The sequence below is a fragment of the Oligoflexus sp. genome (assembly GCF_035638955.1).
In the GTDB taxonomy this organism is placed as follows: domain Bacteria; phylum Bdellovibrionota_B; class Oligoflexia; order Oligoflexales; family Oligoflexaceae; genus Oligoflexus.
In genome coordinates, this window is record NZ_DASQYZ010000244.1 from 1 (window position 1) to 56,328 (window position 56,328).

Here is a 56,328-nt window from a genome sequence, read left to right on the forward strand (position 1 = left end):
GTGGCTGCGGAGTGTGGTGGCGCAAATTTTTTTAGCCAGCGTCGAGGCCTTGACCGAACCCAGCGTTCGGCCATCACCTGAAACCGAGCGCATCTTCGGTGAGGTGGAAGCCCGGCTTCTGGAATGGCCCCACGTCGCGGCCGTTGCCGAATTTTTCGCAATGGAACCTTCGTATTTTCAAAGGCTGTTTAAGAAGGCGACGGGCATGAGTCCCTGGAATTATATCCTGCGCGCTCGGTGTCGGCATGCCTGCGATCAGTTGCGCCATAGTCCATCCAGCGTGACCAGCATTGCCTATGATCTTGGCTTTTCCAGCAGCCAGCATTTTTCAACCGTGTTTCGTCGTCTGACGGGACATACGCCGGGCGAATTTCGCCGTTTGCATCACGCAACCTGACGTAAGTCGATTCAACTCTCTATCCTCGCCTGAAACACTCAAGTACCATGTGCCTGCTCATGCAAAGAGTCCCGAACCCCCTGGTAGGATGGGGGCACTTAGCCCAAGCCTGAGGAGTAACCGATGAGTAATTTTGAACAGGACAAACTCAAAACCGCCAGTATCGAGGAGGAGATTCTCGAAGAGGACAGTGAGGAGGAGGACTCCGAAGAGATTGAAGTCGACACGGAAATGTTTGCCGAAGGACTGGTGCGTTTCCCCTGTTTCGAAAGCGTTCCGAAAGAAAAAAATGCAGAGGAAATCTTTGATCTGGTGTTCGAAGCCTATCAGGATGAAAATCTGCTCGAGGAACAGGATCATGTTGTGGAACTCCTTCTTCACCTGCAGGATGAAGAAAGTCCGTTCAACCTGAGCCGCGCTTTGGAAGTCTGGTCGCACGACGATCGTCAGGCATTTCTGGAGCTGGTCGATGAACTGTGCCGCGAAGCGGATGAGCACGACGCCGAGGACGCGACGACCTGAAGTCACAACTTCTTTGCCGAGGAAGCGTTACGTTTCCTCGTTGGATTCCATAGCCGGTTCGCGACCCAAACTATGAGCCGTCCCGCGACTCATGCCCAGTTCCTGAGCAATCTGCTCGTAACTCAGTCCCTGGGCGCGTTTGGCACGAACCAACTGCTGCTGCTCCTCGGTGTAAGCCTTGGGGCGGCCCAGCTTCACTCCCCTTTTTTTGGCTGCAGCCAGACCCGACCGCACCCTCGATACGATAGTTTCCCGCTCAATTTCGGCAATTTCGGAAAAAGCCGCCAGCATCGTGCGACGGAACGGATTATCCAAGCCTAAATTCAAAACGGGCTGCGTCATGGAAATAAAGCCCACCCCCGCCTGATCCATGATCAAAAGTGTTTGAATGGCTTCGGTGGCGTTACGACTCAAACGATCCAGGCGATAGACCACGATGGTATCAATCTTTTGTTCGAAGGCGGCCTTCAGCAAAGCCTGATACGCTTTACGCTGTGTGGTTTTACCGGAAATCCCGTGATCCTTGAATTCCTGGATCGTGAGCGGTTTTTTGGCTTCGGGCAGCGTGGCGAGCCAGGCTTGAAAAGCCGATTTCTGGCTGGCCAGGTCTTGGCGATCCGTGGATACGCGATAATAAACGCCAAGATGCTTCATGCCCTCTCCCTTTCCGAACCGTTTCCTTCATCCTACAAATTTTCGGTTAAAAGTGCGACCATCCACAGAAAGTCGACGCCATGAAAGGTCTCGGTGCAGGCGGCCTTGGGGCGGGGAGCATATTCCACAGAGTGGCGTTGCCAAAGGTAATCGGCACGCCGATCGCAGTTGCGCGGCAGGCGGTCGTTCGGAAATTGCGGCATCTCAAGCAGGGTTCGCAGGAGGAGTGCCTGGGTTTTCCAGGTCAAAGCCCCGGCTGTACGAAGTTCCATCCATTGAAAAAATAAATTCGGACGATCCAAAGTCGCCAGATGATGCCCAGCCCAGATCCAGCGTTGATCCTTGAGTCGCGGGGAGCCCAAAGGTCCCAGCGCCGTATCGACCAATTCGGAGAGACTGCGCAGTGCACTTTTGGGCTGATGATCCATCAGTTCGAGTTCAATCCAGAGAGTCAGAGCATTCAGATGGGCCGTATAACCGGGTTGTGCCATCCAGGCATCGAATTCCAGAGTGGAAAAACCCATGCGTACCTCCTCGGGAACATCGCGGAGAGGCACACCATACTGCTGGCTCATCAGTCGCATGATTTCGCCCATTCCGGGGCTCAGGCGGCTGACATAGAAGGGACCGTCATCCACCGATCCACCGGTGGTATCGACGATGTTCATCAGCTGCTGCAAACGGCGAACTTCCGAGGGAGGGTTTTGCGTCATCGCGACCAAAAGCCCAACGATCATATCGCGTGATGTGCTTTTACGGCGGCACTTGGGATGCCGGACCCAGCGTCCGATTTGAAAGGCGTTCTCGATACCGCGCCAGGCTTGATAGGCCTTATCCTGCCAACCAAGTTTCACGAGCGCTGCATAACGGAGACTGGAAAAGAGGAGACTGTCGCACTCGCCCGACGGCCGCCCATCGCGGTGGCGGTTCACGACCATACCCTGATCCAGAAAGTCCTGTTCCAACCATTGTTCGTAGAGAAAAGCTTTTTCCCGGGCCTGAATTCCAAGCCTTTGCCATTCACCGCGCCAGTACTCGGGATTGTCAGTGGCTCCGGCCTGCAGGCGGGCGGTCAATTTTTGAATGGAATGGCGATTCTGCTGGAGGGACCAAACGACCGCAGCCCAGCAGAGAGTCATCAAACCCGAAATCAGCAGCACCCGGCGCATGAACACCCCGTTTCGGACCAACATTCCGCCCATCACTGCCGCTATCGGATGTTTATTAGTATTTCTCAAGCCCCTTCATTTAATGTATAGTTTCCAATACCTACGAGAGGGTTGTCACTTAAAGGTCACAGCTGAGGCTTCGAAATAAATTTTGCTTTTTATTTCCCGCTCTCGTATTTGATGAAAGTTGTCTTCGAGGAACTTGTTCGTAGAGTCCCTCTGCAACCAATGGTTTCGCACTTACATGGAGAACTTTAAGATGAAAAGACAGCTCACCTGCCTCGCCCTCATTCTCGCCCTCAGCACCAGCGCTTGCCAGACGCAAGACGCCACGACCGACGAGAAGGAAGTCTCAGGCGCCACCGTTGGCGCTGTTGCCGGTGCCGTCGCTGGAGCCGTCTTGGGCAACCAGGTGAAGGGCGACAAGAACACTCGTCAGAACGCTCGTATCGCGGGCGCTGCCGCGGGTGCAGCCATCGGCGGTGGCATTGGTAACTACATGGACAAGCAGGAAGAAAAACTGCGCCAGAAGCTGCGCTCCAGCGGCGTGAGCGTCACGCGTAAGGGTGATCAGATTGTTCTGAACATGCCAGGCAACATCACCTTCGAAACCGCCAAAGCTCAGATCAATCCTGGCTTTGAAAACGTACTCGACGGCGTTGCTGAAGTGCTGAAAGAGTACAAAGACACCGCGATCGAAGTGTCCGGTCACACCGATAGTCGCGGCAAAATGGAAGCCAACCAGGTGCTTTCCAAGCAGCGCGCGGATGCTGTGGCTCAGTTCCTTCGTCAGAAGGGCGTTGCCAGCACACGTATCTCGACGGTCGGCTATGGCCAAAGCCAGCCCATCGCTGACAATGCCACCGAAGAAGGTCGCTCGCAGAACCGTCGTGTGGAAATTTTGCTGACACCAAAAGGCAAGTAATTCAAAGTTTGTGCAGGACCGACCCGTGGGGCCGGTCCTTTTTTTTATTCGGGCAGGGTTTTCTTCAGGTATTCGTAGAGCGCCTGGAAGGACTGCACATTGATTTTGCCGGCTTGCCTGACGTTGCTTCCGCACAGGGCTACTGGATAACTTTGCTCCACCGATTGGGCATCTTTCACATTCAGTTCCCAAAGCGTCGCGGAGGTATCGGCCGTGCAACCAACCTGCGGACCGGACACCATTTCCAGCGAGCCCATCAGTTTATCGATGTCCTGGAGCTGTGTGGTGGTCAGCGTAACATTCCTGGTCGTGGCAGGACCACAGCGGCACACGCTGAGCTTGAGTTCGCGGCTGACCCGCGTAAAGGTGTAGATCGTTTCGTTGCCGCAGCCGTTATCTTCCACACTCTCTGTCGGACAGGTTGCGGAACGGTGGACCTCAAGACTCTGCCCACCCTGACCCCAGGCCTGACGGACCGGAAGATCGGGCATATCAAGATTCACTTCGGCATTGGTATTCAAGGGGACCAGACCTGTGGGGTCATCGGTTCCATAGAGGTTTTCGCTGTGAGAATTGGTAGCACTCGGGTGCTTGCAGGCACTCAACCCCAGAAGCAAACAGCCAGCTAATAGCTTAGCGCGCAGCATAAACCCCTCATTGGTGAAGAATATGCCTATTATACAACCGTCAGGATTAAAGAGCCAGCTCATCAAGATCAGCGAGTGATTCCTCGACCTTTTCGGGTTCGTGGAACGTCGCGATGTGAAAGAGAGCATCCCCTTCATGCACCACCGGCAGCATGGAAGCACAGATAACGATACCTTCAACGCGGGTCCGCACGGTTTCAATCTCGTCGCCATAGGGATCCGAGATGATGCCGATGACCTCGTCCTTGTGCACGTGCTTGCCGATGCGGGCGAGCAGTCGAATGATGCCACTGCGGGTGGCCCTGATCCAGTAACTGCTTTTCGCGATAAAAGGCTTCTTTTGTCCTTGGGCCAAACGCGGCGGCATTTTCTGGGGATCGAGCATGGCAATTCTGTACATGACCGAAATAATACCATCGAGGGCCACCTTGATAACCCGATCATCAAAGCGAAGCGCTTCGCCGCCTTCAAACAGGAGCATCGGAAGATCACGCTCCAAAACCGCCTGCCGCAGGGAACCATCGCGTACGTTGGATTTGATGATGACGGGGATACCAAAGGCCTCGGCCAGTTCCAGTGTTTCCTCGTGATCGATATCGGCACGAATCTGGGCCAGGTTGCGGCGATGCACCGCACCCGTATGCAGATCGATGCCATGCGTGGCTTTGGAGACGATTTCGGTCATAAACACGTGCGCAAGACGCGAGGCGAGCGATCCATTCGGCGAGCCCGGGAACGAGCGATTCAAGTCACGTCGATCAGGTAAATACCGGGAAAGATTATTGAATCCAAACACATTGACGATAGGGATGACCAGCAACGTGCCGGAAATCTCCTTGAGCTGCCGCAGATCCAAAAGACGTTTGCAGATTTCGACGCCGTTCAGCTCATCCCCGTGTACCGCAGCCGACACAAACAATGTCGGACCGTCGAGCTTGCCCCGGATGACTTCAACCGGAATATTGATATCGGTGTTGTCGTAAAGTTTACCGATCTTCAAATGGATCTTTTTACGTTCGCCGCGCTTGATCGTATGTCCCGAGATCACAAACGGTGTTGTCTCGGGGGGAATATCGTCTGCCGACCCATTTTCGCTCACGAATTATCCATCCACTGGAGTTTTGCCATCGCTCTGAAACAGAGGCTTGCCGACAGGACCGAAGCCTAGAGGCTGATTGCTCTTCTTGTCCCGTTTCACCGGTATCTCTTCCTCGACCGGTTCCTTTTCCTTTTTATCACGCGCGGCTTGTTTGCGCAGCTGCGACTGGACTTCATACTGCTGCTTCCGCCGCTCAGCGTCCTCATCGGCTAAAAGATGCCAGGCGCGCTGATATTCGTCAAATTTTTCCGGACGATATTTAATGGCTTTGTCGAAAAGGTCGAGTTCGCCACTGGAATAGTACAGCCGGGGCAGGTACTGCCGCGCCACTTCCGGGAAGTAGGAATTGTCGATCAGCTGCTGCAGGTACGGGATGCATTCCTTGATGCGATTGAGCATCAGGAGGGCCTGCACGGCATCGAGACAAAGGTAGTTGGGCTTATTGAAACGCTCAAAAGCAATTTCAATCAGACGCAAGGCCAGCTTGGGCGCGCCTGAGTAAAGGTAAAGATCGATCAGGGGCAGGATGATGGACATTTCGAAAATACCCTGCTTAATGGCCGAAACCAGCAGCTTTTCGGTCATTTTGATATCATCCTGGCGCCGATAGTAAAGCGCCAGAGCCGAGGTGGCCACGGGTGCCTTCTGTCCGCTTTGGACGATTTCAGTCAGGATGCGGAATCCCGTCTGAGTTTGGCCTTCCGCCATCTTTGCGGCCGCCTTGCGAACTTCGACCAGGTACCCCTGGGACCATTTCTCACACAATTGATCCATGCCTTCAAGCAAGGTCTTCGGTGAAATGGGTTTGGACACCATCACGGGATCACCCATGCTGGCCATACATTTGAAGTCGGTTTCGTTATGCTGCGAACAAATGATCAGAGTGGGTGTGATACAGGCCACCTGATGGAACAGTTGTTCGCGCTGCACGATGGCGGCGGGATCCTGCTCGGTATCATCGAGGATCAGCATACTCGCCTTGCCAATAGCCGTGTTGGCAAAGGCAGCTTCCTCAGAATTGGTCGTCTCGATGATCTTCCACTCGCGTTTCGAGAGGATATCTTTCAGCTCGATGCCTATGGCTCGCTGGCTATTGCTATAAGCGACGGCCCAACGGTTATCCCAGGTTTCCGCCTGTTTTTTAATGCGAATGCCCACAGTTGGCTCCCCTAGACTGCGTTGCTCATTTGCAGCTCTTTAATATAGCGTCCCACTTCCAGCATGAACTCACGGGGTGGATTCAGAAAGGCCATCCCCATCTTATACTTTTGAATCGAATAGCCGACTTCGGTGCTGGTGGAACGTTCCCGAATGCGTTTGGTCCAACGCAGTTCCAAACCAATCGGAATGGGCTTCATCATGGGAAAAATCAGCTGGGCCCGCGTGCAGGTCGGATTCGCTTCCACCCAATTCAAGAGCGAGGGAAACCGGGTTTCCACGCAAACGCCACCAAAACTGATATCGCTGACCGCAGCCCAGCTGGCGAGCGGCTGATAAAGGCCGAACACAGGAGGCGCGGCGATGTCGTTGGGATCAATGACCCAGGCTTTAGGATCCACGAAAGGCATGCGTTCATCCGCGGTTTTGAAACGTTGGGCAATGCGCCTTTCGGCTTTGGAGAGGGTCACGGGCAGGGTCACGTAAACACCGGCGGGTGTATGCTGCAGCACCGAACAGGTAAAGGCAATGCGCTTGTCGGTGCCGAAGACTTCAACGATCAAATCCGCATGCGGCTGCAAACGGGCCAGTCCGTGATCGGAAATGCTGCCGAGCAGAAAACAAGGCGGACGGGAATTAAAAAAGGTATCACCAAAGGCAAAGCGCACGCCCAGCTTACGCTCCTGGACGGGGCGGATGATGCCTTCAGCGTGCGCATCGGCGAGATCAGTGATAATTTTTCGAATGACCGCGGGATCCGTTATTTCACCGGAAGGGGCGTAACGACTCATAGTTCTCACCTACCCTGCAAGCTTTCCCCTTATTGTAACATAAGACCCTTAGAAGTCGCGCTCCAAACCGAAGCGCAGCCCACTTTCGTGGAAGCGTCCAGTCACGGCGCCTGCAGATTGGCGAGTATTATAAAGATAGGTTCCTAAAAACGGGCTCATCGACCAGACGGTCCAAGGCATGATCCAGCGGGCATGAATTTCACGACTGCCGCTTTTCAGAAACAGAACGGTCAGCGCACTGCGGGTCGGATAATGGTGACCGCCGAGGCTGATGCCATAGTCGGTGAATTTTTGGTCGTCCTGCTGTAAAGGCATTTGGACCAGTCCAACGACCGGCCCAAGGTTGAGTGACCAGTCGGTCGTCCGGGTATGCGTATTCAAGAGATCCAGGCCTAAAGCCACATGCAGACGAATCCGCTTCTGCACCGTACTGGGTGTTTGAGTCCCGGCTTCTTCATAATCAGTCTGGGTCGCATGCGTGTCGATCGCTCCGGAGAGCACCGCGTTCGGAGCTAAAAAATACTGTCCCCCGGCGCCTGTTCCCAAACCGATGCTAGGCTCGGCTTCGAACCGATCCTTTTTATCAATACTGAATTGCTCCCGCAGGTACCGGAGCCAGACATAGACTTCATGTTTGCGCTGGATCGGTGGCAGGTCGATCGGTGTCGAACGACTCACGAAGGCATTCATGGGACTTTCGTCGGCGCCGCTCAGCAGGTCCTTGTCTTCGGGCTCATAAACCACCTGGTCGTCATCCGTGGCATTGGGATCAAGATGAATATCCGGAGCTGTGGCTGCGATCGGCGGCTCTGGTTTGGACGCGGGCGTATCCCACTGCAGGGTCAGACGTGTGACCGGTAACGATTCACCCTTGGCCGTAATGCCTCGCAAGCGCACCAGCCAGGGCGTTCCTATTTTATGAAGCTGGGCTGACTGTTCTTTGGTTTCGAGCCAGCGTGTGCGAAGCGTTCCGCGACTCAACCAAAGACGCGTGCGCACGGCGCCGGGAACGATAGACCAGCTCAGTCGTGGGCTTGTATGGGGTTGCTCCAGCAGGACCACGACCGCTTCCTGCCAAACCACCGTCTGTTGCCGACGCACCCGCACAAAATAAAGAGCCGATTCCGGAAAATTGATCAGATATTCCCGCTTGCCGCCCAACGCAATCGAGACCAGCTTATCCTGGAAGCCTTCATCACGCGCAATGTCCATGGTCCCCGACGGATATCCGAGGGCACCAATATCAAACGGAAACACCTCGGCTCGCAGGGGCGTCGCGGCACAGTATCCCAGCACAAGAATAAGGATCTGGGAAAGGCGGTTCATAGGTTCATAACCTCATTGATAACTTCAGGCTCAGCATCGGAACATTTGCTAAAGAGTTGAGGCACTTGTCGCCTGACCGGATCCAGGCTAAGATCAGCGGGACGATCGGCAGCCAAGGAAGGAACCTGGTCGAAATGAAATCAATCGGCATTTACTACCGTGTTTCCACGGATAAGCAGGACCTTGAAAGTCAGAAGCACACGGTGGAAGAGTGGCTGGCCCGGCTCGATCCCAGCCGCCAGCCTAAACGCGTTCATGTTTTTGAAGATGAGGGACTGAGCGGAACGGACAGCACACGCCCGGGTTACCTGGCGCTCCTGGCCGCGGCTCAAGCTCAAAAAATAGACACAATTGTGGTGTACCGACTCGATCGCTTCAGCCGTAATGCGACCGAAGCCATCCGAACCCTGCTGGCGCTTGATGAGGTCGGGGTGGGTTTTATTTCCGTGACGCAACCCGTGCTGAATCTCGGCCACGAAAATCCATTCCGTCGCACGATGCTGGCTGCGTTTGCTGAAATTGCTGAAATCGAACGACAGACCATCGTGACCCGCGTAAAGGCCGGCCTGGAAGCAGCACGGCAACGCGGCGTTAAACTCGGCGCGCCGAGCAAAATTTCGCCCGAGCTACGCGAGCGCGTCCAAACCCTGCGCAAGGAGGGCCAGAGCTTTCGGGCGATTGCTCAGCAACTGGACGTGAGTTATGGTCTGGTTTATAAGGCGGCTCAGGAGGATTCAGCCGCCACTATCCAGGATTAGAACATGACCACGGAGGCGATTTCGGCCTCGGGATCCATACCGTCGATATGCGCGCGGATCACATCGCGTTCCGAGATCATGGTGGTTTTGGTCGCCAGGACTTTGCCGAAGTCTCTCAACTTATCCGCCGTGATCTGCATGGGCAGGTTTTTGCGGAACTCAATCCAGGCTGGAAGCATGCGGACCGCATTTTCGAGGTTCTGCCGCAGTTTATCCTGAAATTGCAGAGCCTGGATGATCGGCTCGATCACACTCTGCACTTCCTCATGCTCGCCGGCCAGTTCCTCGAGATTTTGGATCAGCTTCACGAAGTTTTCGCGATTGCGATCACCGTGACGAATACTGATGGCTTTCTGCAGACCTTGAATCGCCGCCAGGCTTTCCGCGGAAATCTGCGACACGCGCGCGGTATTCTGCAGGAGCAGGTCGATGGCTTCCGTCACACGGGCCGTGGAAACTTCGGATTCCTGCGCGCACCACTCCAGAGTTTTTTGGCTGAAGATGTGCATGCGTTCCACCAGCTGATCGATCGTAAGCGACATGGAAATCTCCAGAGGTTTAAAACTCGATAAAGATGGAGCGCTGGTCCTGACCTTCAGGCGCGGGTTCATTCAGAACCAATTCGTAGAACGTCTTGGTCTCATCCACCGATGACAGCATCTTGGCCAATTCACGCGCCACTTCTTCCAGCTGGTTCGGATTCAGATCCTTATGCAGAACATCACCGACTTTCCACCAGGCCTGCACCACATGGGCGAGGCGTTGGCGAATCGCATCTTCGAATTGCATGGAGGCCAGAGCCGGGAGGACCTGCTCTTTAATCCCGCTATCCAAAACAATCAAGCCTTCCAGCTGTTTTTGCACTGCAGAAAGGCTGAGGCGCTGTTTTTTCAATTCTTCGTTATTGTCGACGTCGTCCACGGCATCGAGGGTTTCACCGGCAGCCAGGCGAGCCTGCAGGGTGCTGACGATATCGTCGACGTTGTCATTCACTTCGTCTTTTTTCTTATCGATGTCGACTGAAAAATACAAATCATAAAAGCGGCGCAAGGATTCGAACGCGGGCTTGTCCATGTAATTGGCGGACAGTTCGAAAATAGCGCCCGTGCAGGCCGCGGCACCGGCCAGAGCCGACATCGAAAGGGATTCGAAAATCCGAAGGAAGATGACGTCCAGTTCCTCTTTGGCAATCAAAGAGGGCAACTTTTGAGCAGAAGACGAGTTTCCCATGAAGCGACCTCGGGCGAAGGCTTGTTTACTTCCAGGATAACATAGAAATTCCATGCGCCAACAGAGTTAGGCACAAAGAGCTTGAGGGGGCTCAAGTTTCCGGGAGCATTTTCCTGGGGACGGAACTTTCTTAGGCAGGAATATCCATGACTTATAAAATTTTGTTAAGGGACCAACGCCGAGTTCCGAATCTTTTCGCGAGGCTGCTGCTTGCAGTAGCCTAGGCTGAATACTCAGTCCTTGGTCCCCTCAAGCCTCCTCCCCAAAAACGGGGCGGAGGTTTTTCTTTTCCCTTAAAACTTCTGTTTATTGTCGATGTCACGCAGCAAAGCCGCGACCCATTCATCCTTGGGATCTGTGTCCTGCAAGGGCTGCAGGATTCTACGGGCTTCCGCAAACTGCTGCTTTTCGATCAGGGCCGAGGCCGTCCGAATTTTCGCAACTCGAATCTGATTGGGTTTATACGGGCCTTCGATGATCTGCTGATACTCGCGAATGCCTTCATCGATGCGACCGGAATCCACCAGAGCTTCGGCCAGGCCCTGGCGCGCGCTATATTCCTTGTAACCGTATTCATAAACTGATTTCTGTAACGCTGGTATGGCTTCCGCAGGACGTCCCATGCTCACCAGAGCGGAACCGATCCCATAATCAACATAGCCCGTCTTGCGCGGATCATCCTGCATCGAACGCAAGAAGGCCAAACCCTGGTCCCAGTTGCGGGTTTCTTCGTAAACGCCCAGCAGCTCCTGAACCGCCGCCTCGTTATCCGGATTCACTTCCAGGGCGCGTTCCAAATAAGGCTGCGCGGCACGACTGTCCTGCTTATCAATCAGAAGCAGCATGGCCATCTCAATCAGGGCACCTTCATCACGCGGATCCTTTTGCAGGATAGCGAGCAGAATACTCTCCGCTTCGCGCCACTGCCCACCGTCGATCAGCTGCATGGCTTTTTGCAATTCCAGGCTGTCCTTGCCCGTAGCCTGGGATGTGGCCGAGGCGTTGGCGTCAGCGCCGGAATTTTGTATGGGAATGTTCGGTAGAACATCAACACGGTTGCGTTTCTTGACTTCAGTCTCGGTGGCTGCGCTCTCCGCTGGCTTTTCAAGCAGCGAGTCCTGCCGACCTTTGCTGCGCATAAAAAACAAGATGCCGATCGCCACAGCCAAAAGCAGAACCAGGATCAACGAAGACCGCACAAAATCAGACTGATTTTTCGAACTCTTACCTGCCACGGATTGCCCCCGCATACTCTGGAATGAGGGGATCATACTGGCGGAAAATCGGCGAGGCAACACCTAAGTCATTGGCATCCCGAGGGATCCAAAGCTGCACGGGACACGGCGGCAGAGGCGCTTACGTCAGTTCAAAGACGGACCATGGGATCCAAAGTTGCCCGGGGCTGAGCCACGGACGCCTTGCGGCTGCGGGTGCGGCAGCGACGATATAAGGACTCGCTCAGCAGAAAAAAGGCCGCAAGACCGGTCAACCAGTGATGGACCTCATTCCAGACTCGTTCCCGCTGACTCTGCTCGGTTTCTTTCAAAGGCGGACGGATAGATTCCCGATAGAGTCGATCCAGTCCAAAGTCACCCGTGACCGATCGCAGAAAATGGCCACTGGTGGCCTCTGCAATTTGACGTAATATGGTTTCGTCTGGCTTCGATACGACAAGTCCGCCGCTTTCATCCTTTAAGAAGCCCCCATCCGGCAAAGGAATGGGCGCCCCCTGCCCGCCCACGCTGATGGTGTGGATGACAACGCCCTGGTCCGCCGCTGTCTGTGCGGCCACCAAAGGATCGGTTTCCTGATCCTCACCATCACTGATCAGAATCATGGCTTTGCCGACACTGCCCGCTTCCGTTCCTGCCTGAAGAGCCTGCATCCCGAGGCGGATGGCCTGTCCCATCGATGTGCCCTGGACGGGAATGGAATCACTATCGACCTGCTCCAAAAACAGTTCGAGCGCCTGCATATCCTGAGTTAATGGACATTGAATAAAGCCCACACCGGCAAACAGCACCAACCCCAGGCGATCACCCTGCACGACTTTCAGCAGATCGAGAATCTCCCGCTTGGCCCGCACGAGTCGACTGGGATTGATATCGGCCGCGTTCATGCTGCGCGAAACATCGAGCACGATGATAACATCAGCACCGTGCTTTTTTACGTCCTTCCATTCAAAACCAAGACGCGGGCGCGCCAAGGCCAGGAGCAGGCAGGCCGCAGCCAGGAGCAGGAGCACCCACGAAAGCCACGGTCTCTGCAGGGCCCAGCTGGGCAGCAGCAGCGGTTGAAAATCGCGACGGGCGAGAAGTTGCAGGCGCCTTTCATAGCGTTTTTGAATGGCAAGCAATCCCCACAGCATCGGAATGAGGAGGAGCAGCAGCCAGAGGTAATGAGGTGTGCCGAAGCTCATGGAATGACCCTCCAGCGTGAGGCCGCCAGTCCTTGCTCCAACATGAACAGCGCCAGAGCCGCCAGCAGAAAGGCCCAAGCAAACTCATCGCGAGGCCTCGGGTCATCCACTTCCTTTTTGGTCTTCTCCAGCTGATCGATGGTGGCATAGACTTTTTCCAAGGTGGCCGTATCACTGGCCAGAAAAAATTTGCCGCCGGTGGCATCACCGATAAATTGCATCAGTTCCGTATCCATCTTAAAAATACGCTGCTGGTATTCCACTCCAAAAAATCCCTGCGTTGGAAACGGCACGGGCCCATTGCTGCCCACGCCGATGGCATAAACCTTGATACCCAACGTCCTTGCCGCTTCCACAGCGGAGCGTGGCTCCACGGTTCCCGCCGTGTTCGCGCCATCGGTCAGGAGAATAATAATTTTGGACTTGGCTTCCACATCTTTTAAACGCTTCACCGCAGTGGCCAACGCATCACCGATCGCCGTCTCAGGTCCTGCCACTCCGATCTTGACGGGTTTCAAGAAGTCGAGCAGAACGCGGTGGTCCAACGTTAAGGGTGCCTGGGTAAAGGCCTGACTCCCGAAAATCACAAGGCCGATGCGATCATCAATGCGTTTTTGAATAAACTGCTCGACCACGTGCTTGACCACTTCCAAACGATTCTGGCGTTTGCCTTCCAGCTCAAAATCCATGGCTAGCATACTATTCGATGTATCGAGGGCGAGTACGATATCCAGGCCTTCCACATTGCGCTTGGTATTGACATCCATGATTTGAGGCCGTGCCGCGGCGAAAATAAGACAGGCGAGAAGGCCCAAACGCAAAAAGTTCGGCAGATTCAACCAGAAATTCTGCGCGGCAAGAGCGGAACGCAAGAGGCCCACGGCACCATATCCAAAGCCGAGGCGCCGCTGCGGGCGTGAAAGGAGCAGCCAGGCAAAGGGAATGAGTCCAAGCAGGGCCAGCAGCACCCAAGGGTAAGCAAATCTCATGAACGTCTCCGTGATCCCACGCTCAGAAATCGGTGCAGCGCATCCGCGGTATTATCCTGGGTGGTCATGGCCAGAACCGAAGCGCCCGAACGCTCCATCTCCTTCTGCCAGAGTTTCTGCTCCTGCGCTCTCTGCCGTGGCCATTCCCTTTGAATCCAGGGATCACTGCTGTCGACCAGCACACGTTCACCGCTCTCGCGATCCTGATACCAGACGAGACCGGCCGAAGGCAAAGCCCGTTCCGCGGGATCCTCGATCTGGACGCAAACCAGTTCATGCCGCCTGGCAACCTGTTTCAAAGTTTTTTCATAACCCTGCGCTTGAAAGTCTGAGAGGACAAACGCCAGACATCGGCGTTTACGCAGCTGCATAAAGGATTTCAAAGCACCATCCAAATCGGTTCTTTGGCCTTGGGCCTTGTGAGTCAAAATACTGCGAATGATCGACCAGACATGGACCCGCCCTTTGCCAGGCGGTATATAAAGTTCGGTGTGATCAGAAAAAACCAAAAGCCCCACCTTATCCTGGCGGCGAATGGCCAGAAAGGCGAGAACTGCGGCGAGTTCCGCCACCATCTCATGTTTGGCTCGGGCCGAGCTGCCAAAGAACAGCGATGAGCTGACATCAACCATCAGCATCAGCGTCATCTCGCGTTCTTCGCGAAACAGCTTGACGAAAGGCTGGCCCATGCGCGCGGTGACATTCCAATCAATGCTGCGGATCTCATCCCCAACCTGATATTCGCGCACTTCGTCAAATTCCCAACCGCGACCTTTGAAAGCACTTTTATATTCGCCGAGGAGTATATCACTGGCCAGATGCCCGGCCTTCAATTCCAAACGACGAATGCGACTCAGCAGCTCGGGTGCCAGCACTCCGTTAGTCCTCCGTACCGCGAGCCAGACCGGGACGAGCGTCCCAACGCAAAGCGCCGGGCCAGTAAGCCAGAGCCTGACCCGACTGCAAAAGTTCGGTGGCATGCTGCAGCTGGTCCAAACCCAAAGGCAATCGGGTACGACTCTTCCAAGGCAGGAACGATTCGCTGTCCTGCAGTGTGGTCATGCACTCCCCGATGTTGCCGCTGCGGATACAGTCGAGCAGATTTTTGGGTTGAGGCTGATATTCTTCCAAAGAATAAAATTTTTCAGGATCCAGTTTGGCCAATTCCTTGGCGGCGCGGACCGCTTCATGAAAACCACCGAGACGATCCACAAGGCCGATCGTAACCGCGTCGGCTCCGGTATAAACCCGGCCTTCCGCAACCTGATAGATCCGCTCAGGAGCCTGTTTGCGACCGGCTGCCACTTTCTGCACGAAGGTATCGTAGGTGTCTTTGATCGAACCGCGGATCAGTTCCTTGTCAGCTTCACTGCTTTTGGTGGCAAAGTTCAGATAATCCTTGCGATCGGACGCCGTGACCATGTGAAAATTCACGCCCCACTTTTCAGCCACTTTCAGGCCTTTGGGCATGCCGCCGATGACGCCGATCGATCCGGTAATGGTCGTGGCTTCGGCTACGATCATGGTGGCTGGCGCCGCAATATAATAACCGCCTGATGCCGCCACGGCTCCCATCGAAACAACCAGGGGTTTTTTCTCGGCGAGTTTGCGCACCTCATCCCAGATCAGATCCGACGCCAGGGCCGAACCGCCCGGACTATCGATGCGCATGACCACGGCTTTCACATCGTCATCAGCAGCAGCCCATTGCAATTCCTCGATCAAGTGATCAGGAGTAATCTGATCGCTGTTGCTGCGGGTGCTGTTCACGATTTCGCCTTCGGCGCGAATCAAGGCGATCGCTTCAGAGCCTTTGTAAATACGAGCTTCATCGAGCTGAGCCGACCCGTTCAAATAAGGCCGCAGTTCCACAAAACGTTGGGCCTTGGTCGCTGTTTTCAGATCCTCGAGCCATGCTGGCAAATAACCGACGCGATCCACGAGGCCTTCTTTCAAGGCTTCCTGGCTGGTGAAGATGGAGCGCTTCAACCAGCCATTGACTTCGGCGACCGAACGCTTGCGATTATTGGCAATCGCCGTGGCCACTGTCCCGCGCAACGAAGCTTCCAGAGCGCCGTACATTTCCAAAGTTTCAGGTGAAGGGGTATCCTGGACGAAGGCTTCCATCGCCGATTTGAATTTACCAGCCTTGACCACTTCGAACTGAACACCGAGTTTATCCAAAGCTGATCCAAAATAGGCCAGCTGAAACGCAGGACCTGTGACCGTCAAGCCACCCAGAGGGCTGAGACTGATCTGACTGCCGGCTGACGCCAGGTAATAGATGGATGTATCACCATCGTTAAGACTCACATACAAAGGTTTCTGGCTCGCCCGATAGGTATCCAGGGAACGGCGCAGGGCCGTCATGGTGCTAAAGCTGCCGCCGGTGTTGGTGATATCCAGGAGCACGGCCTGCACACGAGCATCTTCAGCCGCGCGACGCAGCGCCGTTTGCAGATCCAGAAGCGATACGGGTACGGTTTCATTAAAGAGCGAGCCGAAGAAGCGATCACTGTCATCCAGCGATTGCGGCACGATCGGTCGATCCAATTTCAGATGAAGGATCGACTGATCGATCTCGGTATTCGCCGCGGTGGTGCCTTTGATCGACTTCGTGTCCGAGTCATCGCGGATCGCGGAAAAGATATAGACCCCGATCAGGATCCCGAGGACTGTCACCATAAGACCCACCAGGGCCAAATACGACGTGATTATGACAAAGAGGCTACGAAACAGCCTGCCAAGAAAACCTCGATTTTTTCCGTCACCCATGCATCGGTCCCGTCTCAACTAAGGTGTATCGCCCGCCCCTCCCTTGGGACGAGGTCGAAACATCGCTACTGACCGATCAGTGTAACGATGTTTTCCGAAAAAAAAAACCAAAGTGCGCGGCCCTTGCAGAAACAGGTGAGGCATGTCATCATGCAGCTTTGCTGGACCCGACGGACGAGGAGACGCCTAGTATGCAGGATAACTTGCCAGAACATCCCAGCGAGCTCTGGGAGAAAAATCCCGTCGTCGCCGCGGCGATGCTCGGGGCCCTTCGTGAGAATCCCCAAACACGGGATTTGCAGGAAAATCAAAGAATCATGTTGGTGGAACGAGCCCTACGCGACCAATGCCGCGGCGATCATGCCTGGCTGTCAGTTATGGTGCCTCGCCTGCAGGCCGGTGAAAATATTTTGCTGGAAACCCCGGCCGGCGCTGATGCTGCTGCGGCTTCACCTGCCAAACCGGGCGATAAAAAACCAGAGAAGGCGCATCCTGAGATTACCGTTTCCCAACCCGCCGTCGTAACGAGTCAGGAGGAGCTGGACGACCTTTTGGAAATGCATCGGCATTGGATCAAACAGGTCCTTGAACCCGGACTCGATCTAGGGCCCGGTCGTGCCAATCTTAAAGGGTCCGATCTGCGAGCCTTCAATCTCGACGGGGCCGATCTCAGGGCGGCGCGTCTGGAGCATTGCAACCTCAGTGGCGTATCCTTGATGGGAGCGAATCTCGCGGGAGCCAATCTCGCCGGAGCCAACCTGGAAGGCGCATGTCTGGAACGGGCTCGCCTGCGTCGGGCTAATCTTGCCGGCGCCAACCTTACTCGGGCACGCCTCTGCAAAGCCGACCTTCGGCACATCCAATGGAAAGGAGTCACCACGGAAGCTACGGATTTTACCGACGCGATTGGGGCTCCTGATGCTTCCCCCGCAACCACTTTGGAAGCCTGACTTTTAAATCATGAAGCCAATGGTTCAATCATCTCCGCAGTTTAACCTGCGGAGGCGTATCCATTTAAGACAATGGGTAAAGTTTTCTCATTTTATTGCGATGACTTGAGAGAACTGAGAATCCGTGAAATCCTCAAAGGCTTTCGGTATTCTCCAAATGTCTGGATGCGATATGCTGCGATACATCCGTCCCTTCCAGCTTTTGTTCGCTTGCTGGCTGGTCCCGTCCTGTGCGACAGGCAGACTGCAGCTGTCTTCCATTCCCGAGGACAGCACGGTTCAATTGATGAGCAAGCGCGGTGATATCAAATCGCTGGGCAAGACGCCCCTTACCATGGATATGCAGGGTCTCTTTTTGAATGACTCTGACTTTGCCTACGTTCGCGTAGAAAAAGACGGTTATATCAGTCAGAGTTTTGTCATTCCCCGCACGACATTACCTTCGACCCATGAAATCAGCGTCTCGCTGGAACAAAAGCCTATCGTTAAAGCACCAGAACCCATCCCACCCTTGCCCGTTACGCCGGTTGCGGTGGAAATGGACAAGTGCTCCCAACTGTCCAAGGAAAACATGACCCGCCTCAGCAAGGGCGTGGCCGTGGCTCAATCCCTGATCCTCAAGCGCGACTTCGAAGTGGCCCGCGTGCGTGTCGCCAGTCTAATCGCGGATTTTCCCTACATAAGCGTACTTCATGATTTACAGGGCAATATTTATTATCTGCAAAAAAATTATGCGGACGCGGTGGCAGCTTATGAAAAGTCGTTGGAGCTGGAACCTGAAAACATGGAAACCGCCTTTATCGTGAAACGCCTGCGCACCCAGCTGGGTCGAAGCCAATAGGAGTCAGACCATGGCATACATATTCGGTCTTGTGGTAGGGCTCCTGGCTTTACGGGTTTCCTTGTACTTTCTGGATCAGAGCGTGTCGATGTACTTCGACGATGTGGCCCTGACCATGGTCCTGGGTGGAACCATCGCAGTTGCCGTCATTGGCGCTCCCTGGCATCACGTGCGTGAATTGCGCCGCGGACTTGTGGGTATCGTCTTCGGTCGCAACGCCAAACACGCCAGCATTATCGAAGCCGGTCTTCGTTTCATTCAAAGTCGCGATATTCCCCGCGGTACCATGGCTTCATCCACCGTCGCCGGTGAAATTCTGCGGGACGGCCAGGAACTTTTGTCCCTCAATTTCACCACGCAGGAAGTGGAAAATATTCTGCAGGAACGCCTGCATCAAGCGATTGAGAAGCAGCGTCAGGTCGCCGATTTCTTTCTTTCTCTCTCCAAATACCCGCCAGCATTTGGTCTGGTCGGAACGGTTCTGGGTCTGGTAAACCTGATGCGCGCGATCACCGAAGGCATGGATCCTCGGCAAACGGGTGTGAAGATGGCCCTGGCTCTGGTTGCCACCCTTTACGGTCTGATCGTCGCCAACTTCGTTGTCGCACCCATCGGGGAAGCGATGACCAAACGCGTCGCTCTCGAACATTTCCACGCAGAAATCGCCCTGCAGGCTGTACTGCTGGCTGCAGATCACGTGTCGCTTCTGAAGAGTCAGGAGATGCTGAATTCCTATGTGAGCAAGCAGCAGCGCGTGAATATTATCGGTAAACTGGTCAAGGACGCCGCCTGATATGAAACGTCTATCCCGAAACAGAAAATTCTTAGCCCGGGCTCCTCAGGAAGCGACCTGGGCGGTCAGTTATGGGGATATGATCACACTGCTGCTCGGCTTCTACATCATGTACTTCTCGATTGATCCGCCTAAAAAAGGCAATACAACTTTAACGACATCCCTGATTGCAGCCTTGGAAAAAATGGATGAGGGCGTATCCATCGATCAGAAGAAACGTCAATCTTCAGAAACAACCGAGGAAAAGGCACCATCCATCTCCCAACCTGAAAAACCCGAAGCGCGGGACAGCGAAGCTGGCAATGCGGTCGTCGAAAGAATTACGGCAACCAAACAGACCAGTGAAAAGCGCGGAACCGATAAAAAGATGGCCGTGCAGGACGACACGCAAACGGCTATGCAAACCATTATGCAAATGGTTCTGCCCAAGGATTGGATCGAAAAAATCAACAAAAACACCATGAGCGCAAAAAGCGTGGCCAGTCAGTCGCCCGAGCCGTTAGCGCCTGCCATGCACGCGCAAACCCAGGATGTCAGCAAGGAAGGAGCGCCGACCGGTTCCTCCACCAGCCTGCCCAAAGCGGCTGGATATCGTCCGGACGTGACCGAGATCAAGGCGCTTGATGCGGAAGCAAGCCGCATCGGTGATCGCGTGTATATCATGTTTCCGAAAGTTTCCTTTTTCGCCAGTGCCAGTACTGAGATCACGCCGGAAGGCCGTCAGGCGCTGGAAAAATTCGCCAAGGTTTATATGCCTTTCGCAGGCAAGGCTCTGCTCAATATTGTAGGTTTTTCCGATGAACGGCCTGTCAAAGCAGTTTATCGGTTTCGCGACAACCTCGAATTATCGGTCCTGCGCGCGGTGAGTGCGCAACGTGTCGCCGAAAGTGTAGGCATCCCCTTGGGCCGCACGAGGCTGATGGGGCATGGCATCAACACCTCCCTGGTTGAGGGTGAAGCAGCCGCCACGACTGTGGAACGTTGGGCATTGACTCGCAAGATCATGCTCGTTATCGAACCGGAGGTTCAGTAATATGCGGCACTGGAAACGGCTCATTTTCCTTCTGGCCTGGATGCTGCTGTCGCCTCTGGGCCTGGCGCAGGAGGGTAAGAATGCGAAGGTGGCGGAAGTCGAAGCCTACCTGAACCAAAAGGTGATCACGTATGTGAACAGCCGCTTTCCCAATATGCCCGTTCTGGTCTTCCTGCAGGTGGAACCGCTGCGGCGATCCAACTCCACGCTCTCGGAAAACATAGCCAAGGACATCCTCCCCTATTTTGCCGAAGCCAAAGTTGACAATATCGATGAATGGGATGATCCGAATAAGACCGTTCACGATCTTTTGCCTCGCATTCGTGCCGTGCAGATCAAAATTACCGTTCCTGATGTGGTCACGAACGAAGAACTGTTTGAAATGCGTGATGTGCTCTATTCCAACCTGGGCCTGATCGGCGGCCGGGATAAGATTGATTTTGAGCGCAAGAACTGGCACAAAGATGCCAAGTTCCCTTATGAACTGGTCAGTCTGGTGGCCTTGGCCGTTACGATTCTGCTCGTGGGTTTATTCTTTATCATGCGGGGGCTCGCGACCAGTCTGCGTAAAGCTTTGGCGGAAGGACCGACCCAGAACAAAGGCGGCAACTCCAATGCTGCGGCCATGGCGATGGCGATGGCGGCCCAACCGCCTCCCCCACGTGACAAAAATGTGGGTGGCGCAGGCAATCTGCAGGTCAACGATTCACTTCGCCTCGCCGACAAAATTGATGAACTTCTGCTTAAACTGAATGAGGACCCGGCGTTCCCGACCCTTGAGGATATGATTGACTTTGAAGACAAGGTTATCGAAGATCCGGCCTTCGTCGGCACCATCATGCAGGAGATGCCTCGCAAAATGCAGGAGGAAATTTTCCGTCGCGGTTCAAGCCCGAAATGGCTCGACGCATTTTTCCTCAACAGCACGCTGGATATTGACAAGTATCAATTTGTTTTGCAGCTCAGTTATCGTAAGCGCGACCCTGCCGGCAAAATCTGGCAGGAGCTGCTGATTTCGATGTGGCGCCTCGGTGAGGATCTGACCAATTTCATGAAAACGATTGAGCAGCGTGATGCCCTAGGTATCCTGGCCTGGATGCCTACCCGCATTTCGATTCCCACGGCTCGCGAAGCCTTCCCCGGTGGCTGGGGCATCCTTTTGAAATCGGATTTTAAACCCTCGCCCTTGCCAGAAAAAATGGTCCTGGACCTTATGGAAAAGGTGACGAGCCGCAAACCTTTCAACGCTATGGATATGGTCAACCGCTATCGCCATGAACGCGGTCTTCTGGACTTTTTGCGAATCTGCACCTTGGAAGAAGAGCGGGATATCTATCGAGCCTCCAAAGGCGACGCTGGCATCCACCTTCTGCGTCCTCCCTTCTATCCTATTTTCGAAGGCGCGGAAGAGGACCTCAAAGCCCTCGCAGATCTGGTCACCGGTCCCGATTGGGGACGGGCTCTGTTCAATGTGGATCGGAGTTTGCGCAGTAAGATCACGCAGTATTTCAATGATAGCAAAAACTATCAGATGATCGAGACGCTCAAGCAGTGCGATCAGGGCGGCATCACGATGAACGAAGTGGGTCAAATGCGCGAGAAGATAGCCCGCATTTATGCCAAAAACCTGCAAATGAAGCAGAACACCAAGGCTGCGGCTCCCAAAGCCGTCAAGCCTGAGCAGGGTGGAGGCAATAACAATGCGACAGCTGCTTAAATTCGGCTGGCTCCTGAGCCTTGTCCTCAGCTCCACAGCGGCGGCCAATAGCTTCAATTCCACGGCGGGATATTACAGCATCAGTGCCAAGACCTCCGCAGGGACGCAGACGCTGCAGAACTTTGGCGTCTATCGCTTCATCTACGATATCGATGTCGCGCAGCATTTTTCGTTCAAGCCTTCGTATTCGCTTTACACGATCTCCGGCTCGGATGGGTTTGAATTGGGGTACGGTACGGATATAGAATTCAGCTACCTGCCCTTTACCCGCAACAGTGCCATGAGCTACCAAAGTCCCTCGGCGAGCTGGCAGACTTATGAAATTTTTCAGCCTTATGTAAGCCTGTCCTTTCACCAGCGTCAGTACCAAAGCATTCAGTCCAACTACGCGGGACTTGGCCTGCAGTTTGGAAGCAGCTATCAGTTCAGTCGTTCGATACGGTTGATGGCCTATGTAGCGTCTATTTATCTCAACGGGCCCTTATCCAGCAAGGTCAATGAATTCCAGGTGGCTGGTGGCATCGGTATGCAATTGTAAACGGAGTCAGTCCCATGTCAGACAGTATTTCAAAAACACGCGACAAACGGGTTAAACCTCGCTTCAAAATTCAGGTTCATGCCCGCATCAAGGCGCAGCTGATCGGCAGCTCGAGCAAATTTCCTTTTGTGACGGAAAACATTTCCGAATCCGGCCTGCTGGTCAACCACGAGCCAGGTTCACGACATGCTTTCAATAAACACTCGATTCTGGAAGTCTGGGTCAGCAATGACGCCGATGAACAGATTTTCTTCTTTGCCAAATACGTCCGCAAAGCCAGTGACACATCCTTTGCCATCAAGATTATCGACATTGATGGCATGAACTCCAAGAAGTACCAGGATTTCATCGATGCGCATCGAGGCGATGCCATTCCCGATGAGACCTCTGAGGATGACAAAACCTAATTGCCTGGTCATGGACACTCAGGCATTTTCCAGAAGGGGGCTTCCAAGCAGGCTGTTCGTGTTACCGACAGGATTGAAGCACCTCATCCTCTACTTCCATGCATAGAGCCACGGGAAGTGCCTCATGCAAAATTAAACCTAAGCGAGTGAAGAGCAACCTGGCCTTGACTCTCATGGGGAGAAGGATGGGGCCGACCGGTTTCGATAGAGCTTCAAGGCCGTCTTCGGTGACGTCGACCAGAAGTTCCGCTTCCTGCCCCCCAGCCCCTAGTCTTACAGAAGTTTCCACAAACAGATCGGAATCCGGCAGTAAGTCCGCCTCGAGTCCAGCCAGGATAGGCACTTCCACATGCCAAGCCGGTTGTGCCAGCTGATATTCCTGGAGCGCCTGAGCGAGCTCATTGCTGTTGATCAACAGGCGATAACTGAGCTGACCCATGGCCTGCTTGCGTAAATTAACCCACGCCTGAAACCAAGCGTCTTCGAAGGCCGGATCGTCCACAGAGGCCGCGAAGGTGAAGCCCTGGCTTTCCAGTATTTCTTTGATTCCGGTGAGAAAGAAACGGCGGCGTTCATGCGTGAGCATGGAATCCGTCTTCAGTTCCAAGGCGGGCGCGCGGATAGCCTCATTCGAATTGACCTTGGCTTGGTCGAGTGTAAGCTTTAAGTCAGAAAGATGAAGAGCCGACTTGAGAGGCTGAGCAAAGTTTAAAGCCTTGCATCCTGCCAGCGAAGTCCGAATAAAAAAATATCTTGCGAAGTAGATAGAGTCTTCGTATTCATGAGCAATTGATTTTAATTTACTGCCTACTGTCGTTCTTGGATATCTGATCCAGAAGAGAATGCCCATCGATTTCTTCCGGAATTTAAAGTCATAAATGTTCACTCTGGAATTATTCTAGGTCATGCTGATTAAAAGGTCGCGACAAAGACTTGACAGCCCACTATCCGCTCATCCTAAGCAGCGGGCTGAATTTGCCTTTCAGGGTCTTTTGGAAAAGGAGGGCTTAAAAAGGATATTGAATTGGGTCCAAGAATTCAGCTTCTCATCGATGGCCTCATTGAGCGCGACAAGAACGATTTCGCTCTGCAGGTATGCCAGCTGTTGTGGGGACGATGTCGAGGGCAGACGAAACCGGGGTCGCAGTATGAGCAAAACCGCGTTCTCATCGATGTTCGTGGGCGAGGCCAGGAGTGGTTCAAATAGCCGACGCGACCCTTCGGGGAGCGTGGTGTTCAGCTCTGATGCACGCAGCTCGGCCCAGATTTTCAGCGTTCTTGTCCAGGCTCGCACCTCGGCAAAGAGTCCGCGATCGAGTGCCAGACGCGACCATTCGCGCAGATCCTTTTGTTCCGATTCATTCAGTTGGGCCAGTGTTTTTCCGCTGTTGACCACCGCTGCCAGCTCGATCCAAAGCCGCTTGTCGCTGCTCAGTCGACGCTCGGCTTCGATCAGCTGGGTATCCAGGGCGTGGGCCATTTCATGGACGAAGATCAGCAGCCATTCCTCAGGCTGGAGCTTCGAGAGAACGGTGACGACACTGCCGGTCCCGGGCGAAACACCAGCAGGTCCATCGAGTGCCCCTGTATTGGGTGAAAGCTCCGCAAAGACCCGGAAACCTGCGAGATAATCAGGACCAAATAGCCTGTCGATGTCCCTCAAGAATTGCCTGGTCTCGCTGGCGTTCACAACGCTTAAGCTTTCGAGCGAACCACGGAAAAACGCCGAACTGAGTGCAGCCTCAAAGCGTCGTACAAAACCCTCCTGCAGCCAGGTCGGAGTCTTCTGTTCCGCAAGGCAGCTGCTATCCAAAAAGCTCTGGACTTCATCGCCTTGACGATAGGCTTGCCAAATTTGAGCCGCCAATCGCTTCCGGCCCTCGGCGGCGCTCTCCTGCAAAGTTCGGCGTTCATCCCGGGTTTTCACAGTCTCGGTTTCGGCTCGTATCCATTCCGACAAACTTTGCTGCAGAGCAGGCGCGCACGCGGCGTGGAGAGAAAGGGACAAGGTCGCTGTTGCCAACAGAATCAAAACTAGACTCAAACACACTTTGATGGCATCCATAGTGCAATCTCCCTTGCCTAATCCGCGTCATGTCTGGATCCTGCGCCATCGTTCATGGAGCCGGATCTTACCTCAAGCGGGCTAAGTCGGATACCAAACAGTCTACATAGGCTTCCTGGTTCCAACGAACGCGGGTGTCGGCACCGGTTTCAAAATTTATGAAGGGTACCTTGGCACCAAAATCCACGGGCCGAATCACTCTGATTCCCGTCACAACGTAGCGTTCGTTGATGGCGTTGCCCAGTTCGTCATAGCCATCATTGCGTTTTTCCGTGTTGAAACGGAAGGCCGGAAAACTGGCCTTGAGATTGACATCGCTATTCGTTTCAAAGCGTTTGACGGTGACGCTTTGCAACCGATCGGGGGCAGGCTCGTACTTGCCAGTCAAACCCCGGCCATAGAAATCGCCATTAAAAGCAAAGACCAGCTGCGGCGGTACATTTTCGTAATCGCCGTTGATGTCACGTGGACCGATGAACTGCAGTCCATACACGTAACGCACGTCGTTTTTGCTGTAGTAATAAGTGTCCTCGGGATCGAAGCGAATAGGTGAGGTTTTACCCCCACCCAGTACTACCGCCAGTTCGCCTTTGAACTGAGGATAGACCTGCCGGTAGACCTCCTTGAAGGACTCCGCTGCGCAGGTCTTATAGCTGTCCACAAAATCGCTCAGTAGAGCTTCACGTGCGAGTTCTGTCGAAATCACCTCGCCGGAATCTACAGGGCCGTTGAAGAAACCATTGGAGGCAAACGCAGCCCCCTGGTTCACACAGATTGCAAGAGTCAGAAAAAAGCGATTGATTTGCATAAACAATCTCCACGACGAAGGTTTACATGATTTTGGACTCTGCGTGAGAGCAATCAGCTGACCGCAGGCCGATCGTGCTTGACCCTAACTGTGAATTCCACTAACAAATTTGATGAGAAGCAAACAGGAAGAGTGTGCACACCATGAGCCCCAACTTCGACGCCATCGAAGTCGCCCGCAATCTACGCCGGCAAGGAAAGTTCAAACAGGCTTTGAAAGGTCTTTATACACTGGTGTTCAAACAGGGCCGCTTGCAGCCCGAACCCCTGGCTCTCGAAGAATATGCGCTTAGTCTTGCTCAAACAGGTGCGCCCGAAGCAGCCTTGAATCTGCTTGAATGGCAATTTCAGCAATGCAACAAAGCCTATACTGTCTACCATCCCGTCTTATCCATGGCTCGAGCCGCGGCATACACTTTATCGTGGCAGCACGCAGCAGCGCGAGAAGATCTTGAAGAGGCCGGTCGCCACTGGGGCGAGGATGCTTATCTGCATTGGGTGTGTTACCTCAATAGCCTCTGGTGTCTGCTTTACATCGACGGTGGGCGCACGCTGATTGAAGAACAGGATGAGCATCAACGTCGCCTGGCGCCTTTTCCCATCCTCAGCGCCAATTTTCAGGCCTGTCTGGCCAAAGCTCACCTTCTGATGGCCAGCGACTACGAAATGGATGCGGGCACTAACTGGCCTGAGCAGGTCCTGGCGCCTTATGATCGTCTGCTCTTTGGCCTGTGTCGATGGGGCCAGCGATTTCGTCGCGAAGGCCAGCATGCATCGCTCCGCAAGGAGATCCGAAACTTGCGACATGAGGCGCTGAGCCATGAGCTGTGGGAGCTGCATCGTGAAATGGTGCTTTGGGAAGCTGTGGTGTTTTGCGATCTCGAGCTGGCCCGATGTTTTCTTTGGGGCTCCCCATTCGCCACCATCAGTCATTACTTTCATAGGGTGTGCCGAGCCTTCAAGGGGGATGAGCGCCTTTTTGCTCTCCTGGAGGAAAGGGACGTTTACTGGGGCACTTGCCAAGGTCAAGACAGCTGCTACATCAGCCGTCCTGAAGAATCCGTCCCGAATCTCTGCCTTGTGAGCGAAGCCCTTAAGGGGCATTTCACCTGGGATCAGTACACGCTCTTGAGCCAGCTGGCGTCAGATAGCTATCGTCCCTTGTCGCATGCTCAGCTTGCCTGCAGCACGAGTCAGGCAGCTTTTTACCTGCCTGAGCGCGATGACGCAAGGGTGCATATGTCCCTGCTACGGCTACGCCAAAGGTTGCGAGAGAGAGCGATCGATTGGAAGGTGGAAAGTGTTCGCAGCCAAGGTTTTCTCTTAAGGCCCAGGCTTCCCTTGCTGCATCTCCCAAGCCCACGTCTTCATACAGTGAGCCGTAACCAAGCCATTCACAGGACTTTATGCGACATCCTTCCAAACGACCTCTTTGAACGATCAACCCTCGAAGTAGGCCTCGGCATTTCCGAACAAAAGGCCGGTCGCCTGCTCAGGGAACTGAATCAGGAGGGCCTGATTGCTCGCTCCGGACTTGGCAGGAAGCAAAGATATTCCCTGCATGGTTCTTGATCTTTTCGGAGACTGAACGAGAATCCACGGACAAACCCCTCATGTTGCTTACGCATTTTTCGTCAAAAATGACTTTTCCGGAATAAAGCAAGCAAAACAGGATAAAGACTGCAGGGATGCGATTTCCCACCGATCAGAGAGGAGTCGAGGATCTGCTTTTCAGGAGACGAAGCGTGGCGTCATTCAAGGATATTCTGTCCGAGACCCTGGACTTTGCAACAGACCATCCAGGCCTGACCCCGGAGGATATCAAAAAGATACGGATGACGAACCTAGCCTGCTGGGTACAGTCGCTGAACCTCATAACTCTGACCATCATACTTCCGGCTTTCGGTATTTACTCGTTTCTACCCTTCGTGGCCTTGGAGCTCGTGGGTCTGGTGGCCTGCTTGTATCTGGAAAACAAAGGCCGTTTTACCATGGCGAAGACCGTGCTTTATCTGCCTATTCTCCTTGCAGTGGTGGCAGCCTGCATCGGCTTCGATGAAAGAGTTCAAATCATCGTCTATGGCTTTCCTTTGACCATCGCGCTCTTTCTCGCATTCGGGCGGAAAGAGGCAAAGGTGATGTACACGCTGATTATAATCAGTGTGATTACTCTAGTCGGCGGCAATCTGATTGCGGGATATATCGAACCTTTCTTCGTTTTTTTCAACGGCTCTGTGAAACCCGGCTTCACGGCGATCGCCACCAGCATGGCCCTGCTCCTGTCTGTCCTAATCGTAAAAGGCTTCTTTGATGAAAGCTATCGGGCGGAGCAGAAGTATATCGAAGCCGCTCAGGTCATCTCGGAACAAAAAGAACGCCTGCAGACTGTCTTCGATATCGTCGAAGAGGTCATCCTAATCGTCGGGGACGGTGGCAAGATTCAGGATGGTTTCTCGAAATTCACAAGGTCGGTCATCCAACGTCCCGAGAAAGACATCACTGGCCAGAACGCATTTGACCTCCTGGTTTCATCGGCTCATCATGATCGCGACGAGATCGATCAGTGTCGCTCGGCTCTCGAAATGTCCCTCGGAGCGCCCGAGCTGCAATGGTATGTGAATCAGGATAAGGTGCTGCGCGAGTTGGAATTCACCTTTGGTGGCCAACGCAAGGTCCTTGTTCTCAATTGGCAGCCGATCATTCGCGACGGAACCATCACCCACCTTCTTCTCATGGCTCGCGATATTACTCTGAACCGTCTCCATGATCGCATCAAGAACGAGCAGCAGGAGCGTACCCAAGCCTTGATTGGGATTGTCAGTGCCATAATGAAAAGCAGCCGGCAGGTCGTTGAAGGTTTCTTTCTGAAGTCCATCCAGAAGTTGAGCTGTTTGCACAGCCACGACACCAAGGCCGTCTTCTTTGAACTCCATACCCTAAAAGGGGTCGCACGCTCGCTCGGCCTTCAGGAAATTGCCAACCGTATCCATATACTTGAGTCCTCGCTTGGAGAGATTAATCACGCCGAGCTCGAGACCAAGCTGCAAGCCTTCAGGAAATTTATCGAAAGCAACCTGCAGTTGGTGCAGGACATCGCAGGTTCTCATGGCTCATCCTATTCCATCGCCTTTCAAAATCTTTATGATGTGGCGAGCCATGCCCGGCTGAATCTCTATTCGCTTCTGGAAAAACATCAAATAGAGCTCGAGGCCTTCACCGTGGAGGACGGCGTCCTCGGATGGCATTCCAGTGCCCTTGAAGTGATTCATGAGGCCGTGCAACACGCCATCACCAACGCCATCGCCCATGGCTTTGTCTTCCCCCGCTTGCGCAATCAGATTACGGCTTCCAAAGTCGAATTGCACCTAAAAGCCTGGCACGAAGACCTGACAACGGTCATTGAGCTCAAGGATAACGGCAATGGCATTGATGATCAGACGCTGCAGGGTCTAGCAAAAAAATATGGCAAAGACCTGGGAGCCTACAAAAATCCACTCGATCTTCTCTTCGAATCGGGAGTCAGCAGTACGACGACCGTATCTTTGACCAGCGGGCGTGGCGTGGGAACGGCCGCCGTGCGCGCGGCCTGCGAAGAACTGAAAGGGACCGCCACGTTTCACCGGAACCCCGGTCGAGGCCTAACCCTGCGGATCACCATACCACGTGAAACCAGTCTTTACTCCACGCAAACCCTTCAAATCCGGAACAAACAGTCCATCTGAAGACCCTAAGGCCATATAATTTTTGAGATCAGAGCCACAGCTTCAGCGCCTCTTCCTTGTATCTTTCTGGTCATTCCCGCCTCCTAGAGGCAGCCCGAAGCATAGCCCACAGATTCCACCTCGTGCTCAAGCTGCGCGCGGTAGCGTCGACGCTGGCGGCTGAGCCTTGATGAGATTGTAGCCATCGACTCCTGACTGCGTGCCGCGATTTCCTTGATACTCAGGTTTTCATCATAATACTGCACGAGTGTGCTGGCCTGCGGATCATCGCGCAGCGAGTCCAGGAACCTGCTAACGGCCTGGAGCTGGAGGTGATGCTCGTCCTCGTTGACTTGAAACAGCTCCTGCATCACGTCTTCGACCGGATAATGCCGATCCATGTGCCGACGCTTCTGCTTGCGGTAGAAGTCAATGGCAAGGTTGCGGGCAATCGTCACGAGAAAGCATTTGGGATTCTCGGTCCCTAAACGCATTTTATTTTCCAGATAACGCAGGAAAACTTCCTGGATCAAATCCTCTTGAACCTGCACGGAAAAACGAAATTTACTCATGGCAAATTGCACAAGGCCTATGTAGGCCGCATAAATGTCTTCAAAGGATCGAGCGGCTGGCTCCGGCTTCTCCACTTGGATCATACTCACATCTCCTACTGACAGTTGGATCTTGGTCAGACAGGACTTGTATCTCAAATTTTGCGGTCGCTGGCTCGGGACATAGGGGGACATGGCGTGACTTATGTTTGTAACACATTTATTTTATTGTACATTTTAGTTTTCCCAGGTTTTGACCTCAGACGTCCCGAAGCCTTCTATAGAGATTTACCCATAAAATTTTTCTGCAACATTTTCGAAAATGACCCGTCTCTCGAACGGATCCACAATGCATCGTCATATTCCAAACACAGTTCTCTTCCCATGCTGGCCTCATGCGAAGAAACGAAAGGAGTTCCAGCTCACGACACGGACCTGTTGCATCACAACATCATGGACAATGAATAAGGTTTTCTAATTCAAGGACGAATTATGAATACTCAGAAACTCTATACCTGTGCTCTTGGCCTTGCAGCGTCGCTGGCTGGTGTGTCGGCTCAAGCTGTCCCGTTGGATAATACGTTCACTCCAGCCAAGGTTGATATCGGTGGAGAATATGCTGGATATGACCTGCTGGTGGATTCCCAGGATCCTCACATCTATTACCTGATGCCGAAAAGCGGACGACTCGTCGTGAACAGCGGCATGCCGGCTTTGAGTTATGCCGAAGCCGTTCGCGATGGCGTGAAGTATGGAATTGTGAATGCCGTTTTCGAATTCACCATTCCAGCCAAGGATTTTGATGGCATCAAAAACAAAATCAAGGAAAGCGATGCTCAGGGCAAACTGAAACCCCTGACCTTCGCCCAAACGACGCCTGATCTCGCCATTGCCGGCTTCGGCGCTGGCGGTGCCTGTTTCACGGGCACCGACTTCATCACCAATCAACCCGTGAAACAATGTCTGGAATTTGTCTTCAATCAAAAGATGGCGGATAAAGGCCCAACGCTTGGGGAACAGCTGGGGGTCTCGCTGGTCCTTGGTCCATCAGGCGTGGATATTCTTCCGAAGTTGCTGGCCGGTGGGGCCGGGATGCTGATGAATCTCGAGGGTCTCTACAGGGCTGCACTTCCTGGGTTTAAAGCTGTGATAGACGCTGACTACAAAAAGCTTTATGAAAGCTATGCCTGGTACGCTGGATTCCACGATGGGGTTTGCACCGACATCTCCATTTCGGATTTCTTCGAAAAATCCGTGGCCTGTTCCTCGAATGGAAAAGACTTGAACAACAACGCATGCTCCATAAAGGTGACCTACACAGATACCCATGGCAACACGATGAACAACCTCTTTGATACGCTGCCGTCCGTGGATGACGACGCCGATACCAAGGCCTGGTTCACGCAGCACAATCAGCGCGTGCAGACGCTCTGGAACGCTATCGATGGCTTGCGCAAGGATTTTGAAACACGTTTTCTCGAACCGATTGTGGCCCGCAAGGCTGAGGTCGACAAAACACCGACGCGAGGCTTTGCCTTCCGCGCCGATCGTTCCAAGAGCGAGGCCAGTGGCACCTATCACTTTGAACGCGACATGCTGCAAAGCGTGGGACCCAAAAGGAAGACCATCACGGGTTACACCGTGTGCATCAAGGTTGATGGCACGACCGGTGCCGTGAGTTCGTCGATGCTGGGCAACTGCCCGGCTTATTATGGCCAAACGATACCGGCCGCGGCAACACTGCCGGTGGTCGATACTCTGAACCAGCCGTCGAATAATCCGGATAATCCCATTTCCGGAACTCCGATTGCTTGGGACTGAGGAAGCTTGAAGCAGTGGGGTGACAGGGAGTTGCCCCACTTTTTCCAGGACAGGAGATTCACTATGCATTCGCTCCTTTGGGCCTTGATCGTAGGCGCTGCCATTTTTCATAACACCGCTTCAGCTGCGGAAATTTCAACCAAACGGCATTATGTGAAGGGCGACTTCGCCTTCTATGAACCCACTACCATCATGACACCGGGCGTCGGTTTTTATCTGCGCAAGGTCCGCACGAAGCTTTTGACCAAAGTGGACAGCACCACGACCTCCGGACGTCCCATCAGGGTTTGGCAGATCAAGGCTGCACTGATCGATGGGGCTGAAGAAGGCGCCCGTATCGATGCGGCCATTGCGGATGCAAAAAAGGCCTTTCCGGAGTGGAACCAGTTTATTTTTCAAGCCCATTCCGTGACGCGCAAGCACTGCCACCTCGCTATCACTTCCCAGGATATTCTGGTGCAATCCGGAGTCACCGATGACCCTGCCGAGGTTTCAAGCGATGTCTGTCTGCTGACCATCGCTTCGCGTACCGAGGAAGCCGATCAGGCCATCGAAGCCGGCATTGCCAATGGCAGCATCATCGACTACGGTATCGATCCCATTATTCTCAAACAGAATCATAATCTGAACCTTAATGTGAGTCGCATGCATCGCGTCCTCATCCCCCTAAAAAACCGGCTGACGGCCGTGGAAGAACGCGAAGCCTATTTTTACGCCGGTTACGCTCTGGCGAAAAATGACAGCAGCGGCGTCCTCACCAGCGCCTCGCTCAGTACCGCGAAGGCCATGATCCGGGACATCGCGTCGGCTCTGTTTAAACAACAAGGGGCGGGAGGAACCTTCGCTTTGGTCGACGATACCGCCTCGGAAATGATCGTCATTCAAGCGGGGAAAACTGATGTTTTTAACCCTTAAACATCTCATCCCAGGCCTGCTGCTCTCGGCGCAGGCTCTGGCGGCTCCCCTGCAGGCGACCTTGCCGATCGGCTGGCAAGGCAAAACCATTGGCTTTGAAACCAATGATCCGATGGTCGAATACATGAGGCCCGAGGCCTGGGAACTGGTCAGGGATAAGACCTTTGTGCAGGAATCGGCATCAGAGACGCTGCTGTATACGGTTTTCAAACCATCGTATGCCTCCGCCCTGCCCTATGTTACGCAGCAGAAATCCCAGGGCAGCTCCAAGATCTTTTTACCCCTGCCGAGTGTTCTGGAAGAGGCGCAGCTCTTCATCCATGACTTCATCGGCGAGGTCGGGATCGAGCAAGTGCCCAATCCCATGCAGAACCAGTCGCCCTATCTTTACTTTAAAATCCGCATGAATGCGGCACAATTTGCCACCGTTCAGAAGCTTGCGCACAGCGGAGCAGGCATCGTGTTAACGGGTTCCGTAGCCTATACCTACGAAACCTCGGACGGTCCCAACCAAACGTCGGCGTCGCTGGTCGGTGTGTTTGATGACGAGAGTTTAAGGCCGCGTCCAAACCAAGGCCGCTATGGGCTGGAATGGATTGTGGACCTGTTTGCCAACTACGAGTTGCATCTGGTAGGCAGTCTGGACGGACGGTATTCCCTGGGTGCGCTCGCCGTGAACTTTGAGCAATCCATGGTTCAAATGAAACTGGATACGAGCCGAACGGATTTTACCAAACAGGACCAAAAGGTTCTGATGCTGCATCAGGGGGAAAACGCCAAGGGGCGCATTCAACTTTATATCCGTGAACTGCAGACGGCGGTGGCTTTGGATGTTCGTTATGCAATATCCGGATCGATTGATCTCCTGGATGCGAGGGTGACGATCGATAGCATTGAACTCACCGACGTTTCCACGCCTGATGTGACGGGACAGCCCTTTATTATCAAGGCTTTGAATAACCATTTGAAATCGCCGAAGGTCAAGCAGCGATTGTCGCAGGACCTGTCGCGCGGATTGCAGGATCGTATTCTGTCGGGTGATCTTTTTCTTTGAAAGGGTGGATGTGTGAAACATTATGCGTGGTGTCTGCTGCTGGGATTGAGCATGGGTTGTCAGGATAAGTCTTCGTCGGGTGGACCTGGACCTGTGGTCAACCCTGAAACGGAGTGTTCTCAGGTTTTACAGCGCCTTCAATTGAACGAATCCCTGAAGCTCACCGATTTGGACAGCACCACACTTTTTATTAAAAGCAATGCCCAGGCCCTGCAGCAGATGGAAGCTGAACAGGCAGCGACCGTCTGGGCTTGCCTGGAAAAGGGGTAACACTATGAAAAAGGTAGGGGTGGGATCCGTGGCTCTGGCTTTGATGATCGGCGCCAGCTTCTATTTTCAATCCAGTTCTGAAGGTGAAAAAAACAAGATCGAGCCCTTGGTCGACAAGGTGGCTGCCGACGTCAAACAGTTGAAAAAGTCCAAGGGCACGGCCGAGTCGAATGGTCTTTCCCCTGAAGAAGAAACCCAGCGTCTCTTGAAGGAAGCTGCCAACAAGCGTTTTAAGGTGGACCGGCCCGTGGGCATGCTCACGGATGACCGCGATATTGCCGAGGATCTGACGCGACAGGTGGCGGTTGAAATGCTCCTGGAAACCTTGATTCGGGAAAAGATCGAAAAAATTCCCGAGTACGTGCAGGAAACGGAAGCGCGGATGATGACCCGCGAGCCGCGGCTCTTAACCCTCATGCAGAAGGATAGCCAGGGGGAGATGCGGGAAGCTCAAGTTCTCGTGGCCGACACTCGCGCTTGTCAGGATAGAGTCGAAACCAAGGGGCCGGTTGAAGTTCGTGTCGAGGATTTGGAATCTGAATATTGCATGCATCCGACCCTGGAATATCCTGGTGGTTTTGACACGAAGCGCCCACTGCTGGTGACGGTAGGATCGGTGACCGAACGCGGAAAATTCGCGGATATGGATCGGCAATGGGAACGCATGCTTAAGATTGAATTGCGCCAGACGATTACAGCGGAGTTTGTGCCTCGCTATCAATCCACTGGGGCCCTCACGCTATGAGCCTTTCATCGGCCACCCGCTGGGGGTGGCACGTATTGGGGTCCTCAACGGCTGTCTGCCGGAGGTGGCGGCCGCGTACCGTAAGCCGATGGGGTGCGGCCCTGGTCTTGTTCTTCCTCGCCTGGACGGCCCGAGCCAACGGTTTGGCTCTCGCGTCCTGCCTTGCCTGCCATGGGCCGAACACCGCTGAAAGCAGCTGCGTTCGCTGTCACACGCCTGGGCTGCGTGAGGACCGCAGCATCCTCTATGGCAAAGCACGGGAACTTAAGCCTCGATACACGAGGCAGGGATTGGTTCGATATCTTCAAGCTCCGCAGGACCGATGGCACGGCCAAGGGGCGATGTTTGCCTTGACGGACGCGCAGTTGAAAACTGTGCGTGATTTCTTAAATCGCAACCCTAATGATCCTCCACCCGATCCGTCGCGCATCGAAGCTGGCCAAAAACTTTTTGCTCAAGAGCGCTGCGCCTCATGCCACACGAAGATGGGACCCGGCCCGATTCTGCAGCTGGGCTACCCTTTTCTCAACGCGTCCTATTTTAAAAAGATTCTAAGCCAAGGCCAAGGCCGAATGCCGGCCTTTCCCCAACTCTCATCCGAAGCTGTGCAGGATCTTTATGCTTATATTTCCCTAAGCCCACGTGTCGTGAATGAGGAACCTAACATTCTCAACCTGTCCCTGGCCTCGGGAGATAAACTGTATCAGCGAATCCTCGGCAACTTCACAGAGTCTGGCTGTGTGCACTGCCATGGTAATCCACTTCATAGCACGACCGAGGTCGCAAAAATCTTTGGATCGGCCCCACACATTTTTTTTCTGAGTCCTCATGCAGTCGACGAACGAAGCCGGCCGGCTCTGGAGAGTGGACCCAATTGCGAGGATTCTCTTCTGATCGATCGACTGCAGAAACGCCGTCATGAGATGAAAGGCCAACACGCACCTGAGCGCGGCATGCCATTGACGGGAATGCCGTGGAGCGAGTCGTCCATCCGCGAGCTAAGGCAGTGGTCCAGGCTTGGCTGCCCCAATGGATCGGGATTTCTTTGTACACCTTGTGTGTCAGGCAGGAAAAAAAGCAGTTTTGGCGAGATTTCACCAAAACGCGTGGTGGATATGGGAGAGCCTTCCCGCCGGGAAAGGCCAACCCTTGAGATAGGCCCAGAATGAAGCTCGGTGGCATCAGCGGAAACAAGATCGGAAACCCTTTCACCGCAGGGTCTTCAGGCCATGGACGTGATGCGCATACGAGCCATTCCGTTTAGAGCCCTTGATTATTGACCAGACCTCGTAAATCCTCGCATGCTTCCGGATCGATCGGTCCTAGATCACCACCACCTTGGAACGTGGGCTGAATAATACTCAACGTAAACAGACCGTCCTTGCAACTGGCTTGTACTGTTTTGTGCCTATCCGGCAGCTGACGGGATGCGCCGTTTGGAACGACCGCGTTTTGCAAGGTCGTCGCCAGCTGTTCGCAACCCGTGAATCGAGTCACCTCGAAAAAAGAAAAAGATGCCAGATCATCGACATAGAGCAGAGTGAAGAGATCTTTACAGCTGGAAGCCAGGCGCAGTTTTTTTGGCTCGGCCTTCAAGACATCCCGGCCGGTCGTCACTTTCTCCTGGCTTTTGTAAGTGGCTTTGAGCTGCATGTTTTGAATTGCAAGAGTCAGTTCATCGCGACTGGCGCTTTTCACCGTCAGCGCTACCGATTGATCTGCGCGGATCTCTTGGACAACGCTGCTATTTTCGCTGACAGATGCAGTCCAGTTAAGTTTCTCGCTCAGCTGCGCGGGGCTGCCACGATCGTCCCCCACAAAACAATTCAAAGAGGCTTCCAAAGTATCACTTGCCGGGCCCTGCACCCAGCGACACTGCAAAGGATAGCCCGGCAGTCCTGTAGGCTCCTCAGAGATCTTGTCTGGCTTGCCTTGCAGCCCAGAATCCAGCGAATCAGCTGGCGCGGGCGATGCCTTCCTCTTACAAGCCATGGGTGTGGCAAGTCCTAAAATGCCTATCATCAGCCAGGACAGTCGTAACATGGAAATTCTCCCCTATAGCCCAAACTTATTTGTTCCAGCTCTTTTGCCCAAGGTCAGAGGCGATGCCCAAAGCATCCGTAGTACCGCTCAGTCTTAGACTGAGGATGGCATATTCCGAATAAACAAAGCGGGCCATCTCACGGCACTGACAGCGAATCAACCAGCGCAAAAGCGCCAGATGCACAAGCAAGACCTTATCAATGTCCGGCAGCGTATGGACCGCTTGCAAGATTTTCTTAACCAGCATCAGCCGATGCGCTAAAGGAATATCCTTATCATAGGCCCGTTCCATATGGACGGCACATCGATGATAAGCGCTGCTGGTGTTGAAATTCAGAGTTTTCTTCTGGCCCAGGGATTTTAGTTTCGGCAAATGATCCATCCACTGGAGCACGGAGACGGCGCGAATCCAGAAAAAACTCTCCAGAATATAACTGGCTTGATAGTAGTCTCGCCGTGGGTTCATGCCTTCCATCAGCCTCTCGATACTACCGCTGCGACAGACCTCGCGGCACAGCGCTTCCCACTGAATTTCCCTTTTCAATCGCACATTGGATTGATCCTTCTGCAGAAGATCGGCCGACATCTGATCGGCCTCGTCAAGTCTATGCGACAGTCGCAGCGAACGCAGTTTCATCAACTGGGCGTAATTCATAAAGCCAGGATCCACGCCACTTTCCAAGGCACGATCAAGGTAAGTGACGGCAAGATTCGCTTCGCCGAGCCTCAGGCTCATACGGGCCAGTGAAAGCGATTGGAAGGAGTTGCCCCCAGATGGTTCAGAGCCGGACACATGCTCGACCAGTTGCTGCTCTATACAGGCCAGGAGAGGCTCGCCGTCGTTCATATGCAGCTGGGCTTTCAGCATATGAAGTTCACCCAAGAGAAAAGCCATGGAGGAAGACTTGGGCTTTATATTCTGAAGAGTGAGCAAAGCATCAGCCAGTTGAAAGAGTTCCTTGACCTGATGGTCTGTCAGTCCCCCCTCACGCACGTGGGTATTGAGCAGGGTCATGATATAAATCAGACGGTCTGGCTCCTGTTCCTCAGTTTGGGCGATCTGATTCAACAGGTAAGGGATGCGATCCAGTGACGACTGGAAAGGAGCCAGCTCCAAACGGATACGGGCCTTGATCTGCTCAATCATGTCCCGCTTCCAAATTCTGCCTGATGCTTTGCTCATGGGCACACTCTTTCCGTTTGATCGGTACATTATGCCACATACCATCAAAACTGAAAACCAAGATCCTTTTTCAACTTATCACATTCAGCCTGGGACTTGCCTTCATGCAATTGGCCGTTGATATCGAACGCGCAGGTCACATTCGATACCGAAGTTGGGCTTTGTGAGGAGGAAGCGGCAGGCTCTGGGGACGCAACTGAAGGCACGTTCACCGTGATGCCCAAATCCTTTTTCAATTGGTCGCACTCAACCTGGGACTTGCCTTCATACAGTTTGCCGTCGATACTGAACGCGCAGGTCACTTGACTCTCACCTGGAGCAGTAGGGCTCTCCTTCGCTGACGGAGCGGTTGGAAGAACTGAAGCGGCTGAATCCGTCGCCTTCTCGAATTCCTCTTTCAATTGATCGCATTCTTCCTGAGTCTTGCCTTCAAGCGTCTTGCCGTTGACGCTATAGGTACAGGCAACGCCCGCAGTGGTCTCAGGGTTCGGAGCTGCGTCACGATCCTTTTTCGACGATTTCGTTCCACAGGCATTCAGGAGAAGCAAAATGGCCGAAGCTGATAGTACTTTGTTCAAGGAGAGCATTCGATAACCTCTTGGAAAGTAAGTGGTAAACACAAACTCCTTATTACAAGCCTTAGGCCAGACAAAAATCTTAATGATGTCCGCAGCCAATACCCAATCAGAAATCGCAGGCTCTTGACAGAGCCTTACCCATAAGTTCTCGCGATTTTTGTAAGGCATTAATATAACGGAAGAAACGCTGGCATGAGAAAATGCCAGAGCGTCGAGGTGTCCTTGGATTTCCGGAGTCGACTGCAAATCACGAAGATCACTTTAAAATTGTCGACTACCGATTTTTTGAAACAGAACCGATCCAACTCAATATCAATTCAGGGTACGCAAGAACGAAGTTTCTCAGCTTTATCTAAGGGGCCTGGCACCATTCACACCGTCCGGGACATAGTGATGTGCTCGATGCCTTCTTCCCAAAAGACCGCACCTTCACTGACAAAACCAAACTTCTGATAAAAATTTTCCAGGTACAGCTGAGCCGCCATAGTCAGGTGACAGGGCGCCAGTTCATGGGTGGCGCGACGCAGGAGTTCCTGCATGAGCCCCTGCCCCAGCCCTTGGCCGCGATAAGCCAGACGGGTCAGGACGCGGCCAATTTTATAGACGCCGGTCTCGGGCACCGGTATCACCCGTAAATAAGCCACGAGTTCATCATGCACCCACCCGCTTAAATGAAAACAGGAAAAATCCTTGCCATCCGCATCCACGTAACGAATTTTTTGATCGACCACGAACACTTCCTGTCTGGCCCTGAGAATCGCATACAATTCCGTTTTCGACAGTTCGTCCATAGTCTGCCAACGCCATTCCACCAAATCCGTGTCCCTTTCCCCGCTCTTTTGACAAAAAAAATCCAGGACGAGTTCACCTCGTCCTGGATTTCTATCAAAAATCTTAGAGCGTATCGAGGATCGATTGCGTTTCCTTGATACAGAGTGTCGTTTCATCTTTGACGAACACGGGCACCAGGTCATCCGCCAGGTACGATGTGAAATCGGTTATGGTCTGCTCGGCCAGAGCCTTGGCGTCAGCATTACGCTTCAGCTCGATGAGCACGGACACCTTGCGGCGATAATTTTCGCAGAAGAGATTACCAGGAGCGTTGTCGGGATACGCTTCCGATTCGATCGCAGAATCGATCAATTTCAACGCTTCCTCAGGATTATAAAGACCACCGGGAATGCCTTTGGCTTCCGGATTGGATTTAACGGCAGCCTTGACTCGTTTCACACCGCCGCCTTCGTAGATATCGCCGCCAGGAGCCGCGAGGCCCTTATCAAACGATTCGTTCAACTTGGCAAGATTGGCCAGGCGTTCAATCGCATTGGAAACTTCGGCTTCACGGGTGAGGCAGTTGGCTCGGAAATACCAGTAGACCGGCGATTGAAAGCCCAGGTTGGCTGGATTGATGACTTCCAAGGCCTTGCGCCAGCATTCACCGGCCAGAGCTTTACGCTCTTTTTTCTGGGCGTCCACCTTGATGTCGAGATACGCATTCAGTTCGTAAAGATACGAACGCGCGATGTACTCGGTGGCACGAATCAGGTCGGTCGAGCCTTTGGCGCTCTGGGAGGCGAGAGTTTGGTACGCTGCTCGTGCGGCTTGAATCTTCTCCCGGCTTTCCGCGCGCTGAGCGAATAACGCATCAGCTTCGGAGAAGTCGACGGCTTTGGCTTCAGAATGGGCTCCGAGTGCAAGAGCGAAGACGAATGCGTACATGGGCTTGTTCAGCATAAATGTCCCCTTCGAATTTGGAAAAAATTTGTATTGATCCTTCCCGCACTCTAAGGAGGGTCTGGAATTCTGTCAATTCAGAAGGATAAGCCGAACCATTTGGTGGGGTTATTCGCCGGGGTCTGCAATAAGGCGCTTGACTCGGCAGACAGCGAAAAGGGGGCCTTTGGGCCCCCTCTGTTTATTTTTTTAACGGCTAAATTTTTTCAACGAGCTGGTGCAAATTCCTCTTCCACAAAGTCATCGGCCGGGTCGCGAGGCATGGGAGCCGCGACTTCCACAAAAGGATCCGCTTTAGAATTGTGTCGCAGCAATCTGTCCTTTTCACGCGACAACTGGCGGTGCAGGTTATCCATCACCATGTCCAAAGACTTATGCATGTCGCCACTCACTTCCTCGACTTCAATCAAGGTACGGTTGCGCGCATGCAGACCCACGTGCACTTTGTGTAAATCCGCATCGACAGAATACGTTACGTGAATCGGCATGGATGTCTGAATGAGGCTTTCCATTCCCGCCATCTTTCGTTCGGTATCGTATTTCATGGCTTCTGAACTGGTCATATGGCGGAAGTAGTAATGGAAGTTCATAATTTCCCTCATATCAAAAGGAGTGAACCTAAATCGTGGCGGCCAACAGGTCCGGGCCACATCCCGAGCGAAGCAAGATTTGACCCAAACTCAACAAGGCAGAATGGGTGGCGAAATATGACTTGGTGAAGTTTCAAGAGGCGGGAAATGGGACATATCGCTGCGGGATTTCAGACAAGGCTGGAGGCCTTGCCGTTAAAGAGACGGATCGGCAGGGTCGGTCTGCTCAGCGAATGTGCGTCGATTGGATCGATTATGATGCACCCCATGAACGCGTAGTGCGGCCAGGAATTCAGCATAGAAATTACTGCTGGCAAAGCCAAAACTGGGCGAACGGTAGCGCTGAATAATATCACTCAGTCGGGTGCTCCCCGTCCGGGCCACGGCTCGCTTCATACCACCCAAACCGTGATTGTAGGCTGTAATGGCCAGGGGCCAGTTGCCCAGTTCCGCGTGATTGCCGCGTAAGATGCGGGCCGCGGCTTCTGTGGCTTTGAGTGGCGAATTTCGCTCATCAACGTACCGATTCACGCGGATGTAGGCCCGGGCCGTTTTGGGCATCAACTGCCAAAGTCCGGACGCGCCCACCTTGGAGCGGGCACGCAGGTTGAACATGGATTCGACAAAGACGATGCGGGTGAGTTCAGGAGGTAAGCCATGATTACGGAAGATGCGTTCCATGCGTGGCAGGTACAGTTCCGAGGTTCGAAAAGCTTCCCGGAACGTGTCCGACAAACCACCCTGGCCACGCAGGGCTATCTGACCTTTCAAAAGGCGATCGCGAGCTTGGGGTGTGCTGCAGGCATTCCAAATGGCAGCTGCCAAAGCATGTTCATGCCGCACGGCCGGCCCGCGTTCGGCAAAACCTTCAAGGGTTTCAGCGTAACGGCGCATGGTCGCCTGAATGAAGCGCTCGGCCCCGGGGCTGTCGCTGTTGTCAAAACCTTGGGACCGGAGTTGAATGACACCCAGAATCGTGGCCAAATCATCCTTATCGTGAATCACGATGTGATGGCTGGGATGACGGGAAAAGATTTTTTCCCAGAACTGCACCCGTTGCTCGATGATCGGCGACGACGGGAACACCGCTTGGGTTCGCGCCTCCGCTGACCAGGGCAGCCACAGACAAAACAGGGCTGTTCTTATATATCTCATGGTCCACTCACTCTTTTCCCAAAGATTCTTGCCCGACTTGCTCAATGCATCAGGCTTGCGCTCGCCATCTTCTTACGGACAGGTGCCTTCTGCGTGGCCATGTCGGCAACATCATGCTGAAGGTCCTGGATCATGCTGCGAATTTCTTCCAGGCGCACACTTTGGATCTGCGCGTCAGCCGGCTTCTCCAGGGAGGTCCGCACGGTTTTCTTGAATTGATTTTCCCAGTAGGCATAGCACTGACCGCTGTAATATTCGCGGAGAGTCGGATTATCGAACTGAGCATGCTTACGGCCGTAGTAATCGCCGTAAATGAAGCCACCGACCAGACCCACAAGGGCAATGACAAAACCGAGCAGATACAGGGTGAACACGATCAGTCGTTGCTCATGGGCATCGGGAGCACGATCACGGAAACGCAAAGAAGGGGTTTCAGAACTGGATAAAACTTTTGGAAATTCCTGGTCTTGCATGGGGAAAGCGATCTCCTGGTTAAGTAGAGCGACTAAAATTGGTTTGAAAAGTGAAGCAGGAGCAGCAGGAGATGGAGCGAGAAGCAACCCGGTTCAGAAGGCATGGTGAACGGGCCCTTCGTAACTTTTTTTTTAGGAAAAGGATACAAAAAAAGAGTGCTGTGATGGCTTGAAAAAGAGGCTGGGAAAGAATTTGCAAAGACGCGGGGTTGGCGAGCCGCCGTTGGCTACGGGCGGCCGCAGAAAGACAAATTCAACATTTCAAATGGTGGCTGCGGCGAGGCGTCTGTGGTCCAAACGCTTCGGCCAGCGAACCAACAACTTTGGCTTTACGGATTCGGCCAGCGAACCAACAACCTTGGCTTTACGGATTCGGCCAGCAGTGCAACGGCTTCGGCCTTACGGCTTCAACCAGCTCGCCGTCACCCGGAGCTGACCGATGTTGTTGTTCCACTCATATTCATCCATGATCGCCACAAAGAGCCGCGTGGCACCATTCGGGATCATGAAAGCCTGCATGGTTCCAGCGCTGTCCTTGCCGTCACCAATGAAGAAGATCTGGCCGATAGCCGGCGCCAGCATCTTGAAATTACGCTTATCGGGGGCTGCAAAATCGAGATTCGGAGCGGTGGCTGTCCTCTGGTTGGTCGGCGTCGCATCCAGAAAGATCCCTATCAAACTATTGATAGGGGCGGACGTCATCGCAATCCTGTTCATGTTGCCCAGGGTGTGCTGCACCACCTTGGTGCCCTGCCCATCAGCATTGGAGTCCTGGCCAGGCATATCACCGAAAGCAATGCGACCTTCAACCTTGAAATAAAGGACCTTGCCCGACTCCAAACATGCGGGGTCGTTGGGCAGCATCTGAATGGGTGCATTCCGCGGCGCACGATCCGTGCTGTTCGGATAGGCGATCGAGGAATTGCCTGGCATTCCGGCCAGGAATGGATTGGTGGTGGCCGTGATCTGATAGGGTGTCGTGCAATCGGTGAGCAACGGAACCTTTTTGGGCTCTTCAGCTGGCGTATAGATAATAGTATCGGAGCTGGCATCGACCGGCCGATTGCGTTCGACATTGATCGATCCCAGCACGCTGATGTCTTCGCTGCGCACACCGTTGTCGCGCGGCTCGTCCTCGGGCGTAAATTCATCAGGTATAGCGGGATTCACACGATCCGTTCCACACGATCCGCACATAGCGCTCAGCAGGCACAGGCCTACTGCCCGCGCACGCAGCGCGGCAAACATGAGTTGACTCACGATGGTCCCCTTCCTCTAACGTTCGCGCTAGCATCGGCGTAGCCCGGGATAACCTGAGGGGCATTATTCTTACTTTTGGGAAAGTAAAAAATAGACCCAAACATGCGGCATCATTACGCGCGAAATGAGCAGTGGAATCCCAGGGATGAAGCTCTTGATCAAGGGGCTTACCAGCACGACCGAAGAAATGGTAAGGACTGCATCGTTATGAGGGGAACACAACATGACCATAGAAGACGACATATTGCATGAGGTGCATCAGAGTTTGGACCGTTGCGGACAGCACGGAGCCTTCTTTGACAAACTGGGATCCAATTTCAAAGCGGCCGGCGTCCCGGCCCCCACGATGATGGGACAAAAATATAAATGGGCCAAGGAAGACCTGGTCCGCCTCGTGATGCTCGCCGCGGCCCATCAGCCCGAAGCCCGCGCCGGGGCTGTCCACATGAGCGTTCCGCCCCAGCTTTACAAATTTTGGATTGATGGTTTGATGGCAACCGTGCGCGAATTCGATGAGAAATTCACTCCGGAATTGGAAAGGAAGTGGCGGCTGGTCCTGCATAAGAGTCTGCCGCCCGTGAGCAGGTTTAAGCTTCCTGCTTGAGACGGATCACAAATCGAGCCCCACCCTTATACTCTTTATCCAGGGTAATGGAACCCCCGTGATCGTGAATGATTTCACGAGCGATATAGAGGCCCAGGCCGGTGCCTTTGGACTTGCCAAAGGTGGCGAAGGGCTGAAATAAGGTCTTGGCCAGCTCAGGTGGAATCCCAGGACCACTATCGGCAATCGAGATTTCCAACCAATCCTGATCCACAGGGTGCGATTCAATACTAATATGGCCATCGGCCTTCAAAATCTCCAACGCATTGTTGGTCAGATTGAAGATCACGCGCATGAGCTTGGCTTTATCCACGCGAACCTTGCCCGCATAATTGAAGCTGGTCTTGAGCGTTACCTTATGACGTTCAGTTTCCGCCTGCAGCATGAATTCGACTTCATGCAGCACTTCGTTGAGCGGTAAAATCTCGAAGCGGAATTTTCTCTCGCCTCGAGCGACGCTCAGCAGCTCTTCAACCATCGTAATGCAGCGATTGGCCTGGTTACGGATGATCGTACAGACCCGCTCCACCTGATGTTCCGCCATCTGATCCCGGCTGCCCAGGAGTTCGGCGCAGCCTATGATCGCCGAGATGGGATTTTTCAAATCGTGGATGATGGTACTGGCCACCTGTCCGATCGCGGCCAGGTTTTCGGATCGCTTCTTTTCTTCGATCAATTGTTTGCGCATGATCAGCGAGAAGATCTGGGCGCCAATGATCTGCATAAAAGCCAAGTCTTCATACAGAAAACCGCTGGGCTTGTTGAAAACCTCCAGGATGCCCTGGCTGACATTCGTTTTATGCGGATCCATGGATTGATGGATGGGAATAGCCAGGAGATTGGTGAGGGGCGTATCCACCTGCTCAGAGATCTGATCCAAATACGTGTCGCCCCGCTGCAGGCTATTGACGATAACCGCCTTGCCTTCCTTGAGCAGGTTCTTCAAATAAATGCTATCGAGTTCAGCTCGGGTCCAGTGGCTGACCTTCCGACCTTCCTCCACCTGAGCGGCGTAAGCATCCCAGGTTTTATTTTCGGTCTGGATCATCAGGCAGCCGACGCGGGCACCGACTGCGGCCACCGCTTTGCGAATAACGGAACTGATAAAGTCATAGAGGTTTGAGGATTCGTTAACGGCTTTTTCAAGTTCACGGATCACTTCCAGCTGGTCGAGCTTTTGCTTCAAGCGGACCTGGGTATTGGAAAGATCACGGATAATGCGGGCTTTTTCCTGATAAAGATAAGCCGATTCAATCGCAACCGCCGCCTGAGAGGCGAAGGCGATGCTAAACGTCTCATCCGCGGGTTCGAAGTCGCCCTCGTGTTTATTGAGGAGCTGAAGGCAGCCTATCGTTTTCCCGTCGAGGTTGGCCATGGGCACACACAAAATATTGCGCGTGCGATAGCCCGTGGAGCGATCGACGTCGGGATTGAAGAGAGGGCTGTTATAGGCATCGGGAATCAGAATGGTTTCGCCCAGCTCGATGGTGCGGCCGGCAACACCCGCGCCCCTTGGGAAACGGATGATCTGACTTTCCCCCAGCTGCACCTTGGACCAGATCTCGTCGCGCTCTTCATCCAGGAGGAAGATACTGCAGCGATCCGCATTCAGAGCTTTACGACCCTGATCGGCAATATAGATCAGCAGGTTATCAAGGTTCTTTTCGAGGCCCATAAAGCGACAGACATCCAGCAGCTTCAGCAGCTGGTCGAGACTCGGCATATGCGAGTCGCTCAGACGGGGAACATTGAGTATTTTCGCTTCTGACATCGAATGGGGTCCTCATGCATATCTCTATTTTCCGTGACCGTTCCTTAAACAGATAGGGGTTAAAAGTTCCCAGTGCTCAGGACAATGATATAATGCGGTAAGGCAGCGAGGAGGTTCAGCATGCACATCATTCTTGGCTTTTTTTGCAGTTTTCTGTTGGCGGCACCGGGAGCTCTCGCGGCCTGCGACGCCTATAAGGAATATGTTACCGCGTATAACTACCTTTTGGATAAAAAGGCCATTGCCTTCACCAAGGATCAGGCCTCGCGCACGGCCTTCGCGGTCGCCAAAGGCTGTGACGGCGCCGCGGGTCGCTTCATTCGCGTGTTTGACCTCCTGATCAATGCCCGCCTCACCCTGCAGGAATCGACCACGATCGCCCTGGAGACGGCCCAGACCGGGGATGACAGCGCGGAAAATTTTGTCGAAGTCTTTAAGGCCGCTTATCTGGAAAAATACCTGGACTTGTCCCTGCAGCAGGCGCTGGACCTGGCCCGCTCGTTAAGTGGTGAGGGTCCGTGGATTCGCCAGGATTATGTGAAACTGGTCGACTTCTGCCTCGCCAAAAAAGGTCTGGCCCTCCCGAAACCCGCGTGTGCGAATCTTGCCCGCGACCTGACCCTGATGGGCGAGCCTGAACAGAGTCGGTCCGTTGCCGAGCGTTTCGTGGAATTACTTGAATTTCTGCGCAGCAACAAGGACGGGCCCCAGCTCACAACATCCGATGCACTGGCGGTGACCCAGGAGATGATGGCCATCAGCCCGGATGCTGGACGCAATTTCATTCCGGGCTATCAATTTGCGCGCGATAAAAACCAACTGGGTTTGGACCGATCCAAGGCCGTGCACTTCGCCCGGCAACTGGCAGGTCTCACCCGATCCCCTGCCCCACCTTCAGAAGCGAAGTGAAAGCTCGATGCCAGGGGTTAAAGCCGGCCTGGTCGGACGGGCTTGGGCCCACTGCAGTTCATCGTCCTCGTCCCCTGCTTCCTGTGGCATCAGGATCAACTGGGTGACAGGGCCATAAATTTTCTTTTTGTATTCCTGCTGCTGATCGTGATTGATGATCCAAGGATGATCAAACACCAAAGGCAGGAAAGCCATGACTGCGGCTACACCGGCCAGGGCTTTGACCTTATCGTTTTCTTCAGGCAGAGACGTGACGGCAATGGCACCGGCGAAATTGGTGAACGCGGATATATATTGCACGCGACGCATCAGATAGGCTGGAAAATAAAGGGCTTCTTCGGCGCGTCGTTCCTTGATCAGAGTCTGTTCGGTAGACTTGTCGCCCATGCCTGCAATGTCCTGCTGACCGTTGCGATAGGGCGTGTACATGGCACTCAGGCCCACCGTTCCGATCAACCAACCCAGACCAATCCCTGACGCAATCGCGCCCGCTTCCCGACTCTGTGGTTCTTTCATGCCCGTGGCACTTAAACCGGCCAGCAGCGTGAAGAAAGCCGGGGCCTGCAGAACCACGTGTGTGCTGAAGCGCGATTTGCTTTCCTGATTGGCCAGCGTCGCCAGTCTTTGACTGGCTTTGGGTACCACCAGCAGTTCAGGATACTGATAACCATCCTTCGAAGCTGGTGCCGACTCGGCCTGCAGCGCGGCACCGGAACTTGCAACGAGGAATGCCAGAGAAAAAATTCCAGCTTTTGAATTTTTCATGCAGGCTCCCCTTGCTGTTTCGCTTGCTAAAGAAGTAGCATTTCTACTTGTTACTAGATTAGGTTGTCCAAAGACCAAGATCAAATGTTCTTTTACCGGAGCACGCATGAAGTCTCGTCAAAAACTCGGGATCCTGACCATTTTTTTTAGCCTTCCGGCCTGGGGCGCGGCTGGCGATCATACGGCAAAGATCACGCGATTTTTTGGCAAAGCACAAATTCTGTCGCAGCCTTCCGATAAAAAAGCAGGACAGCCCCCTCATGCGCTGTTTGAAGGGAAATACTATCATGTGGAGCCGGCCCGTCTCGGTTCCGAAATTCAGCTCGGCAGCATCATTCAAACGTCGGATAAAACCATGGTCCGGCTGGTCTATCCCAACGGGGATCAGATAATGGTCTCGCCTTCGTCATCCTATAAAGTCAGTTTGGAAACCAAGGATGGCAAGGACAAGCCGATTTCTGAACTTATCTATGGCAAATTCCGTGCTGTGATTTCCAAGGACGGTCCCCGTAGCAAGTCTGAGGTTCGAACCCGGACCATGGTCATGGGCATTCGTGGTACAGACTTTCACGTCGCGGCCTTTTCGGATCAAGGCGGATCGGTGGTTTCTGTTCTGCGTGGCGCGGTTGCGGTCACGCCACAGGTCGCGAAATCCGGCGAACAGCCCCAAACGATTGAAGTCAAAACCGGCTTCAGTGCATCGGTGCCGCCGCAAAACACGGTTCCCATGAAGGTCGCAGCCACCGATAAATTGGATTTGCGGGCTATTCAAGACAGCGTCAACTTCCAAAAAAATCAGCCCAACGAAGCGGCACCCGATCCTGAAACTCAAAAGACGATTGCCCTGCTCGAAGCCACGGCCGTCGCTTCCACCAAAAAAGATATTCAGACTGGCGACCCCGATCTCTATAAGCGCATTGAAGCCGCGGAAGCTGCGGGCAAGGCGATCGACAACCTGGAAGTGCTGCAGGCCGTGACTCTGGAAAAAGCCCTGGTCCGTGCCCCTGAGCCCAGTGCGGAAAAAATTGAAGCTCTGGAAAAAGCCGGCGTTTTGAAAAAGCCTGCAGCTCCGCCTCGAAAGCCCAGTAGCCAGGAGCTCGATGAGCTGGAAGGCGGCATCTATGACAAATACTTCAAGCGCTAACCACCATGCTGGAAAAATCATCATTCCGTCATAAACTGGGTTTGATCGCGATCTGCCTTCTCGTTATCGCCGGCAGCTATTATGCAATGTTTCAACATTATCGATCATTTCGTTTCGCCAAAACGGAAACGGATCTGATCTATCGCATTGAAAGCAAATTACTCGATTACCGCCTGAAGATGCGCGGGCCTATCAAAGGCTCCGGACAGCTGGGAATCCTGGCGATCGATGAGCGCTCCATCGCTGAGTTCGGGCGTTGGCCCTTCTCTCGGCGTTACTATGCGCAAGCTTTTGACAACCTTAAGAAATTGGGGGTTCATTGGATAGGCTTTGATGCTATTTTTTCCGAGCCCGAGCGCACGGCCAATGAAGATTTCCAGCCGATCTTCCAATCGCTTCAAAAGGATGGCCGGCCCGCGAATGTGCAAAAGAACCTGCGTCAGTACCAGGCCATGCAAAGTCACAGTCCGGCGGATCAATCCTTTCAAAAAGCCATTGCCGCCTTTAACGACATCACCCTTGGCTACCTTTACTTTAGCAACCCTCGTGAAGCGGAACTGAATCGCAAGGATCGGGAGGCGGCCTTTCCGCAGCTCAAACCGATGGCCGATGCGTCGCAAATTGTCGCGGATTTGCCGAACGGGCGCAGCCTTCATGATTACACGGAACTCAGTCGTGCCTACGGTCTGGTATCGAATACCGCAGAACTCACGGCAGTCGGACAGCATTTTGCGTTTTTCAGTAACGATAATGACAGTGATGCCATCAATCGCTGGGTGACCCTGGTGGCGAATGTTGATGGACAGCTGATGCCGTCGCTGGCTCTAAAAACCGCAGCCGAGTACCTGAATCGCGAAATTTTCGTCGTCTTCGATGAATTTGGTATCGAGACCGTCGCTCTGGTCAGCCGTGAGAATCCGGAAGATGTGCAGGACATCCCCATCGATACCCGCGGCGCCGGACGTATGCTGCTCAATCCTTTAGGACCTGGGGGTTCGTTCAAACATTTCAGCCTGGCTGATGCGTATCACAATACGTTCAGTGACAAGGATAAAAAACTGCTCAAGGGCGCGGTTCTGCTGCTGGGCGGGACTGCCGCGGGGACCAACGATGTCCGGCCCAATGCCTTTGATCCCGGAATCGATGGCGTGGAAAACCATGCTGCGGCGATCGACAACATCGTCAGTCGCAACTTTCTGCGTCGGCCGGTTTCCATCTATAAAACAGAGCTGCTCATCATCCTGGGCGTGGGGCTCGTCTTTGCGCCTCTGATGATCTATGCCCATGCCCTGATGTCAGGCATCATGGTCTTGCTGTTTGTGGTCGGATACTACTATCTGGATAAATATCTGTGGTTTGGCCGTGGTGTGTGGACCTTTATCGCCGTTCCCTGCCTGGAAATTATTGCGATGGGTTTTCTGACCACGATCTATAAATACATGACCGAGGAACTGGAGCGCAAAAAACTGAAAGGTGCCTTCCAGCATTATCTCAGTCCAGAAGTCATCAACCAGATGCTGGAGCATCCTGAGGAAATGCAGCTCGGTGGTGTTCGCCAGGAATTGACGGTGCTGTTCTCGGACGTGCGTGGCTTCACAACGATTTCGGAATCCCTGTCACCGGAAAAACTCTGCGAACTGATGAACGATTATTTTACGCCCATGACGTCGCTGATTTTACGAAGCGGCGGCGTTTTGGATAAATACATCGGGGATGCGATCATGGCCTTCTGGGGCGCGCCTGTAGCCCTGCCGAATCATGCGGATATTGCCGCTCAGGTGGCCCTTGATATGCTGCGCGCTTTGGATCATGTGAGGCAGGACTTTAAAAGAAAGCAGTTCCCCTCCATCGATATCGGCATTGGGCTCAATACGGGACCCATGTCGGTGGGCAACATGGGTTCCCTGGAACGCTTCACCTATACCGTCATGGGCGATGCTGTGAATCTCGGTTCACGTTTGGAAGGACTGACCAAGGATTATGGCATTCCTATTATTATCAGCGAATATACGCAAAAGCAGCTGACGCCGGGCCGCTTTATCACGCGGGATCTCGATTATATTCGTGTCAAAGGCAAGCTGGAACCCGTCCATGTTTATGAACTCGTCCGTCCCGAAACATTCCGCTCCATGCAGGATCTAGGGAAATTTATCGAGACCTTTCATATCGGTCGGCAGGCCTATAAGGACAAACGCTGGGATGACGCGATGAGCGCGTTTCACAGCTGCCTTCTGCAAAAGCCAGAGGACACGGTTTCTGCACTTTATAGGGATCGCTGTTCGGCGTATCGACTGAACCCACCGGCTGCGGATTGGGATGGCGTGTTTACGTTCATGCACAAATAAACATTAGGACGCCGACCGTCGGCGTTCCTGAATCAGCGCCCGCAGGCGGTTGATAAAGGCCGCTACGTCCAGCGGCTTTTCAAAATATTCGGCCACATTCAGTTTGCGCGCCAGCTGGTGAAAGCCCTGGGGAAAGGCGCCGGTGATCACCATAACGGGCGTACGAACCCCTTGCTGGGCCAGAAACTCAATGAGCTGAAAACCGCTGAATTCCTTGACGTGAATATCCGTAACGATGGCATCAAAAGTCGCGGTACGCAGCAGGCGAAGGGCTTCACTGCCTTGAGCGGTGGTCGTGACGCGAAAACCAGATTCCTGCAGAGCCATCACGAGGACTTCGGCCAGAACAGGATCATCTTCCATCAAAAACACGTGAGGGCGGTTCAGACTTCGTTCCCGGCCGATGTCGACGAGGTTTTGCGCCAGATGACTATCATTGCCGTCATCCGCCACAACATACTTCAGACCAAGTTCGACATAGGGTTCCAGCAGCGGTTGCTGGCCCGCAGGGGCCAGCCCCACCAGCGGTACAGAACGAACATCCACGTGCAGCATCAGCTGCTGAAGAATCGCTCGCTCTTCGTTCTCAGGAGCATCAAGATCGATCAGCATCAGGTCGGGCGCATGTTGCCTGACAAGCTGGATCGCGTCCAGCACATTGCCGGCAGGCCATGCTTTAATGTCCTGCAATTTCAATCGAAGGGGGAGGCTTCGACGACGGTTGGCGTGAGCACTTAAATAAACAAGTGTCGCGGACATGACTGCCCCCTTCAAGATCGTGGTGATGTCTTAAGGATAGTTGATCCCCCGCGAAAGACAAAGCGTTCGGCTTATTTTCCAGCGAAGCGTCGCCAGCCTATGAGGAGTAAGGGCAACACGAACCAAAGCGCGGTCCCCTTCCCCTGACCACCGACCGCACCGCACGTGGTGAGATACTGGACATCTTCGGACTCGCCGGGCTCGGGATAGAGGAAACTCACGCCAGCCTTGTCATCCAAAGCCAGGTTCGCCGACTCATCCAATGAGGAATAGGACATAAGCGAACGATAGCTGCTATGGGGATGGCCGAGCCCGAGACAGTGCCCCAGTTCATGCACGAGGGTGCGCAGCAGGCCTTTGGCTGAGACGCTGCTGCTTGAGACGCTGATGTCACAGTCGTGAATGATATGCGGATTCTTTTCGCTATCCGTCGCTTCCGGATCGGATGTCATAAAACTCGGCAGAGCGGCTGCCGCCACGGCCTGAGAATCCTGCTCCTCAACGACTATAGCGAAAATTTCATCGTTCTCGTCGATATGCGCGGCGTGGTCCTGCTGCGAATTCAGAACCACGTAAGCGGTTGGCACGTTATTCCAGGTGTTCATCGCGGTTGTCAGGAGCGCGGCCATAAGATCCTGATCGCTGGAATCAGCAAAACTGCCATCAAGCACGTCCTCTTTTTCGGTGAGGTTCGGCGCATCGCCATTCCAAAGGAAGGTCACGGTAGGATGGTCCGGACTCACGGGTAACCGCGGTTTGAGCTGACTGATATGAACAAAACTCAAAGCCGGCGTGCTGCTGAACAAGAGAATCAAAATCAATTCACAACGCATAGCTCATTCCCATCCGAAATGTGTAAGGAAACTGCCAGCCGTAATTGCCAATGCCAACCACCTGCCGATATTCAACCTGATAGCGAAAACGGCGCCAGAACGGGGCCGATTCATAACCATAGGCGTGATCCACCCCGACGCCGACTCCGGAGCTGGTGACGAGCAGGCCGCCGCCCAGCGCTGCATAGAAACCATCCTTATAAAAGCGCTGCCCCCACAGAAGGCCCGGCACGAGGCTGATCACCCACTCGCGCTGCGAATCCGTGACTATGGTGAACTGCCAATCGACGGGATTGCCGGGTGGAATGGAAACGGGATTGGATCCACCCTGCCCGAGCGAGGGCGGTCCAATGAGAAGATGGAGCTGTTTCGCGTGCAAAGCGGACGGCATGAGAGCGAGGAGCAGCAGCATACAGTGTTTCATAGGGCAACCTCAGCACCCAGGGTGAAAATCGACTTGCGGGCGGTCGTCAGGAAGAGAAAGGCAAAACCCGCCGCATAGATCTGCGAATTCCATTCAGCGTTGACCCGCCAACGATCTTCGCTCCAAAGCGTGTAGGCCAGGCCCAGACAAAGCCCGATGTTGACATCATGCACCGATGTTTTCGGTTCTCCTGGTGGGTCATAGGATGTATAAGCGTCCATCACGGTCACACCGTAACGGGCCGTGAGCTCGGGCCAGGGAAAAATTTTGAGAATTTCATCGCGGCTGAGCATCGTGGTCATTTCCAGAAAGGAACCAAAGCGCCTTCCGGTAAAATCCACACGGTATCGGGTGCCATCATCAAGGCCCAGACCGAGTTGAATGCCAGGATGGAGCAAGAAATCTCCCTGCTCCATCACACTTTCACCGGCCTGCAGCCAAACGCCAGCGTGAGCACAAGCAGAACTGAGTAGCCACAGCATAAAGCCACGCACAAGTGTTCGAGGGAACATTGTTTGCTCCTGGGACAAGGCTTACCGGTAAGTCGTACGATTCAGCATAATTGGTTCCGAGAGGTGGCGTCAACTGAGCGAGACTATTCGGCTTTGCGCGCAGGATCCGGAACCCTTCAAGAAACCGCTCCGGACCGCCGAAGAGTGAGCAAAATTTTTTTGAACTTGGGAATCATGTGGTAGACAGCTAAGCTGGGGTTGACATCGGGGTGAACGCCTTTCCATAATGATAGTCATACCACCCCAGTACCATACGGAAAGGATGCTGCTTATGCGCGGAAAGATCCAGGATTGCCCACGTTGTGGCAACGCCGCGAGGCTTGAGAAGCGCCCATTCAGCGATCAGGCCCTTGCCGCCCTGGTGACCTGGGGTGACATGGAACGCGCGCTGGTCGGCCAGGCCATTTGCGAGGAATGCTATACGGAAATGCGCGACATCCTCATCGAACGGAGTGAGGATATTAAAAAGATCGATCCCAAATCGTTGACCAAAGCCAGTTGATCTCGATGGGGCCTGCCTGGCCCCGTCCTGCCAGCGCCCACTCGGGCGGTTCACCTCCCTCGGATATGTGATGACAGCCTTTCGTCTTTCCCCTATACAATTTCCTCAGCTGTCAACAACGAGGATCACGCTATGGACGCAACGACTTTAACCTGTCATTTTGCTCCCGTTTTTCCCTATCGCCCCGAGCTGAAACGCAAGAGACCTCAGGTTCCTCAAGGACCACGCGGCTTTCCTAACAAGGAAGACGACTGGATCGTGGAGTTTGAAAGTTTTGATAGCGCCGATCGCAAGGTACAGATTTTTGGTCACCTGTTCCGCCCCGAGAAAGTCGATCCACAGCTGGCGCATCGTGCCGTTGTGATTTTGCACGGACAGGGCGAACACAGCGGTCGCTATATTCACTGGGCGCATTATCTCAAAAATGAAGTGGGTTCGATTTATCTGATCGATCATCGCGGTCATGGCCAGTCCACGGGTATCCGCGGTCACGTGGATAAATTTGATTGCTATGCAGACGACGCCGCCGCGGCTGTGCGGCGTTATCATAATTATCTGATGGAAAAATATGGCAAGGCCGAGATTCACGTCGTCGGCCACAGCATGGGCGGTCTGATCGCTTTGCGCGCGGCGCTGCTCTATAACATGCCGATCCGTTCGCTGACTGTCAGCGCACCGATGATTGAACTGGGTTTTCCGGTGGGACGAGTCAAGGAATTCGCCGCCGGTTTGTTGAACAAACTGGTGCCTTACCTGCCTTTGCCGTCCGAGCCTTTGGGGGACCTGATTTCCCGCGACCCGGCCGTGGTCGAGCATTATAAGTCAGATTCCTTGAATCACGGCCTGGCGTCGCCTGGTTTCTATTTTTCCTATCTAGCGGCCAAGAACGACACCCTCCGTCGCGCCAAGGAATTCCGCGTGCCGCTCCTGGTCCTCCTGCCGATGGCGGATCAGGTCATCAATCCGGAAGGCACCGAGGAACTCTATCGGGCCCTGCAGGCGCCTGAAAAGAAGATCATCCGTTATCCTGGGCTGTATCACGAGGTGTTTAACGAACCCGAGAAAGATCGGGTGTTTGCTGATCTGAAGGCCTGGCTGCGCGCGCACTATGAAGGGGCCACGCCTGGCAGCTGACGGTCGGTGAGTCGAGCCTAACCCGTCTGCAGCTGACGGCTCAGTTGGTAATTTTCCTTAATAAGCAGGATAAGGGTTGGAACGTATTGGTGATTTTGCCGTCCACTTTGCTTACCTGGCCGACTGGTCGAAGAGTATTATAAGTCGGGCGAGAGTTATCGGAACTCTCCGGCAACCAGAAGGAGGCAACCCCATTATGAGTCATCATTCCTGGCGCCAAGTCCCGAGCGGTGGCCCACCTTAAAGGCAAGCTGCTTCAGGCAGCTTCGATCGTGAGGCATCCCGATTCACAACCACGAGGAGTTTTAGGTTCGGAATGATAGAGAGTAGTTCACGCGACCGACGGGCCCATCTTTGATGATGCGCCGTGGTCTGATGTGGACGCGTGAGGATGAGTATCCTCAAGATTAACATTCCAATGAATCCAGGCCGCCTGCCATGCAGCGGCCTCTCTTTTTTTCTGCTCGTGAAGAAAAACATCCAGGTTTAACAGCACAGCCTTGCGGACAGCTTCATTCAGCTCCTCGCAATCTTTTTCCAGAC

Annotated in this window: 59 protein-coding genes (1 of these 59 only partly in view); 25 read left to right on the plus strand and 34 right to left on the minus strand. The window is 53.7% G+C overall.

From position 1 onward, the window contains the following. Together VE954_RS22335 and VE954_RS22340 are read left to right on the plus strand one after the other, a co-directional pair. On the plus strand, positions 1-397 hold a 397-nt coding region (locus VE954_RS22335; RefSeq protein ID WP_324956929.1), incomplete at its 5' end, for an AraC family transcriptional regulator. Between the two features lie 123 nt (positions 398-520). Further along, positions 521-919 carry a hypothetical protein gene (locus tag VE954_RS22340; protein WP_324956930.1) on the plus strand — a complete coding sequence of 133 codons (399 nt, stop codon included), beginning with the start codon at positions 521-523 and terminating at the stop codon, positions 917-919. Between the two features lie 27 nt (positions 920-946). On the opposite strand, the gene VE954_RS22345 is transcribed toward VE954_RS22340, so the two are convergent. Next, positions 947-1,573, minus strand: coding sequence for a recombinase family protein (locus VE954_RS22345; RefSeq protein WP_324956932.1), 627 nt, complete (start codon positions 1,571-1,573; stop codon positions 947-949). Positions 1,574-1,605: 32 nt separating this feature from the next. Beyond that, positions 1,606-2,742 carry a hypothetical protein gene (locus VE954_RS22350; protein ID WP_324956934.1) on the minus strand — a complete coding sequence of 379 codons (1,137 nt, stop codon included), beginning with the start codon at positions 2,740-2,742 and terminating at the stop codon, positions 1,606-1,608. A 259-nt stretch (positions 2,743-3,001) separates the two neighbouring features. Between VE954_RS22350 and VE954_RS22355 the strand changes: the two genes are divergently transcribed. Beyond that, positions 3,002-3,667, plus strand: a complete 666-nt coding sequence (locus VE954_RS22355; protein WP_324956936.1) for an OmpA family protein — start codon at positions 3,002-3,004, stop codon at positions 3,665-3,667. 44 nt (positions 3,668-3,711) lie between these two features. Here the strand turns inward: VE954_RS22355 and VE954_RS22360 are convergent, their stop codons facing one another. Genes VE954_RS22360 through VE954_RS22380 form a run of 5 tightly spaced genes read right to left on the minus strand, consistent with a single transcriptional unit; the run spans position 3,712 to position 8,688 of the window. Beyond that, entirely contained in the window at positions 3,712-4,314 is a 603-nt protein-coding gene (locus VE954_RS22360) for a hypothetical protein (RefSeq protein WP_324956938.1), read from the minus strand. A 46-nt stretch (positions 4,315-4,360) separates the two neighbouring features. Continuing rightward, on the minus strand, positions 4,361-5,413 hold the full coding sequence (locus VE954_RS22365) for a succinylglutamate desuccinylase/aspartoacylase family protein (RefSeq protein WP_324956940.1): 1,053 nt from the start codon (positions 5,411-5,413) through the stop codon (positions 4,361-4,363). Between the two features lie 3 nt (positions 5,414-5,416). Then, on the minus strand, positions 5,417-6,571 hold the full coding sequence (locus VE954_RS22370; protein WP_324956942.1) for a hypothetical protein: 1,155 nt from the start codon (positions 6,569-6,571) through the stop codon (positions 5,417-5,419). Positions 6,572-6,582: 11 nt separating this feature from the next. After that, positions 6,583-7,362: a hypothetical protein gene (locus tag VE954_RS22375; RefSeq protein ID WP_324956944.1), complete on the minus strand. Its 780-nt coding sequence runs from the start codon at positions 7,360-7,362 to the stop codon at positions 6,583-6,585. 48 nt (positions 7,363-7,410) lie between these two features. Further along, complete coding sequence (locus tag VE954_RS22380) at positions 7,411-8,688, minus strand: hypothetical protein (protein WP_324956946.1); 1,278 nt, start codon at positions 8,686-8,688, stop codon at positions 7,411-7,413. A 134-nt stretch (positions 8,689-8,822) separates the two neighbouring features. On the opposite strand from VE954_RS22380, the gene VE954_RS22385 reads away from it, so the two are divergent. Beyond that, positions 8,823-9,446 (plus strand): recombinase family protein, encoded by a 624-nt coding sequence (locus tag VE954_RS22385; RefSeq protein ID WP_324956948.1) that lies wholly within the window; start codon positions 8,823-8,825, stop codon positions 9,444-9,446. On the opposite strand, the gene VE954_RS22390 is transcribed toward VE954_RS22385, so the two are convergent. From VE954_RS22390 to sppA, 7 genes are all read right to left on the minus strand, one after another. After that, on the minus strand, positions 9,443-9,988 hold the full coding sequence (locus VE954_RS22390) for a hypothetical protein (protein ID WP_324956950.1): 546 nt from the start codon (positions 9,986-9,988) through the stop codon (positions 9,443-9,445). The genes VE954_RS22385 and VE954_RS22390 overlap by 4 nt on opposite strands. A 16-nt stretch (positions 9,989-10,004) precedes the next feature. Next, positions 10,005-10,676 carry a hypothetical protein gene (locus tag VE954_RS22395; protein WP_324956952.1) on the minus strand — a complete coding sequence of 224 codons (672 nt, stop codon included), beginning with the start codon at positions 10,674-10,676 and terminating at the stop codon, positions 10,005-10,007. Between the two features lie 293 nt (positions 10,677-10,969). Then, positions 10,970-11,911 carry a tetratricopeptide repeat protein gene (locus VE954_RS22400; RefSeq protein ID WP_324956954.1) on the minus strand — a complete coding sequence of 314 codons (942 nt, stop codon included), beginning with the start codon at positions 11,909-11,911 and terminating at the stop codon, positions 10,970-10,972. A gap of 131 nt (positions 11,912-12,042) precedes the next feature. Next, complete coding sequence (locus tag VE954_RS22405; protein ID WP_324956956.1) at positions 12,043-13,095, minus strand: VWA domain-containing protein; 1,053 nt, start codon at positions 13,093-13,095, stop codon at positions 12,043-12,045. After that, positions 13,092-14,084 carry a VWA domain-containing protein gene (locus VE954_RS22410; RefSeq protein ID WP_324956958.1) on the minus strand — a complete coding sequence of 331 codons (993 nt, stop codon included), beginning with the start codon at positions 14,082-14,084 and terminating at the stop codon, positions 13,092-13,094. Before VE954_RS22410 ends, VE954_RS22405 begins: the two co-directional genes overlap by 4 nt. Then, on the minus strand, positions 14,081-14,959 hold the full coding sequence (locus VE954_RS22415) for a DUF58 domain-containing protein (protein WP_324956960.1): 879 nt from the start codon (positions 14,957-14,959) through the stop codon (positions 14,081-14,083). The genes VE954_RS22410 and VE954_RS22415 overlap by 4 nt, the downstream gene beginning before the upstream one ends. A 4-nt stretch (positions 14,960-14,963) precedes the next feature. Further along, complete coding sequence (sppA, locus tag VE954_RS22420; protein ID WP_324956962.1) at positions 14,964-16,859, minus strand: signal peptide peptidase SppA; 1,896 nt, start codon at positions 16,857-16,859, stop codon at positions 14,964-14,966. A 191-nt stretch (positions 16,860-17,050) separates the two neighbouring features. Here sppA and VE954_RS22425 point away from each other — a divergent pair, with 191 nt between their 5' ends. The 7 genes from VE954_RS22425 to VE954_RS22455 all read left to right on the plus strand — a co-directional run bounded on the left by VE954_RS22425 (position 17,051) and on the right by VE954_RS22455 (position 23,138). Next, a complete protein-coding gene (locus VE954_RS22425) occupies positions 17,051-17,809 on the plus strand; it encodes a pentapeptide repeat-containing protein (protein ID WP_324956964.1) in 759 nt (252 codons plus the stop codon). A gap of 172 nt (positions 17,810-17,981) precedes the next feature. Then, positions 17,982-18,650 (plus strand): tetratricopeptide repeat protein, encoded by a 669-nt coding sequence (locus VE954_RS22430; protein WP_324956967.1) that lies wholly within the window; start codon positions 17,982-17,984, stop codon positions 18,648-18,650. Between the two features lie 10 nt (positions 18,651-18,660). Further along, positions 18,661-19,443, plus strand: coding sequence for a motility protein A (locus VE954_RS22435; RefSeq protein ID WP_324956969.1), 783 nt, complete (start codon positions 18,661-18,663; stop codon positions 19,441-19,443). Position 19,444: 1 nt separating this feature from the next. After that, positions 19,445-20,476: a flagellar motor protein MotB gene (locus VE954_RS22440; protein WP_324956971.1), complete on the plus strand. Its 1,032-nt coding sequence runs from the start codon at positions 19,445-19,447 to the stop codon at positions 20,474-20,476. Between the two features lies 1 nt (position 20,477). Next, positions 20,478-22,193, plus strand: a complete 1,716-nt coding sequence (locus VE954_RS22445) for a hypothetical protein (RefSeq protein ID WP_324956973.1) — start codon at positions 20,478-20,480, stop codon at positions 22,191-22,193. Next, entirely contained in the window at positions 22,177-22,731 is a 555-nt protein-coding gene (locus tag VE954_RS22450) for a hypothetical protein (protein WP_324956975.1), read from the plus strand. Before VE954_RS22445 ends, VE954_RS22450 begins: the two co-directional genes overlap by 17 nt. A gap of 14 nt (positions 22,732-22,745) precedes the next feature. Then, on the plus strand, positions 22,746-23,138 hold the full coding sequence (locus VE954_RS22455; RefSeq protein ID WP_324956977.1) for a PilZ domain-containing protein: 393 nt from the start codon (positions 22,746-22,748) through the stop codon (positions 23,136-23,138). 61 nt (positions 23,139-23,199) lie between these two features. Here the strand turns inward: VE954_RS22455 and VE954_RS22460 are convergent, their stop codons facing one another. The 3 genes from VE954_RS22460 to VE954_RS22470 all read right to left on the minus strand — a co-directional run bounded on the left by VE954_RS22460 (position 23,200) and on the right by VE954_RS22470 (position 26,011). After that, positions 23,200-23,988 carry a hypothetical protein gene (locus VE954_RS22460; protein ID WP_324956979.1) on the minus strand — a complete coding sequence of 263 codons (789 nt, stop codon included), beginning with the start codon at positions 23,986-23,988 and terminating at the stop codon, positions 23,200-23,202. Between the two features lie 132 nt (positions 23,989-24,120). Next, complete coding sequence (locus VE954_RS22465) at positions 24,121-25,203, minus strand: hypothetical protein (protein WP_324956981.1); 1,083 nt, start codon at positions 25,201-25,203, stop codon at positions 24,121-24,123. A 67-nt stretch (positions 25,204-25,270) separates the two neighbouring features. Then, positions 25,271-26,011, minus strand: coding sequence for a hypothetical protein (locus VE954_RS22470; RefSeq protein ID WP_324956983.1), 741 nt, complete (start codon positions 26,009-26,011; stop codon positions 25,271-25,273). 143 nt (positions 26,012-26,154) lie between these two features. On the opposite strand from VE954_RS22470, the gene VE954_RS22475 reads away from it, so the two are divergent. Both VE954_RS22475 and VE954_RS22480 read left to right on the plus strand, forming a co-directional pair. Beyond that, positions 26,155-27,582 (plus strand): hypothetical protein, encoded by a 1,428-nt coding sequence (locus VE954_RS22475; RefSeq protein WP_324956985.1) that lies wholly within the window; start codon positions 26,155-26,157, stop codon positions 27,580-27,582. 173 nt (positions 27,583-27,755) lie between these two features. Further along, complete coding sequence (locus VE954_RS22480) at positions 27,756-29,732, plus strand: ATP-binding protein (protein WP_324956987.1); 1,977 nt, start codon at positions 27,756-27,758, stop codon at positions 29,730-29,732. A gap of 83 nt (positions 29,733-29,815) precedes the next feature. On the opposite strand, the gene VE954_RS22485 is transcribed toward VE954_RS22480, so the two are convergent. Next, a complete protein-coding gene (locus VE954_RS22485) occupies positions 29,816-30,367 on the minus strand; it encodes an RNA polymerase sigma factor (protein ID WP_324956989.1) in 552 nt (183 codons plus the stop codon). A gap of 387 nt (positions 30,368-30,754) precedes the next feature. On the opposite strand from VE954_RS22485, the gene VE954_RS22490 reads away from it, so the two are divergent. The 6 genes from VE954_RS22490 to VE954_RS22515 all read left to right on the plus strand — a co-directional run bounded on the left by VE954_RS22490 (position 30,755) and on the right by VE954_RS22515 (position 36,236). Then, positions 30,755-32,083, plus strand: a complete 1,329-nt coding sequence (locus VE954_RS22490; protein ID WP_324956991.1) for a hypothetical protein — start codon at positions 30,755-30,757, stop codon at positions 32,081-32,083. A gap of 63 nt (positions 32,084-32,146) precedes the next feature. Then, positions 32,147-32,998 carry a hypothetical protein gene (locus VE954_RS22495; protein WP_324956994.1) on the plus strand — a complete coding sequence of 284 codons (852 nt, stop codon included), beginning with the start codon at positions 32,147-32,149 and terminating at the stop codon, positions 32,996-32,998. Then, the gene (locus VE954_RS22500) at positions 32,982-34,052 is read left to right on the plus strand and encodes a hypothetical protein (protein ID WP_324956996.1); all 1,071 of its coding nucleotides are present in this window, start codon (positions 32,982-32,984) and stop codon (positions 34,050-34,052) included. The genes VE954_RS22495 and VE954_RS22500 overlap by 17 nt, the downstream gene beginning before the upstream one ends. Positions 34,053-34,064: 12 nt before the next feature. Beyond that, positions 34,065-34,322 (plus strand): hypothetical protein, encoded by a 258-nt coding sequence (locus VE954_RS22505; protein WP_324956998.1) that lies wholly within the window; start codon positions 34,065-34,067, stop codon positions 34,320-34,322. A gap of 4 nt (positions 34,323-34,326) precedes the next feature. Beyond that, a complete protein-coding gene (locus VE954_RS22510; protein ID WP_324956999.1) occupies positions 34,327-35,067 on the plus strand; it encodes a hypothetical protein in 741 nt (246 codons plus the stop codon). After that, positions 35,064-36,236: a c-type cytochrome gene (locus VE954_RS22515; protein WP_324957001.1), complete on the plus strand. Its 1,173-nt coding sequence runs from the start codon at positions 35,064-35,066 to the stop codon at positions 36,234-36,236. The genes VE954_RS22510 and VE954_RS22515 overlap by 4 nt, the downstream gene beginning before the upstream one ends. Before the next feature lie 91 nt (positions 36,237-36,327). Here the strand turns inward: VE954_RS22515 and VE954_RS22520 are convergent, their stop codons facing one another. The 9 genes from VE954_RS22520 to VE954_RS22560 form a co-directional block, all read right to left on the minus strand. After that, positions 36,328-37,110: a hypothetical protein gene (locus VE954_RS22520; RefSeq protein ID WP_324957004.1), complete on the minus strand. Its 783-nt coding sequence runs from the start codon at positions 37,108-37,110 to the stop codon at positions 36,328-36,330. A 25-nt stretch (positions 37,111-37,135) separates the two neighbouring features. After that, positions 37,136-38,293 carry a hypothetical protein gene (locus tag VE954_RS22525; protein WP_324957006.1) on the minus strand — a complete coding sequence of 386 codons (1,158 nt, stop codon included), beginning with the start codon at positions 38,291-38,293 and terminating at the stop codon, positions 37,136-37,138. Between the two features lie 44 nt (positions 38,294-38,337). Continuing rightward, positions 38,338-38,880 (minus strand): hypothetical protein, encoded by a 543-nt coding sequence (locus tag VE954_RS22530; RefSeq protein WP_324957008.1) that lies wholly within the window; start codon positions 38,878-38,880, stop codon positions 38,338-38,340. A 362-nt stretch (positions 38,881-39,242) separates the two neighbouring features. Further along, positions 39,243-39,662 (minus strand): GNAT family N-acetyltransferase, encoded by a 420-nt coding sequence (locus VE954_RS22535; protein ID WP_324957010.1) that lies wholly within the window; start codon positions 39,660-39,662, stop codon positions 39,243-39,245. Positions 39,663-39,765: 103 nt separating this feature from the next. Further along, complete coding sequence (locus VE954_RS22540; RefSeq protein WP_324957012.1) at positions 39,766-40,605, minus strand: hypothetical protein; 840 nt, start codon at positions 40,603-40,605, stop codon at positions 39,766-39,768. A gap of 206 nt (positions 40,606-40,811) precedes the next feature. Next, positions 40,812-41,195: a ribosome hibernation-promoting factor, HPF/YfiA family gene (hpf, locus tag VE954_RS22545; RefSeq protein ID WP_324957014.1), complete on the minus strand. Its 384-nt coding sequence runs from the start codon at positions 41,193-41,195 to the stop codon at positions 40,812-40,814. A 195-nt stretch (positions 41,196-41,390) separates the two neighbouring features. After that, positions 41,391-42,350, minus strand: a complete 960-nt coding sequence (locus VE954_RS22550; RefSeq protein WP_324957016.1) for a lytic transglycosylase domain-containing protein — start codon at positions 42,348-42,350, stop codon at positions 41,391-41,393. Between the two features lie 41 nt (positions 42,351-42,391). Then, entirely contained in the window at positions 42,392-42,823 is a 432-nt protein-coding gene (locus VE954_RS22555; protein WP_324957018.1) for a hypothetical protein, read from the minus strand. Between the two features lie 399 nt (positions 42,824-43,222). Next, positions 43,223-44,083: a hypothetical protein gene (locus VE954_RS22560; protein ID WP_324957020.1), complete on the minus strand. Its 861-nt coding sequence runs from the start codon at positions 44,081-44,083 to the stop codon at positions 43,223-43,225. Positions 44,084-44,306: 223 nt separating this feature from the next. On the opposite strand from VE954_RS22560, the gene VE954_RS22565 reads away from it, so the two are divergent. Next, positions 44,307-44,687 (plus strand): hypothetical protein, encoded by a 381-nt coding sequence (locus VE954_RS22565; RefSeq protein WP_324957022.1) that lies wholly within the window; start codon positions 44,307-44,309, stop codon positions 44,685-44,687. Here VE954_RS22565 and VE954_RS22570 read toward each other — a convergent pair. Then, positions 44,671-46,458, minus strand: coding sequence for an ATP-binding protein (locus VE954_RS22570; RefSeq protein ID WP_324957024.1), 1,788 nt, complete (start codon positions 46,456-46,458; stop codon positions 44,671-44,673). The two genes, VE954_RS22565 and VE954_RS22570, sit on opposite strands and share 17 nt — an antisense overlap. Positions 46,459-46,578: 120 nt before the next feature. Between VE954_RS22570 and VE954_RS22575 the strand changes: the two genes are divergently transcribed. After that, the gene (locus VE954_RS22575; RefSeq protein WP_324957026.1) at positions 46,579-47,367 is read left to right on the plus strand and encodes a hypothetical protein; all 789 of its coding nucleotides are present in this window, start codon (positions 46,579-46,581) and stop codon (positions 47,365-47,367) included. Here VE954_RS22575 and VE954_RS22580 read toward each other — a convergent pair. Beyond that, positions 47,353-48,132: a hypothetical protein gene (locus VE954_RS22580; RefSeq protein WP_324957028.1), complete on the minus strand. Its 780-nt coding sequence runs from the start codon at positions 48,130-48,132 to the stop codon at positions 47,353-47,355. The two genes, VE954_RS22575 and VE954_RS22580, sit on opposite strands and share 15 nt — an antisense overlap. A 106-nt stretch (positions 48,133-48,238) precedes the next feature. Between VE954_RS22580 and VE954_RS22585 the strand changes: the two genes are divergently transcribed. Both VE954_RS22585 and VE954_RS22590 read left to right on the plus strand, forming a co-directional pair. Next, complete coding sequence (locus VE954_RS22585) at positions 48,239-49,276, plus strand: FecR family protein (protein ID WP_324957030.1); 1,038 nt, start codon at positions 48,239-48,241, stop codon at positions 49,274-49,276. A gap of 5 nt (positions 49,277-49,281) precedes the next feature. Beyond that, a complete protein-coding gene (locus tag VE954_RS22590) occupies positions 49,282-51,621 on the plus strand; it encodes an adenylate/guanylate cyclase domain-containing protein (RefSeq protein ID WP_324957032.1) in 2,340 nt (779 codons plus the stop codon). Between the two features lie 3 nt (positions 51,622-51,624). Here VE954_RS22590 and VE954_RS22595 read toward each other — a convergent pair whose 3' ends face one another. From VE954_RS22595 to VE954_RS22610, 4 genes are all read right to left on the minus strand, one after another. After that, complete coding sequence (locus tag VE954_RS22595; protein WP_324957034.1) at positions 51,625-52,380, minus strand: response regulator transcription factor; 756 nt, start codon at positions 52,378-52,380, stop codon at positions 51,625-51,627. A gap of 71 nt (positions 52,381-52,451) precedes the next feature. Then, positions 52,452-53,213, minus strand: coding sequence for a matrixin family metalloprotease (locus VE954_RS22600; protein WP_324957036.1), 762 nt, complete (start codon positions 53,211-53,213; stop codon positions 52,452-52,454). Further along, positions 53,203-53,637 (minus strand): hypothetical protein, encoded by a 435-nt coding sequence (locus tag VE954_RS22605; RefSeq protein WP_324957038.1) that lies wholly within the window; start codon positions 53,635-53,637, stop codon positions 53,203-53,205. Before VE954_RS22605 ends, VE954_RS22600 begins: the two co-directional genes overlap by 11 nt. Then, positions 53,634-54,149 carry a hypothetical protein gene (locus VE954_RS22610; RefSeq protein ID WP_324957040.1) on the minus strand — a complete coding sequence of 172 codons (516 nt, stop codon included), beginning with the start codon at positions 54,147-54,149 and terminating at the stop codon, positions 53,634-53,636. Before VE954_RS22610 ends, VE954_RS22605 begins: the two co-directional genes overlap by 4 nt. Before the next feature lie 271 nt (positions 54,150-54,420). Here VE954_RS22610 and VE954_RS22615 point away from each other — a divergent pair, with 271 nt between their 5' ends. Continuing rightward, complete coding sequence (locus VE954_RS22615) at positions 54,421-54,651, plus strand: hypothetical protein (RefSeq protein ID WP_324957042.1); 231 nt, start codon at positions 54,421-54,423, stop codon at positions 54,649-54,651. A 132-nt stretch (positions 54,652-54,783) separates the two neighbouring features. Beyond that, on the plus strand, positions 54,784-55,785 hold the full coding sequence (locus tag VE954_RS22620) for a lysophospholipase (RefSeq protein ID WP_324957044.1): 1,002 nt from the start codon (positions 54,784-54,786) through the stop codon (positions 55,783-55,785). A gap of 331 nt (positions 55,786-56,116) precedes the next feature. Here the strand turns inward: VE954_RS22620 and VE954_RS22625 are convergent, their stop codons facing one another. Beyond that, on the minus strand, positions 56,117-56,328 hold the 3' portion of the coding sequence (locus VE954_RS22625) for a hypothetical protein (protein WP_324957046.1). Its footprint extends 19 nt past the window's final position; the window shows 212 of its 231 coding nt (coding positions 20-231); its start codon lies off the right edge, out of view; the stop codon is at positions 56,117-56,119.

Coding starts and splice junctions, on each gene's coding strand:
- VE954_RS22570 (WP_324957024.1), bottom strand. CDS start 46,458: ATGTCAGAAGCGAAAATACTCAATGTTCCCCGTCTGAGCGACTCGCAT.
- VE954_RS22620 (WP_324957044.1), top strand. CDS start 54,784: ATGGACGCAACGACTTTAACCTGTCATTTTGCTCCCGTTTTTCCCTAT.
- hpf (WP_324957014.1), bottom strand. CDS start 41,195: ATGAACTTCCATTACTACTTCCGCCATATGACCAGTTCAGAAGCCATG.
- VE954_RS22390 (WP_324956950.1), bottom strand. CDS start 9,988: ATGTCGCTTACGATCGATCAGCTGGTGGAACGCATGCACATCTTCAGC.
- VE954_RS22375 (WP_324956944.1), bottom strand. CDS start 7,362: ATGAGTCGTTACGCCCCTTCCGGTGAAATAACGGATCCCGCGGTCATT.
- VE954_RS22535 (WP_324957010.1), bottom strand. CDS start 39,662: ATGGACGAACTGTCGAAAACGGAATTGTATGCGATTCTCAGGGCCAGA.
- VE954_RS22440 (WP_324956971.1), top strand. CDS start 19,445: ATGAAACGTCTATCCCGAAACAGAAAATTCTTAGCCCGGGCTCCTCAG.
- VE954_RS22610 (WP_324957040.1), bottom strand. CDS start 54,149: ATGTTCCCTCGAACACTTGTGCGTGGCTTTATGCTGTGGCTACTCAGT.
- VE954_RS22410 (WP_324956958.1), bottom strand. CDS start 14,084: ATGAGATTTGCTTACCCTTGGGTGCTGCTGGCCCTGCTTGGACTCATT.
- VE954_RS22510 (WP_324956999.1), top strand. CDS start 34,327: ATGAAAAAGGTAGGGGTGGGATCCGTGGCTCTGGCTTTGATGATCGGC.
- VE954_RS22615 (WP_324957042.1), top strand. CDS start 54,421: ATGCGCGGAAAGATCCAGGATTGCCCACGTTGTGGCAACGCCGCGAGG.
- VE954_RS22520 (WP_324957004.1), bottom strand. CDS start 37,110: ATGTTACGACTGTCCTGGCTGATGATAGGCATTTTAGGACTTGCCACA.
- VE954_RS22495 (WP_324956994.1), top strand. CDS start 32,147: ATGCATTCGCTCCTTTGGGCCTTGATCGTAGGCGCTGCCATTTTTCAT.
- VE954_RS22475 (WP_324956985.1), top strand. CDS start 26,155: ATGAGCCCCAACTTCGACGCCATCGAAGTCGCCCGCAATCTACGCCGG.
- VE954_RS22470 (WP_324956983.1), bottom strand. CDS start 26,011: ATGCAAATCAATCGCTTTTTTCTGACTCTTGCAATCTGTGTGAACCAG.
- VE954_RS22355 (WP_324956936.1), top strand. CDS start 3,002: ATGAAAAGACAGCTCACCTGCCTCGCCCTCATTCTCGCCCTCAGCACC.
- VE954_RS22405 (WP_324956956.1), bottom strand. CDS start 13,095: ATGAGCTTCGGCACACCTCATTACCTCTGGCTGCTGCTCCTCCTCATT.
- VE954_RS22590 (WP_324957032.1), top strand. CDS start 49,282: ATGCTGGAAAAATCATCATTCCGTCATAAACTGGGTTTGATCGCGATC.
- VE954_RS22340 (WP_324956930.1), top strand. CDS start 521: ATGAGTAATTTTGAACAGGACAAACTCAAAACCGCCAGTATCGAGGAG.
- sppA (WP_324956962.1), bottom strand. CDS start 16,859: ATGGGTGACGGAAAAAATCGAGGTTTTCTTGGCAGGCTGTTTCGTAGC.
- VE954_RS22395 (WP_324956952.1), bottom strand. CDS start 10,676: ATGGGAAACTCGTCTTCTGCTCAAAAGTTGCCCTCTTTGATTGCCAAA.
- VE954_RS22455 (WP_324956977.1), top strand. CDS start 22,746: ATGTCAGACAGTATTTCAAAAACACGCGACAAACGGGTTAAACCTCGC.
- VE954_RS22595 (WP_324957034.1), bottom strand. CDS start 52,380: ATGTCCGCGACACTTGTTTATTTAAGTGCTCACGCCAACCGTCGTCGA.
- VE954_RS22430 (WP_324956967.1), top strand. CDS start 17,982: ATGCTGCGATACATCCGTCCCTTCCAGCTTTTGTTCGCTTGCTGGCTG.
- VE954_RS22530 (WP_324957008.1), bottom strand. CDS start 38,880: ATGCTCTCCTTGAACAAAGTACTATCAGCTTCGGCCATTTTGCTTCTC.
- VE954_RS22385 (WP_324956948.1), top strand. CDS start 8,823: ATGAAATCAATCGGCATTTACTACCGTGTTTCCACGGATAAGCAGGAC.
- VE954_RS22345 (WP_324956932.1), bottom strand. CDS start 1,573: ATGAAGCATCTTGGCGTTTATTATCGCGTATCCACGGATCGCCAAGAC.
- VE954_RS22575 (WP_324957026.1), top strand. CDS start 46,579: ATGCACATCATTCTTGGCTTTTTTTGCAGTTTTCTGTTGGCGGCACCG.
- VE954_RS22585 (WP_324957030.1), top strand. CDS start 48,239: ATGAAGTCTCGTCAAAAACTCGGGATCCTGACCATTTTTTTTAGCCTT.
- VE954_RS22490 (WP_324956991.1), top strand. CDS start 30,755: ATGAATACTCAGAAACTCTATACCTGTGCTCTTGGCCTTGCAGCGTCG.
- VE954_RS22600 (WP_324957036.1), bottom strand. CDS start 53,213: ATGCGTTGTGAATTGATTTTGATTCTCTTGTTCAGCAGCACGCCGGCT.
- VE954_RS22425 (WP_324956964.1), top strand. CDS start 17,051: ATGCAGGATAACTTGCCAGAACATCCCAGCGAGCTCTGGGAGAAAAAT.
- VE954_RS22450 (WP_324956975.1), top strand. CDS start 22,177: ATGCGACAGCTGCTTAAATTCGGCTGGCTCCTGAGCCTTGTCCTCAGC.
- VE954_RS22500 (WP_324956996.1), top strand. CDS start 32,982: ATGTTTTTAACCCTTAAACATCTCATCCCAGGCCTGCTGCTCTCGGCG.
- VE954_RS22465 (WP_324956981.1), bottom strand. CDS start 25,203: ATGGATGCCATCAAAGTGTGTTTGAGTCTAGTTTTGATTCTGTTGGCA.
- VE954_RS22445 (WP_324956973.1), top strand. CDS start 20,478: ATGCGGCACTGGAAACGGCTCATTTTCCTTCTGGCCTGGATGCTGCTG.
- VE954_RS22460 (WP_324956979.1), bottom strand. CDS start 23,988: ATGGGCATTCTCTTCTGGATCAGATATCCAAGAACGACAGTAGGCAGT.
- VE954_RS22565 (WP_324957022.1), top strand. CDS start 44,307: ATGACCATAGAAGACGACATATTGCATGAGGTGCATCAGAGTTTGGAC.
- VE954_RS22435 (WP_324956969.1), top strand. CDS start 18,661: ATGGCATACATATTCGGTCTTGTGGTAGGGCTCCTGGCTTTACGGGTT.
- VE954_RS22555 (WP_324957018.1), bottom strand. CDS start 42,823: ATGCAAGACCAGGAATTTCCAAAAGTTTTATCCAGTTCTGAAACCCCT.
- VE954_RS22350 (WP_324956934.1), bottom strand. CDS start 2,742: ATGCGCCGGGTGCTGCTGATTTCGGGTTTGATGACTCTCTGCTGGGCT.
- VE954_RS22550 (WP_324957016.1), bottom strand. CDS start 42,350: ATGAGATATATAAGAACAGCCCTGTTTTGTCTGTGGCTGCCCTGGTCA.
- VE954_RS22605 (WP_324957038.1), bottom strand. CDS start 53,637: ATGAAACACTGTATGCTGCTGCTCCTCGCTCTCATGCCGTCCGCTTTG.
- VE954_RS22360 (WP_324956938.1), bottom strand. CDS start 4,314: ATGCTGCGCGCTAAGCTATTAGCTGGCTGTTTGCTTCTGGGGTTGAGT.
- VE954_RS22485 (WP_324956989.1), bottom strand. CDS start 30,367: ATGATCCAAGTGGAGAAGCCGGAGCCAGCCGCTCGATCCTTTGAAGAC.
- VE954_RS22580 (WP_324957028.1), bottom strand. CDS start 48,132: ATGAAAAATTCAAAAGCTGGAATTTTTTCTCTGGCATTCCTCGTTGCA.
- VE954_RS22525 (WP_324957006.1), bottom strand. CDS start 38,293: ATGAGCAAAGCATCAGGCAGAATTTGGAAGCGGGACATGATTGAGCAG.
- VE954_RS22380 (WP_324956946.1), bottom strand. CDS start 8,688: ATGAACCGCCTTTCCCAGATCCTTATTCTTGTGCTGGGATACTGTGCC.
- VE954_RS22515 (WP_324957001.1), top strand. CDS start 35,064: ATGAGCCTTTCATCGGCCACCCGCTGGGGGTGGCACGTATTGGGGTCC.
- VE954_RS22540 (WP_324957012.1), bottom strand. CDS start 40,605: ATGCTGAACAAGCCCATGTACGCATTCGTCTTCGCTCTTGCACTCGGA.